The 56,680-nt window shown below is 73.6% G+C and carries 49 protein-coding genes (2 of these 49 running past the window's edge); 26 read left to right on the top strand and 23 right to left on the bottom strand.

Features of this window, described 5'->3' with window-relative positions:
* Together GA0074696_RS32320 and GA0074696_RS22415 are read left to right on the top strand one after the other, a co-directional pair.
* Nucleotides 1-517, top strand: partial view of a glycosyltransferase family 4 protein gene (locus tag GA0074696_RS32320; RefSeq protein ID WP_088962928.1) — the 3' end only. It extends 725 nt beyond the left edge of the window; only the last 517 of its 1,242 coding nucleotides appear in the window; the start codon falls outside the window, past its left edge; its stop codon occupies nt 515-517.
* Nucleotides 514-1,164, top strand: coding sequence for a GNAT family N-acetyltransferase (locus GA0074696_RS22415; RefSeq protein WP_088962927.1), 651 nt, complete (start codon nt 514-516; stop codon nt 1,162-1,164). Before GA0074696_RS32320 ends, GA0074696_RS22415 begins: the two co-directional genes overlap by 4 nt.
* Before the next feature lie 100 nt (nt 1,165-1,264).
* Here GA0074696_RS22415 and GA0074696_RS22410 read toward each other — a convergent pair whose 3' ends face one another.
* Nucleotides 1,265-3,394, bottom strand: coding sequence for an acyltransferase family protein (locus GA0074696_RS22410; RefSeq protein ID WP_088962926.1), 2,130 nt, complete (start codon nt 3,392-3,394; stop codon nt 1,265-1,267).
* A gap of 283 nt (nt 3,395-3,677) precedes the next feature.
* Between GA0074696_RS22410 and GA0074696_RS22405 the strand changes: the two genes are divergently transcribed.
* Nucleotides 3,678-4,649 (top strand): DUF389 domain-containing protein, encoded by a 972-nt coding sequence (locus tag GA0074696_RS22405; RefSeq protein WP_088962925.1) that lies wholly within the window; start codon nt 3,678-3,680, stop codon nt 4,647-4,649.
* On the opposite strand, the gene GA0074696_RS22400 is transcribed toward GA0074696_RS22405, so the two are convergent.
* Together GA0074696_RS22400 and GA0074696_RS22395 are read right to left on the bottom strand one after the other, a co-directional pair.
* Nucleotides 4,612-5,046: a hypothetical protein gene (locus GA0074696_RS22400; protein ID WP_088962924.1), complete on the bottom strand. Its 435-nt coding sequence runs from the start codon at nt 5,044-5,046 to the stop codon at nt 4,612-4,614. The two genes, GA0074696_RS22405 and GA0074696_RS22400, sit on opposite strands and share 38 nt — an antisense overlap.
* A 197-nt stretch (nt 5,047-5,243) precedes the next feature.
* Nucleotides 5,244-7,826: a Tex family protein gene (locus tag GA0074696_RS22395; protein WP_088962923.1), complete on the bottom strand. Its 2,583-nt coding sequence runs from the start codon at nt 7,824-7,826 to the stop codon at nt 5,244-5,246.
* A gap of 103 nt (nt 7,827-7,929) precedes the next feature.
* Here GA0074696_RS22395 and GA0074696_RS22390 point away from each other — a divergent pair, with 103 nt between their 5' ends.
* The gene (locus GA0074696_RS22390; RefSeq protein WP_088962922.1) at nt 7,930-9,441 is read left to right on the top strand and encodes a deoxyguanosinetriphosphate triphosphohydrolase family protein; all 1,512 of its coding nucleotides are present in this window, start codon (nt 7,930-7,932) and stop codon (nt 9,439-9,441) included.
* 62 nt (nt 9,442-9,503) lie between these two features.
* Here the strand turns inward: GA0074696_RS22390 and GA0074696_RS22385 are convergent, their stop codons facing one another.
* From GA0074696_RS22385 to GA0074696_RS22360, 6 genes are all read right to left on the bottom strand, one after another.
* On the bottom strand, nt 9,504-10,649 hold the full coding sequence (locus GA0074696_RS22385) for an MBL fold metallo-hydrolase (protein WP_088964723.1): 1,146 nt from the start codon (nt 10,647-10,649) through the stop codon (nt 9,504-9,506).
* A gap of 259 nt (nt 10,650-10,908) precedes the next feature.
* Entirely contained in the window at nt 10,909-11,862 is a 954-nt protein-coding gene (locus tag GA0074696_RS22380) for an SDR family NAD(P)-dependent oxidoreductase (RefSeq protein WP_088962921.1), read from the bottom strand.
* Entirely contained in the window at nt 11,859-13,043 is a 1,185-nt protein-coding gene (locus GA0074696_RS22375) for a zinc-dependent alcohol dehydrogenase (RefSeq protein ID WP_088962920.1), read from the bottom strand. The genes GA0074696_RS22380 and GA0074696_RS22375 overlap by 4 nt, the downstream gene beginning before the upstream one ends.
* A gap of 187 nt (nt 13,044-13,230) precedes the next feature.
* Complete coding sequence (locus GA0074696_RS22370) at nt 13,231-13,992, bottom strand: succinate dehydrogenase/fumarate reductase iron-sulfur subunit (protein WP_088962919.1); 762 nt, start codon at nt 13,990-13,992, stop codon at nt 13,231-13,233.
* Nucleotides 13,989-15,926 carry a fumarate reductase/succinate dehydrogenase flavoprotein subunit gene (locus GA0074696_RS22365; protein ID WP_088962918.1) on the bottom strand — a complete coding sequence of 646 codons (1,938 nt, stop codon included), beginning with the start codon at nt 15,924-15,926 and terminating at the stop codon, nt 13,989-13,991. Before GA0074696_RS22365 ends, GA0074696_RS22370 begins: the two co-directional genes overlap by 4 nt.
* A gap of 2 nt (nt 15,927-15,928) precedes the next feature.
* Nucleotides 15,929-16,660 (bottom strand): succinate dehydrogenase cytochrome b subunit, encoded by a 732-nt coding sequence (locus GA0074696_RS22360; protein WP_088962917.1) that lies wholly within the window; start codon nt 16,658-16,660, stop codon nt 15,929-15,931.
* A 35-nt stretch (nt 16,661-16,695) separates the two neighbouring features.
* Between GA0074696_RS22360 and GA0074696_RS22355 the strand changes: the two genes are divergently transcribed.
* The gene (locus tag GA0074696_RS22355; protein ID WP_088962916.1) at nt 16,696-17,625 is read left to right on the top strand and encodes a LysR family transcriptional regulator; all 930 of its coding nucleotides are present in this window, start codon (nt 16,696-16,698) and stop codon (nt 17,623-17,625) included.
* 21 nt (nt 17,626-17,646) lie between these two features.
* Here the strand turns inward: GA0074696_RS22355 and GA0074696_RS22350 are convergent, their stop codons facing one another.
* Both GA0074696_RS22350 and hrpA read right to left on the bottom strand, forming a co-directional pair.
* A complete protein-coding gene (locus GA0074696_RS22350) occupies nt 17,647-17,979 on the bottom strand; it encodes a hypothetical protein (RefSeq protein ID WP_088962915.1) in 333 nt (110 codons plus the stop codon).
* Nucleotides 17,980-18,077: 98 nt separating this feature from the next.
* Nucleotides 18,078-22,118 carry an ATP-dependent RNA helicase HrpA gene (hrpA, locus tag GA0074696_RS22345; protein WP_088962914.1) on the bottom strand — a complete coding sequence of 1,347 codons (4,041 nt, stop codon included), beginning with the start codon at nt 22,116-22,118 and terminating at the stop codon, nt 18,078-18,080.
* Between the two features lie 147 nt (nt 22,119-22,265).
* Between hrpA and GA0074696_RS22340 the strand changes: the two genes are divergently transcribed.
* Nucleotides 22,266-22,739 (top strand): cytidine deaminase family protein, encoded by a 474-nt coding sequence (locus GA0074696_RS22340; protein WP_088962913.1) that lies wholly within the window; start codon nt 22,266-22,268, stop codon nt 22,737-22,739.
* Between the two features lie 55 nt (nt 22,740-22,794).
* Here the strand turns inward: GA0074696_RS22340 and GA0074696_RS22335 are convergent, their stop codons facing one another.
* Nucleotides 22,795-23,154, bottom strand: a complete 360-nt coding sequence (locus GA0074696_RS22335) for a YciI family protein (protein WP_088962912.1) — start codon at nt 23,152-23,154, stop codon at nt 22,795-22,797.
* 136 nt (nt 23,155-23,290) lie between these two features.
* Here GA0074696_RS22335 and GA0074696_RS22330 point away from each other — a divergent pair, with 136 nt between their 5' ends.
* From GA0074696_RS22330 to GA0074696_RS22315, 4 genes are read left to right on the top strand one after another with little or no spacing between them, the layout of a single operon-like run.
* A complete protein-coding gene (locus GA0074696_RS22330) occupies nt 23,291-24,337 on the top strand; it encodes a FecCD family ABC transporter permease (protein ID WP_088962911.1) in 1,047 nt (348 codons plus the stop codon).
* Complete coding sequence (locus GA0074696_RS22325) at nt 24,334-25,416, top strand: FecCD family ABC transporter permease (RefSeq protein ID WP_231925114.1); 1,083 nt, start codon at nt 24,334-24,336, stop codon at nt 25,414-25,416. Before GA0074696_RS22330 ends, GA0074696_RS22325 begins: the two co-directional genes overlap by 4 nt.
* A gap of 26 nt (nt 25,417-25,442) precedes the next feature.
* Nucleotides 25,443-26,390 (top strand): ABC transporter ATP-binding protein, encoded by a 948-nt coding sequence (locus GA0074696_RS22320; RefSeq protein WP_231925113.1) that lies wholly within the window; start codon nt 25,443-25,445, stop codon nt 26,388-26,390.
* Nucleotides 26,390-27,334, top strand: coding sequence for an ABC transporter substrate-binding protein (locus GA0074696_RS22315; RefSeq protein ID WP_088962910.1), 945 nt, complete (start codon nt 26,390-26,392; stop codon nt 27,332-27,334). The genes GA0074696_RS22320 and GA0074696_RS22315 overlap by 1 nt, the downstream gene beginning before the upstream one ends.
* A 290-nt stretch (nt 27,335-27,624) precedes the next feature.
* Here GA0074696_RS22315 and GA0074696_RS22310 read toward each other — a convergent pair whose 3' ends face one another.
* The 3 genes from GA0074696_RS22310 to GA0074696_RS22300 all read right to left on the bottom strand — a co-directional run bounded on the left by GA0074696_RS22310 (nt 27,625) and on the right by GA0074696_RS22300 (nt 31,279).
* Complete coding sequence (locus GA0074696_RS22310) at nt 27,625-28,443, bottom strand: endonuclease domain-containing protein (protein ID WP_088962909.1); 819 nt, start codon at nt 28,441-28,443, stop codon at nt 27,625-27,627.
* Between the two features lie 221 nt (nt 28,444-28,664).
* A complete protein-coding gene (locus GA0074696_RS22305) occupies nt 28,665-29,216 on the bottom strand; it encodes a GNAT family N-acetyltransferase (protein WP_088962908.1) in 552 nt (183 codons plus the stop codon).
* On the bottom strand, nt 29,213-31,279 hold the full coding sequence (locus GA0074696_RS22300; RefSeq protein ID WP_088962907.1) for a penicillin acylase family protein: 2,067 nt from the start codon (nt 31,277-31,279) through the stop codon (nt 29,213-29,215). The genes GA0074696_RS22305 and GA0074696_RS22300 overlap by 4 nt, the downstream gene beginning before the upstream one ends.
* A 99-nt stretch (nt 31,280-31,378) precedes the next feature.
* Between GA0074696_RS22300 and GA0074696_RS22295 the strand changes: the two genes are divergently transcribed.
* From GA0074696_RS22295 to GA0074696_RS22265, 7 genes are all read left to right on the top strand, one after another.
* Complete coding sequence (locus tag GA0074696_RS22295) at nt 31,379-32,089, top strand: siderophore-interacting protein (protein WP_088962906.1); 711 nt, start codon at nt 31,379-31,381, stop codon at nt 32,087-32,089.
* Nucleotides 32,086-33,348 (top strand): MFS transporter, encoded by a 1,263-nt coding sequence (locus GA0074696_RS22290; RefSeq protein ID WP_088962905.1) that lies wholly within the window; start codon nt 32,086-32,088, stop codon nt 33,346-33,348. Before GA0074696_RS22295 ends, GA0074696_RS22290 begins: the two co-directional genes overlap by 4 nt.
* A 114-nt stretch (nt 33,349-33,462) precedes the next feature.
* Nucleotides 33,463-35,022 carry a pyridoxal phosphate-dependent decarboxylase family protein gene (locus GA0074696_RS22285; protein ID WP_088962904.1) on the top strand — a complete coding sequence of 520 codons (1,560 nt, stop codon included), beginning with the start codon at nt 33,463-33,465 and terminating at the stop codon, nt 35,020-35,022.
* 26 nt (nt 35,023-35,048) lie between these two features.
* Complete coding sequence (locus GA0074696_RS22280; RefSeq protein ID WP_088962903.1) at nt 35,049-36,341, top strand: lysine N(6)-hydroxylase/L-ornithine N(5)-oxygenase family protein; 1,293 nt, start codon at nt 35,049-35,051, stop codon at nt 36,339-36,341.
* Complete coding sequence (locus GA0074696_RS22275; RefSeq protein ID WP_088962902.1) at nt 36,338-36,907, top strand: GNAT family N-acetyltransferase; 570 nt, start codon at nt 36,338-36,340, stop codon at nt 36,905-36,907. Before GA0074696_RS22280 ends, GA0074696_RS22275 begins: the two co-directional genes overlap by 4 nt.
* Nucleotides 36,904-38,688, top strand: coding sequence for an IucA/IucC family protein (locus GA0074696_RS22270; protein ID WP_088962901.1), 1,785 nt, complete (start codon nt 36,904-36,906; stop codon nt 38,686-38,688). The genes GA0074696_RS22275 and GA0074696_RS22270 overlap by 4 nt, the downstream gene beginning before the upstream one ends.
* The gene (locus GA0074696_RS22265) at nt 38,685-40,196 is read left to right on the top strand and encodes an MFS transporter (protein WP_088962900.1); all 1,512 of its coding nucleotides are present in this window, start codon (nt 38,685-38,687) and stop codon (nt 40,194-40,196) included. The genes GA0074696_RS22270 and GA0074696_RS22265 overlap by 4 nt, the downstream gene beginning before the upstream one ends.
* A gap of 299 nt (nt 40,197-40,495) precedes the next feature.
* Here GA0074696_RS22265 and GA0074696_RS22260 read toward each other — a convergent pair whose 3' ends face one another.
* The 3 genes from GA0074696_RS22260 to trmB all read right to left on the bottom strand — a co-directional run bounded on the left by GA0074696_RS22260 (nt 40,496) and on the right by trmB (nt 44,600).
* Nucleotides 40,496-41,143, bottom strand: coding sequence for a hypothetical protein (locus GA0074696_RS22260; RefSeq protein WP_088962899.1), 648 nt, complete (start codon nt 41,141-41,143; stop codon nt 40,496-40,498).
* Nucleotides 41,144-41,262: 119 nt separating this feature from the next.
* Entirely contained in the window at nt 41,263-43,767 is a 2,505-nt protein-coding gene (locus GA0074696_RS22255) for a DEAD/DEAH box helicase (protein WP_088962898.1), read from the bottom strand.
* Nucleotides 43,768-43,970: 203 nt separating this feature from the next.
* On the bottom strand, nt 43,971-44,600 hold the full coding sequence (trmB, locus tag GA0074696_RS22250) for a tRNA (guanosine(46)-N7)-methyltransferase TrmB (RefSeq protein ID WP_407940617.1): 630 nt from the start codon (nt 44,598-44,600) through the stop codon (nt 43,971-43,973).
* Between the two features lie 216 nt (nt 44,601-44,816).
* On the opposite strand from trmB, the gene GA0074696_RS22245 reads away from it, so the two are divergent.
* Together GA0074696_RS22245 and GA0074696_RS22240 are read left to right on the top strand one after the other, a co-directional pair.
* Nucleotides 44,817-45,404 (top strand): hypothetical protein, encoded by a 588-nt coding sequence (locus GA0074696_RS22245; protein ID WP_088962896.1) that lies wholly within the window; start codon nt 44,817-44,819, stop codon nt 45,402-45,404.
* A complete protein-coding gene (locus tag GA0074696_RS22240) occupies nt 45,401-46,096 on the top strand; it encodes a class F sortase (RefSeq protein ID WP_172894710.1) in 696 nt (231 codons plus the stop codon). The genes GA0074696_RS22245 and GA0074696_RS22240 overlap by 4 nt, the downstream gene beginning before the upstream one ends.
* Before the next feature lie 12 nt (nt 46,097-46,108).
* On the opposite strand, the gene GA0074696_RS22235 is transcribed toward GA0074696_RS22240, so the two are convergent.
* The 3 genes from GA0074696_RS22235 to GA0074696_RS22225 form a co-directional block, all read right to left on the bottom strand.
* Nucleotides 46,109-46,429 carry an antibiotic biosynthesis monooxygenase family protein gene (locus tag GA0074696_RS22235; RefSeq protein WP_088962894.1) on the bottom strand — a complete coding sequence of 107 codons (321 nt, stop codon included), beginning with the start codon at nt 46,427-46,429 and terminating at the stop codon, nt 46,109-46,111.
* 97 nt (nt 46,430-46,526) lie between these two features.
* On the bottom strand, nt 46,527-47,324 hold the full coding sequence (locus GA0074696_RS22230; protein ID WP_088962893.1) for an exodeoxyribonuclease III: 798 nt from the start codon (nt 47,322-47,324) through the stop codon (nt 46,527-46,529).
* A gap of 195 nt (nt 47,325-47,519) precedes the next feature.
* Entirely contained in the window at nt 47,520-48,440 is a 921-nt protein-coding gene (locus GA0074696_RS22225; protein WP_088962892.1) for a proteasome assembly chaperone family protein, read from the bottom strand.
* A 419-nt stretch (nt 48,441-48,859) separates the two neighbouring features.
* Between GA0074696_RS22225 and GA0074696_RS22220 the strand changes: the two genes are divergently transcribed.
* The 3 genes from GA0074696_RS22220 to GA0074696_RS22215 all read left to right on the top strand — a co-directional run bounded on the left by GA0074696_RS22220 (nt 48,860) and on the right by GA0074696_RS22215 (nt 50,758).
* On the top strand, nt 48,860-49,729 hold the full coding sequence (locus GA0074696_RS22220; RefSeq protein ID WP_088962891.1) for a peptidase M23: 870 nt from the start codon (nt 48,860-48,862) through the stop codon (nt 49,727-49,729).
* Between the two features lie 73 nt (nt 49,730-49,802).
* Complete coding sequence (locus GA0074696_RS31225) at nt 49,803-49,949, top strand: hypothetical protein (RefSeq protein WP_172894382.1); 147 nt, start codon at nt 49,803-49,805, stop codon at nt 49,947-49,949.
* Between the two features lie 35 nt (nt 49,950-49,984).
* The gene (locus GA0074696_RS22215; RefSeq protein WP_231925112.1) at nt 49,985-50,758 is read left to right on the top strand and encodes an EcsC family protein; all 774 of its coding nucleotides are present in this window, start codon (nt 49,985-49,987) and stop codon (nt 50,756-50,758) included.
* A gap of 167 nt (nt 50,759-50,925) precedes the next feature.
* Here the strand turns inward: GA0074696_RS22215 and GA0074696_RS22210 are convergent, their stop codons facing one another.
* Together GA0074696_RS22210 and GA0074696_RS22205 are read right to left on the bottom strand one after the other, a co-directional pair.
* The gene (locus tag GA0074696_RS22210; RefSeq protein WP_088962890.1) at nt 50,926-51,777 is read right to left on the bottom strand and encodes a GDSL-type esterase/lipase family protein; all 852 of its coding nucleotides are present in this window, start codon (nt 51,775-51,777) and stop codon (nt 50,926-50,928) included.
* Between the two features lie 130 nt (nt 51,778-51,907).
* Complete coding sequence (locus GA0074696_RS22205) at nt 51,908-52,519, bottom strand: antibiotic biosynthesis monooxygenase (RefSeq protein WP_088964720.1); 612 nt, start codon at nt 52,517-52,519, stop codon at nt 51,908-51,910.
* A gap of 305 nt (nt 52,520-52,824) precedes the next feature.
* Here GA0074696_RS22205 and GA0074696_RS22200 point away from each other — a divergent pair, with 305 nt between their 5' ends.
* The 4 genes in view from GA0074696_RS22200 to GA0074696_RS22185 are tightly spaced (at most 42 nt apart) and all read left to right on the top strand, a layout consistent with a single transcriptional unit that may run on beyond the window.
* Complete coding sequence (locus GA0074696_RS22200; RefSeq protein ID WP_088962889.1) at nt 52,825-53,088, top strand: DUF6343 family protein; 264 nt, start codon at nt 52,825-52,827, stop codon at nt 53,086-53,088.
* A 12-nt stretch (nt 53,089-53,100) separates the two neighbouring features.
* On the top strand, nt 53,101-54,513 hold the full coding sequence (locus GA0074696_RS22195) for an NADP-dependent succinic semialdehyde dehydrogenase (RefSeq protein ID WP_088962888.1): 1,413 nt from the start codon (nt 53,101-53,103) through the stop codon (nt 54,511-54,513).
* A gap of 42 nt (nt 54,514-54,555) precedes the next feature.
* Entirely contained in the window at nt 54,556-55,521 is a 966-nt protein-coding gene (locus GA0074696_RS22190; protein ID WP_088962887.1) for a TIGR03885 family FMN-dependent LLM class oxidoreductase, read from the top strand.
* Between the two features lie 36 nt (nt 55,522-55,557).
* A protein-coding gene (locus GA0074696_RS22185; protein WP_088962886.1) for a Na+/H+ antiporter crosses the window boundary here: on the top strand, nt 55,558-56,680 show its 5' portion. It continues 458 nt past the right edge of the window; 1,123 of the gene's 1,581 nt are visible here — the first part of the coding sequence; it begins with the start codon at nt 55,558-55,560; the stop codon falls past the right edge of the window.

The raw sequence follows: 56,680 nt of genomic DNA, 5'->3' as shown, positions 1-56,680 counted from the left end.
GCTCGACGCCCTGCTCGACGCCGTCGCCCTCGTCGACGACCCGCGGCTGGTGTGCCTGTTGGCCGGGTCGGGGCTCTGCGAGGAGCGGCTGCGCCGGCAGGCCGCCGAGCGGAAGCTGCGCAACGTGCGCTTTCTCGGCCGGCTGCCGGCCGAGGAGATGCCGGCGCTGATGCGGGCCGGGGACGCGCACGTGGTCAGCCTCCGGCCGGGCGGCATGTCGGCGTACACCATGCCGAGCAAGGTCCAGGCAATCCTCGCCGCCGGGCGAGCGATGCTGGTCGTCGCCGAGGGCGACGCCGCGGCGGTGGCGATGGCCAGCGGGGCGGGGCTCACCGCCCGGCCCAGTGATCCGTACTCGATCGCCGATGCCATCCGGGAGCTGTGCCAGCTCGGGCGGGAGAAGTTGGAACTGCTGGGCCGGGCCGGGCGGGAGTACTACGACCGCGAGTACTCGCTGGCCTCCGGGGTGCGGCGGGTGGAGGACGCGCTGCGGGCCGTCGCGGCAGGTGCCCGGTGAGCCGGGTCACCGCCGGGGGTGTGGACGTTCTGCGGGCCGAGGACGTTCGTACGGCTGCGGCGCTGCACGTGCGGGCCTTCGAACGGTTCTTCCTCACCAGTCTCGGCGAGCCGTTCCTCCGGGAGTTCTACGCCGGCTTCGTTCGTGATCCCGACGCTGTCACGGTGGTCACCCGGGACCCCGACGGTCGGCTGGTCGGCGTGGTGGTCGGCACGGTGGCCCCGGAGCTGTTCTTCCGCCGCCTGCTTCGCCAGCGCGGCCCCCGGCTGGCGCTGGCGAGCCTGCCGGCCGTCGTCCGCCGTCCCGCGGTGGCACTGCGCCTGCTGCGCGGGGTGGCCTACCGCGGCGAGGTGCCGGTCGAGACGCACGGAGCGCTCCTCAGCTCCATCTGCGTCGACCCCGCCGTGGCGCACGGCGGCCACGGTCGGCGGCTCCTCGACGCCTGGTGGGAGGCGGTCCGGCTACGCGGAGTGAGCTCGGCGCACCTGACCACCGACGCGGACGACAACGAGCGCGTCAACGCCTTCTACCGACGGGCCGGGTGGACCCTGCGGGGCACCTGGACCACCCAGGAGGGGCGGCGGATGAACTGCTACGGCATCGCGGCGGCCCCGGTCGGGGCGGAGGCCGGCCACCCGGCCGGCTGACCGCGGTCGCGGCCGCCCCGACCGTCCTGCTCACCCACCATCCTGACCGGCCCGACCCCCGTCCCCACAGCACAACTGGCGTGGGGACGAGGGTGACCGGTCAGCTTCCGGGTGTCCGTACGGCGGCCAGGGCGCTGTCGAGCCGTGGCGCGAGCGACCGGGCGTAGGTGGCGGTGAGGTGGTTGGTGTCCCGGTAGACCAGTACGCCGCCGATGACCGCCGCGCAGCGGTCGGTGGGACAGATCGCGTCGTTGAGGTCGACCAGGTGGACCCCCGGCTGTCCCTTGGCGGCCCGCTCCTGGGCGATGCCACCGCCGGCAGCCAGCACCTCGTCACGCGGCGGTGCGCACCGGGTGAGCCGGTCCGGGTTGGCGGAGACACACTCGACCGGGTCCCGACGGTGGTACGGCGGGTCCCGGAGCACCACCACCGGCACTCCGATCCCGGTCATCTCCCGCCACGTGTTCCGTAGCCCGGTGGCCAGGATGTCGTGCGCATCCCGGGTCACCACCTCGCCGTCGCGCACCGTCAGGTATTGGGAGTTGCCCACCAACAGCAGGTCGGGCGGGTCGGCGCGCAGTTGGCCGCGGACCCGCTGGTTCCACTCCGTGCAACTGGTGTACGGCCGGCCGTCCAGCGCCACCTCCATCGCCAGGAACGGGCACGAGGACTTGGTGTGGGTCACCACCCGCCACTTCCGCTGCACCGCGACCGCCTCCAGCGCCGGCAGCCACTGCGCGGCGTGCGAGTCGCCGGCGAGCACGACGGTGTAGGAGGCGTCCTTGACCCCGTAGACACAGGTCAGGGGCTCGCTGCTGTTCTGTTGGACGTGACAGTTGGTGCGGGTCGTCGCCGGGACGTCCTTCGCGGCGACCAGCGGGTCGGGAGTGATCGAGTCGACCCGGTCGACCGGCCTCCCGGCCTGGTCACCCCGGGGCGACTTGCCCAGGACGGCGGCTCCCGGTGGCCCGGCCGGGGCGGGGGCGCCCGCCGACGCGCTGCTGCCGCCCAGTGGCGGCACCGCGGACGTGGACAGCGGCGGTCGGGCCGGCGACCAGACGGTCAGCTGGAAGAGCAGGCCGGCGATCACCGCCGTGCCGGTGGAGAGGGCGCCGATGCCCAGCGCCTGCGCCGGCTGCCAGTGCAACGTCTGCGATCGGCGGATGGGGTTCTCGACGAAGTGATAGGTGAGGACCGCCGGCACCGCGGAGAGCGCGACCACCGCCAGGCGCGCGGATGCGCTCAGCTCGCCGAACCGGTAGTCGGCGACGATCAGCAGCGGCCAGTGCCACAGGTAGAGCGAATACGACAGCGCGCCGACGCCGCGCATCGGCGGCAGGCTGAGCAGCCCGGCCGGTCCGGCCCGCCCGGCGGCCACCGCGAAGGCGATCACCACCGCTGTGCCGGCGGTGGGCAGCAAGGCGACGTACCCGGGGAAGGCCGACGCGGAGTCCAGCAGGAAGGCCGAGGCGACCACGGTGACCAACCCGGACCAGGCGAGCACGACGGCCAGCGCACGCGGGGTGCGGTGCAGTCGGGCACCGACGATGGCCACAGCGCCGCCCAGGGCGAGCTCCCAGATCCGGGTGGTGGTCACGAAGTACGCCGGGGCCCGATCGGTCGACGTCAGGAACACCGACCAGGCGAAGGACGGCAGGGCCACCACGGCGAACCCGACCATCAGCACGCCGCGGCGCAGCCGCCGCCGGCCACCGAGAACGGCCAACCCGAGCAGCAGCAGCGGCCAGATCAGGTAGAACTGCTCCTCGACGCTGAGCGACCAGTAGTGCTGCAGGACGCTGGGTGCCTGGTCGACGAACATGTAGTCCACCGACTGCTCGGCGAGCCGCCAGTTCATCACGTACAGCGCGCTGCTCACCACGTCCCACGCGGTGTTGGAGAAGCGCACCTTCGGCAGGAACAGGTACGTCAGCAGCAGGGTGACCACGAGCACCAGGCCGGCGGCCGGCAGCAGCCGCTTCGCGCGTCGGGCGTAGAAGCCCACCAGCGAGATCCGGCCGGTGCGGTCGAGTTCCTCGACGAGCAGTCCGGTGATCAGGAAGCCTGAGATCACGAAGAAGACGTCCACGCCGACGAAGCCGCCGGGGATGAACTGGCTTCCGGCGTGGCCGACCAGTACCAGCAGGACCGCCAGGGCGCGCAGTCCCTCGATGTCGCCCCGGAAGGATGCCCGTGGTGGGGCCTTCGGCCTGCTTCGTGTCTGGGTCATTGTCCCGTCCCGCGCTAGAAATCCGGTCAGCGTTACCGTTAGGGGTTATATCCCACAAACGCACGTCCGTCCGGTTTTCGCAGTCTTGCGCCGTGTCGCCGGCTCGTCGGAGTTCGGCCGTCCGCCGCCCCCGTGCGGGGCGAGCGGGGCCGAACCGGTGTCCGTCAGGCGTGGACCCTGAGGCCCGACATCCCGAAGGTGCGCCGTGGCGACGGGTGCCGGGCGCGGGCGGTAGGGTTCTCCGCGCCGCGCCCGGCGGTTCGTGCCGTGAGGGGAGCGATTCTTGCTGCACCTGAGGGTGATCGCCCCGTCGGACCAGTCGTCCGCCGTGGCCGACCTGCTCGCCGACAACCCGGGGGTGGCGCACCTGGCCGTGATCCCCGGTGCGGCCCGGCAGCCCCCCGGCGACCTGATCCTCTGCGACGTGGTCCGGGAGAGCGCCGACCGGGTGCTGCACCAGTTGCAGGAGCTGGGGGTCGAGGCGCGCGGCGGCATCTCCGCCGACGACGTCGAGTTGACCCTCTCCCGGGCGGCGAAGCAGGCCGCCCGGGACGCCCCCGGTCACGGCGAGGACGCGGTCGTCTGGGACGAGATCGCCGCCAAGACCGGCGAGCAGACCGAGCTGACCGGGACGTACCTGGCGCTGATCATCGTCGCCACGATGATCGCCGGGGTGGGCGTGCTGCTGGACCAGCCGATTCTGATCGTCGGCGCAATGGTGGTCGGCCCCGAGTTCGGCCCGCTCGCCGCGCTCTGCGTCGCGCTGCTGCGCCGCCGGCCCCGCACCATCGTCCGCTCGGTGCAGGCGCTGACGGTGGGCTTCCTGGCCGCCATGGTGGCCACCGTGCTGAGCACCTGGGCGCTGACCGCCGCCGACCTGGTCAACCGGGAGATGCTGCTCGCCGAGCGGCCGCTGACCGACTTCATCTGGCGGCCCGACGCGCTCTCCTGGGTCGTCGGCCTCCTCGCCGGGATCGCCGGGATGCTCTCGCTCACCTCGAAGAAGTCCGGCTCGCTGGTCGGCGTGCTGATCTCGGTCACCACCGTGCCGGCCGCCGCGAACGTCGCCGTCGCCGCCGCGTACGGGGTGTGGCACGAGGCGGCCGGGTCGGCGCTCCAGCTGGTGATCAACATCTGTGCGATCGTGCTCGCCGGGCTGGCCACCCTGGCCGTGCAGCAGCTGTGGTGGTGGCGGGTGGGCCGGCGCGCCGACCGGGTCACCGCCAGTCGTCCCCAGCCTCCAGTCGGCGGGTGAGCAGCGTCCGCAGCGGGATCGACTCGCCGTCCCGGCCGCCCCGGCCGAGCACCAGCGGCGCCGGGTCGGGCTCGGGGTCGACGCCGAAGAGCCGGCCGCGCAGGCTGGGCGGCACGCTGAGCAGGTGGAACCTGCCCGCCGTGTCCACCGCCCGGGTCCCGGCGCGGTCGACGTACCAGCCGGTCAGCCGGGTCCGGTAGCGACCGCGACCGTCGTGCCCACGGGCGACCAGCGGCGTGGTGCGCAGGCCCCGCCGGGTCGCCTCGGCGGCGAACCAGGCGACCAGCTCCGCGGCCTCCGCGTGCTCGGCCGCCCGCTGCCGATCGGCGGCCTCCGCGTGCGCCCGCACCGCCCGCTGCTGCCGCTCCCGCCAATCCAGGCCGTCGTCCGCACCCATCCCGCGACGGTACGCCCACCACGCCGCCCCGGGCCCCGCCCGGTCGTCCCGGCTCGTGGGATTGTCCGGCCTTGCCGCGTTGTCCGGGCTTGCGGGTCGTCTCGCCTTGCCGGGTCGTCCGGCCTTGCCGCTCGTGCGGGCCGCAGGCCGGCACGGCGTGGTCCCAGCTGAGGGCGACCACGCCGTGCCGTCGAGCGTCAGGCCAGGCCGGCCCGGCGCAGCGCCTCGGCCATCGCGTCGTTCACCGGGGCCGGCGCGGAGCCGCCACGGCCCTGCCGCGGCTGTGGTCCGCCCCGCGACCCGCCGCGCGCGCCGCCGCGCTCACCGCGCTGCCCGCCGCGTCCGTCACCGCCCCCGCGTCCGTCACCGCCCCCGCGTCCGTCGCCGCCCCCGCGTCCGTCACCGCCCCCGCGTCCGTCAGCGCCCCCGCGCCGGTCACCACCGCCGCGCCCGTCGGCGCCGGGGCGTGCCTCGGCGCCGGCCCGCTGGCCGCGGGCGTCGGAGCCGGTCCGCCCGCCCTGCTCGCCGCGCGCCCCGCCCCGCTCCCGGCGCCCGCCCTCCGCCGAGGCCGACGGGCGACCGGCGCTGCCGGCGGCGTCCTCGTCCAGCCGGAGGGTGAGCGAGATGCGCTTGCGGGGCACGTCCACGTCGAGCACCTTGACCCGGACGACGTCGCCGGACTTGACCACGTCCCGGGGGTCCTTGACGAAGGTGTGGGACATCGCCGACACGTGCACCAGGCCGTCCTGGTGGACGCCGACGTCGACGAACGCGCCGAACGCCGCGACGTTGGTGACCACGCCCTCCAGCAGCATCCCCGGGGTCAGGTCGCTGATCTTCTCCACCCCCTCGGCGAAGGTGGCGGTGCGGAACTCCGGCCGCGGGTCGCGGCCCGGCTTCTCCAGCTCGGCGAGGATGTCGGTGACGGTGGGCAGGCCGAACTTCTCGTCGACGAAGTCGGTGGCCCGCAGCCCGCGCAGGATGTTGCTCTTCCCGATCAGCGAGCGCAGGTCCTGCCCGGTGCTGGCGAGGATCCGCCGCACCACCGGGTACGCCTCGGGGTGCACGCCGGAGGAGTCCAGCGGGTCGTCGCCGCCGGGGATGCGCAGGAAGCCGGCGCACTGCTCGAACGCCTTCGGGCCGAGCCGGGGCACCTTCTTCAGCTCCACGCGGGACCGGAACGGGCCGTTGGCGTCGCGGTGCAGCACGATGTTCTCCGCCAGGCCGGCGCCGATACCGGAGACCCGGGTCAGCAGCGGCGCGGAGGCGGTGTTGACGTCCACCCCGACCGCGTTGACGCAGTCCTCGACCACCGCGTCCAGTGAGCGGGAGAGCTTCACCTCGGACAGGTCGTGCTGGTACTGCCCGACGCCGATCGAGCGCGGGTCGATCTTGACCAGCTCGGCGAGCGGGTCCTGGAGGCGGCGGGCGATGGAGACCGCGCCGCGCAGCGACACGTCCAGCCCGGGCAGCTCCTGGGAGGCGTACGCGGAGGCGGAGTAGACCGACGCGCCGGCCTCGGAGACCACCACCTTGGTGAGGTTGAGCTGCGGGTACCGCTTGATCAGGTCACCGGCGAGCTTGTCGGTCTCCCGGCTGGCGGTGCCGTTGCCGATGGCGACCAGCTCGACGTCGTGCGCCCCGGCGAGCCTCGCCAGGGTCTCGATCGAGGCGTCCCACTGCCGGCGCGGCTCGTGCGGGTAGATGGTGTCGGTGGCGACCACCTTGCCGGTGGCGTCGACCACCGCGACCTTGACGCCGGTGCGCAGGCCCGGGTCCAGGCCCATCGTCGCGCGGGTGCCGGCGGGCGCGGCGAGCAGCAGGTCACGCAGGTTGGTGGCGAAGACCCGGACGGCCTCCTCCTCCGCCGCCTGCCACAGCCGCATCCGCAGGTCCGCGCCGAGGTGGATGAGGATCCGGGTACGCCAGGCCCAGCGCACCGTGTCGGCGAGCCACTTGTCGGCGGGCCGCCCCTGGTCGCTGATCCCGAACCGGCCGGCGATCGCCGCCTCGTACCGGCTCGGGCCGGTGACCACGGCGTCGCTGTCGCCCTCGGCCTCCGGGGCCATGGTCAGGTCGAGCACGCCCTCCTTCTCGCCCCGGAACATCGCCAGGATCCGGTGCGAGGGCAGCTTGGTGTACGGCTCGGCGAAGTCGAAGTAGTCGGCGAACTTGGCGCCGGCGGCCTCCTGGCCGTCGCGTACCCGGGAGACCAGCCGGCCCCGCGACCACATCTGCTCGCGCAGGGTGCCGATCAGGTCGGCGTCCTCGCCGAAGCGCTCGATCAGGATGGCCCGGGCGCCCTCCAGCGCGGCGGCGGCGTCGGCCACGCCCCGGTCGGCGTCGACGAAGCCGGCGGCCGTCTCGCGCGGGTCCCGCGACGGGTCGGCGAGCAGGGTGTCCGCGAGCTGCTCCAGCCCGGCCTCGCGGGCGATCTGCGCCCGGGTCCGCCGCTTGGGCTTGTACGGCAGGTAGATGTCCTCCAGCCGGGACTTCGAGTCGGCCGCCATGAGCTGCGCTTCCAGGGCCTCGTCGAGCTTGCCCTGGCCGCGGATCGACTCCAGCACCGCGGCCCGCCGGTCGTCCAGCTCACGCAGGTACCGCAGCCGCTCCTCGAGGGTGCGCAGCTGCGCGTCGTCGAGCAGGCCGGTGGCCTCCTTGCGGTAGCGGGCGATGAACGGCACGGTGGCGCCGCCGTCGAGCAGCTCCACGGCCGCCCGCACCTGACGCTCCGCGACGCCGAGCTCGTCGGCGATCCGCTGATGAACTGACTGGGTCACGATCTTGATCCGCCTTCGCTGTGGGTTCCGTGCTGCATTCTGCCGCCCGCCCCCGACGCCGCTCGCCATACCCGCCGGACGCGCCTGCGCTAGCGTTGCGATCATGGAACAACCAGCGGATCCGCGGGCCCGCCGGCTCTTCGGCGGCAGCGCCCGGGCGCTCGGCGACCTGGCCGCCAGCCCGTTCCGGGCCGACCGGGACCGGATCGTCGGCTCGCCGTTCTTCGCCCGGCTCAACGGCGTCACCCAGGTGATCAGCCCGGGCGGGTCCGGCCTGCTGGTGCACAACCGGCTCACCCACAGCCTGAAGGTCGCCCAGGTGGCCCGGGCGATCGCCGAGCGACTCACCGCCGACCCGGCGCACCGGCGGCTCCTGGACGAGCTCGGCGGCTGCGACCCGGACGTGGTCGAGGCCGCCGCGCTCGCCCACGATCTCGGCCACCCGCCGTTCGGGCACCTGGGGGAGCGGGTGCTGGACCGGCTGGCCCGGCAGCGGCTCGGCCTGCCCGACGGCTTCGAGGGCAACGCGCAGTCGTACCGGATCGTCACCAGCACCGAGATCCGGGGCGCGGCCACCACCGGGCTCGACCTGACCGCCGCGGTCCGCGCGGCCCTGCTGAAGTACCCGTGGACCCGGCTGGACCATCCGGACCCGCACCCGCGGCACCTCACCCCGGCGCCCCGCGGCGCGGCCGCCCCGCCCGACGACCCGGAGAGCGGGTCGGCGAAGTTCGGCGCGTACCGGACCGAGCTGGCCGACCTGCGGCAGGCCCGGGAGCCGTTCGCCGGCCGGATCGCCGACTGGCAGCAGACCGTCGAGGCCTCGGTGATGGACACCGCCGACGACATCGCGTACGCGATCCACGACGTCGAGGACTTCTACCGGGTGGGGGTGCTCCAGCAGGGGGCGGTGGCCGCCGAGCTGATGGCCTGGCAGCGGGAGGGCGGTCACCTGCGCGCGGTCACCGACGCGGCGCTGACCGGCGCGGCCCGCCGGCCCGGCTCGGCGATCGAGCGGCTGCGCCGCCAGCTGCACCGCAAGGACGGCTGGATCGCCGACGACGACGCCTTCGCCGCCGCCGTCGAGCACGTCCGCCAGGAACTGGTCGAGGGCCTGCTGGCGATGCCCTTCGACGGTTCGATCGAGGCCGAGCAGTACGTGGCCCGCTTCTCCGCCCGCTGGACCACCCGGTTCGTGGACGCGATCACCGTGGTCCGCGAGCCGTCGGTGCGCTCCGGGCACGTGCTGCTCGCCCCGGCCCAGTGGCACGAGGTGCAGGTCCTCAAGTTCGTCCACCACCGGTTCGTGCTGGCCCGCCCCGACCTGGCCCTGCACCAGCGGGGCCAGGCCCGGCTGCTGGGCACCCTGGTCGAGGCGCTGTGGGAGTGGCTGCTCGACCCGGAGGAGGAGTCCCGGCTGCCGCGCCGGCTGCACGACCTGGTCGAGCTGGCCGAGGCGGAGCTGCACCCACGTACGGCGGACCGGATCGGCCGGGCCCGGGGTCGGGCCATCGTCGACTTCGTCGCCCAGCTCACCGACGGCCAGGCCGTCGCCATGCTGGACGCCCTCTCCGGTCGCTCCGGTGCCCTCTGGACGGACGCCTTCGTACTCTGACCGCCGGCCCCGCGCGTCGGGACCGCCGTGCGCCGGCCGGCGGGCCGGCACCGGCGGGTACGTCAGGCGACCGCCTGCCACCAGCCGTCCACCGGCGGCGGGTCGTCGACCACCACCCGCTCGCCGGGGCGGGGCACCGCCAGCCGCACGTCGCGCGCCTTGGCCTCGGCCCAGAGCCGGTCCACCGGCTCGGACCAGTCGTGCAGGGCCAGGTTGAACGTCGCCCAGTGCACCGGGAGGAAGAGCCCACCGCGCAGGTCGAGGTGGGCCGAGACGGCCTCCTCGGGGAACATGTGGATGGCCGGCCACGCCCGGTCGTACGCGCCGATCTGCATCAGGGTGACGTCGAACGGCCCGTGCTCCGCGCCGATCTCGGCGTACCCGTCGAAGTAGCCGGAGTCGCCGGTGTAGAAGACCTTGCGGTGCGCGCCGGCGACCACCCAGGAGCTCCAGAGGGTGCCGTCGCGGCGCAGCCCCCGGCCGGAGAAGTGCTGGGCGGCGGTGGCGATGATCTCCAGCCCACCCACCCGGTGCCGCTCCGACCAGTCCAGCTCGACGATCCGCTCGGCCGGCACGCCCCACCGGTCGAGGTGGGCGCCGACGCCCAGCGGCACCAGGAACGGCGCGGACTGCCGCCGGGTCAGCTCCTGCACGGTGGCCATGTCGAGGTGGTCGTAGTGGTCGTGGGAGATCAGGATGGCGTCGACCGGGGGCAGGTCGGCCAGGCGTACCGGGGGCTGGTGCAGCCGCTTCGGCCCGACCGTGGCGGACGGGGAGCAGCGGTCGCTCCACACCGGGTCGATCAGGACCTTCCGCCCCTCGATCTCGATCAGCGCGGAGGCATGGCCGTACCAGACGATGTTGAGTTCGCGCTCGACGTCGGTGGCGGGCGGGGATGTCGGGGGCAGCAGCGGGACCGGGGCGCTGGGGCGTCGGCGTTGCTTGCCGAAGATCAGCTCCCAGACCAGGTTCCGACCCGGGTCACCGGTGGTCATCGTCCGGGTCGCGGCCCGGTTGTGGAAGGTGCCGTCGCGGAACTGGGGGGAGCGGGCGGCCCGTTCCGCCCGGGCCCCGGTCAGCCGCCCGCCCAGCGCCGCCGGCACGTCCCGCGCCGCCCAGGCCAGGCCGGCCACCGCGGCCATCCCCGTCATCCGCCACAGCCGCCCGCCGAGTGCCCGGTCGAGTTCCCGGTCCGCTGGTGCCCGCATCGCCACGTCCCCTCCGCCGTCTCCCGAGTACACGGTAGCCACCGCGTCACCCCCGCGCCGAGCCGCCGCCACACCTCACGCCCAACCCCTCGCACCCGCGCACCCACGCACCCACGCACCCACGCACCCGCGCACTTTCAGAGAAAGCGTGGCTATTCCGCGCTTCATAGCCACGCTTTCTCTGAAAGTGCGGCCAGAGAAGGGCGCGGCGGGGACGCGGCGTGGTCGGGGAGGTGGGGGCGGGGGCGGGGTGGGGTGGTCAGCGGAGGCGGCGGAGGGCGGCGGCGCCGGCGGTGAGGGCCGAGGTGGCGGTGTCGCCCACGGACCGGGCCAGGCGGGGGAGGTCGGGCAGCCAGCCGCCGCGGACGGCCTCGCCGGCCGGGTTGGGGGCGAACACCGCACCCTCGTGCGGCGGCACCTGCCGGTCGGTCAGCCCGCCCCAGCGCATCAGCGGCCCGACCAGCGCGTCGTAGACGCCGGGCAGCATCGTGAAGCCGGTCCGCATGATCAGGTTGAGCCGGCCCACCGAGATCTCCCGGCGGGGCCGGTCGGCGCAGTCGACGATCGCCCGGGCCACCCGTTGCGGGGTGGTGATCGGCAGCGGCGGTCGGCCCATCCGGCCCAGGTAGTTGGCGGCCTGCTGGTAGACCGGAGTGTCCACGCTGCCGGGGGTGACCAGGCAGACGTACACCCCGGGCAGCTCCCGCGACTCCTGCTGCAACGTCCGGGCCAGGCCGTGCAGGCCCCACTTGCTGGTGACGTAGCCGCTCATGTAGGGCGCGGTGATGTGCCCGAGCACCGAGCCGGTGAGGATCAGGGTGCCGCCGCCGGCGGCCTTGAACTGCCGCAGCGCGACCCGGGCCACCCCGGCGGAGGCGAGCAGGTCGGTCCGCACCACCTGGTCGAAGACCTCCGCCGGGATCTCCTCGAAGCGCCCGTACGCCATCACCGCCGCGGTGTGCACCCAGACGTCGATCCGGCCGAACTCCCGCAGCGCCGCCTCCGCCAGGGCGTCGACCGCGCCCGGGGCGGTCACGTCGGTGGGCACCTCCCGTACCTCGGCGCCGGCGTCGCGGCACTCGCGGCGTACCTCGGCGAGGGTGGCGGGGGAGCGGGCGGCGAGGACGAGTCGGTCCCCGCGCCCGGCGAACTTCCGGGCGGCCGCCCGGCCGATGCCGCTGGTCGCCCCGGTGACCACCACCACCCGGCTCACGGTGCGAGCACGACCTTGACGCAGCCGTCCTGCTTCTTCTGGAACATCTCGTACGCCTGTGGCGCCCGCGCCAGCGGCACCCGGTGGGTACGCAGGTCCTCCACACCCAGCGGGTCGTCGTCGCCGGAGAGCAGCGGCATGATCTCGTCGGTCCAGCGGCGCACGTGGCACTGCCCCATCCGCAGCTGGATGCCCCGGTCGAACATCTCCATCAGCGGCAGCGGGTCCACCTCGCCGCCGTACACGCCGGAGATGGAGACGGTGCCGCCCCGGCGGACCGCCTTGAGCGCGGCCTTGAGCACCACCAGCCGGTCGACGCCGACCTTGTCGGTCATCGTCTGGGCGAGCTTGTCCGGCAGCAGCCCGGCGGCGGTCTGGGCCAGCTTGCCCGCGGTGGCGCCGTGCGCCTCCATGCCGACCGCGTCGATCACCGCGTCCGGGCCGCGCCCGTCGACCAGGTCGATCAGGGTGGCCGGCACGTCATCGAGCTCACTGACGTCGAGGGTCTCGATGCCGTGCCGGCGGGCCATCTCCAGCCGCTCCGGCACCAGGTCCAGCCCGATCACCCGCTCGGCGCCCAGGTGCCGGCCGATCCGGGCGCAGAACTGGCCCACCGGCCCCAGCCCGAAGACGGCGAGGGTGCCGCCGGGCGGGGTGTCGGCGTACTTCACCGCCTGCCAGGCGGTGGGCAGGATGTCGCTGAGGTAGAGGTAGCGCTCGTCCGGGCCGGTCTCCGGGATCTTCACCGGGCCGAACTGGGCGTACGGGACCCGCAGGTACTCGGCCTGGCCGCCGGGGACGGAACCGTAGAGCGAGGTGTAGCCGAACAGCGACGCGCCCTTTCCCTCGGAGGTGACCTGGGTGGTCTCGCACTGGGCGTAGAGCTGCCGCCGGCACATCCAGCAGTCGCCGCAGGAGATGTTGAACGGGACGACCACCCGGTCACCCGGCTTGAGCCGGGTCACGCCCGGGCCGACCTCCTCGACGATGCCCATCGGCTCGTGCCCGAGGATGTCGCCGGGCTTCAGGTACGGCCCGAGCACCTCGTACAGGTGCAGGTCGGAGCCGCAGATCGCGGTGGAGGTGATCCGGACGATCGCGTCCGTGGGCTCCTCGATCCGCGGGTCGGGTACCTCCTCCACCCGGACGTCACGCTTGCCGTGCCAGGTCAGTGCCTTCATGCCTGTCGTCCCCTCTCGGTGCCGTCCATGGGACTGCTACCCCGAGTGGGCGGCTTGAACCGGCGGGCCGCCCGGGCCGGCGCCGGGCGCTGCTTTCCCGCCGTACCCCCGGGAAAACGCCGACCGCCGCACCCCCGGCGGGGATGCGGCGGTCGGTGCGTGCCGGGCGGGCGGACCCGCGTCGCGGTCAGGAGCCGGGGGTGCCGGCGCCCTTGGTGGTGGCCTTCAGGTAGTCGCGGTTGAGCCGGCCGATGGTGTTCAGCGGGATGCCCTTCGGGCAGACCACGGTGCACTCACCGGCGTTGGTGCAGCCGCCGAAGCCGGCCTCGTCGTGCGCGTCGACCATGCCGATCACCCGGGTGTAGCGCTCCGGCTGGCCCTGCGGCAGCAGCGAGAGCTGGGTGAGCTTGGCGGCGGTGAAGAGCATGCCGGAGCCGTTGGGGCAGGCCGCGACGCAGGCGCCGCAGCCGATGCAGGCGGCCGACTCGAAGGCGGCGTCCGCGTTGGCCTTGGCCACCGGCGTGGAGTGCGCCTCGGGGGCGCTGCCGGTCGGGGCGGTGATGTACCCGCCGGCGGCGATGATCTTGTCGAAGGCGCTCCGGTTGACCACCAGGTCCTTGATGACCGGGAAGGCGCGGGCCCGCCACGGCTCGATGTCGATCGTCTCGCCGTCGGAGAACTGCCGCATGTGCAGCTGGCAGGCGGTGGTGCCACGCTGGGGGCCGTGCGCGTCGCCGTTGATCATCAGACCGCACATGCCGCAGATGCCCTCGCGGCAGTCGTGGTCGAACGCGACCGGCTCCTCGCCGGCGAGGATGAGTCGCTCGTTGAGAACGTCGAGCATCTCCAGGAACGACATGTCCGGGGAGACGTCGTCGACCTGGTAGGTCACCATCCGACCCTTGTCCTCAGGGCCGGACTGGCGCCAGATGCGCAGGGTCAGGTTCACTTGTAGCTCCGCTGCGTCGGGTGGACGTATTCGAACTTCAGGTCTTCCTTGTGCAGCACGACCGGCTCACCGGTGCCGGTGTACTCCCAGGCCGCCACGTAGGCGAACCGGTCGTCGTCGCGCTGCGCCTCGCCGTCCGGGGTCTGGTGCTCGGCCCGGAAGTGGCCGCCGCAGGACTCCTCGCGGTGCAGGGCGTCGATGCACATCAGCTCGGCCAGCTCGAAGAAGTCGGCCACCCGGCCGGCCTTCTCCAGCGACTGGTTGAGCCCCTCGCCGTCGCCCGGCACCCGCACCCGCTGCCAGAACTCGTCCCGCAGCGTGCGGATCTCGTCGATGGCCTTGCGCAGCCCGGCCTCGCTGCGCTCCATGCCGCAGTGCTCCCACATGATCTGGCCCAGCTCCCGGTGGAACGAGTCCACGGTCCGGTCGCCGTTGACCGCCAGCAGCCGGGTGATCCGGTCCTCGACGTCGCGGCGGGCCGCGATCGCCTCGGGGTGGCTGGCGTCGACCTTCTCCAGCGCGCCGGTGGCCAGGTAGTGGGCGATCGTGCTGGGCAGCACGAAGTAGCCGTCGGCAAGGCCCTGCATCAGCGCCGAGGCGCCGAGCCGGTTCGCGCCGTGGTCGGAGAAGTTCGCCTCACCGATCACGAACAGACCCGGGATGGTCGACTGGAGGTCGTAGTCGACCCAGAGGCCGCCCATCGTGTAGTGCACGGCGGGGTAGATCCGCATCGGGACCTCGTACGGGTCCTCGCCGGTGATCCGCTCGTACATCTCGAAGAGGTTGCCGTACTTGGCCTCGATCGCCTTGCGGCCCAGCCGGTTGATGGCGTCGGCGAAGTCGAGGTAGACGCCGAGCTTCGTCGGGCCGACGCCCCGGCCCTCGTCGCAGACGTTCTTCGCGGCGCGGGAGGCGATGTCGCGGGGGACCAGGTTGCCGAAGGACGGGTAGATCCGCTCCAGGTAGTAGTCCCGCTCGTCCTCGGGGATGTCCCGCGGCGCGCGGTCGTCGCCCTTGGCCTTCGGCACCCAGACCCGGCCGTCGTTGCGCAGCGACTCGCTCATCAGGGTCAGCTTCGACTGGTGGTCGCCGGAGACCGGGATGCAGGTCGGGTGGATCTGCGTGTAGCAGGGGTTGGCGAAGTACGCGCCCTTGCGGTGCGCCCGCCAGGTGGCGGTGACGTTGCAGCCCTTGGCGTTGGTGGAGAGGTAGAAGACGTTGCCGTAGCCGCCGGAGGCGAGCACCACCGCGTCGGCCATCTCGGTGCTGATCTCGCCGGTGACCAGGTCCCGGACGACGATGCCCCGGGCCTTGCCGTCCACGAGGACCAGCTCCAGCATCTCGTGCCGGGCGTTCATCTCCACGTTGCCCAGGCCGATCTGCCGCTCGAGCGCCTGGTACGCCCCGAGCAGCAGCTGCTGGCCCGTCTGGCCCCGCGCGTAGAAGGTCCGCTGCACCTGCGCGCCGCCGAAGGAGCGGGTGTCGAGCAGGCCGCCGTACTCGCGGGCGAACGGCACACCCTGCGCCACGCACTGGTCGATGATGTTGACCGAGACCTCGGCCAGCCGGTGCACGTTCGACTCCCGCGAGCGGAAGTCGCCGCCCTTGACGGTGTCGTAGAAGAGCCGGTGCACCGAGTCGCCGTCGTTGCGGTAGTTCTTGGCGGCGTTGATGCCGCCCTGCGCGGCGATCGAGTGGGCCCGCCGCGGGCTGTCCTGGTAGCAGTAGGACTTGACCCGGTAGCCCTGCTCGGCCAGCGTCGCCGCGGCGGAGCCGCCGGCCAGCCCGGTGCCCACCACGATCACGGTCATCTTCCGGCGGTTGGCCGGGTTGACCAGCTTGGCCTCGAAGCGGCGTGTCTCCCAGCGCTTCTCGACCGGGCCCTCGGGTGCCTTCGTGTCGGCGATCGGGTCGCCCTCGATGAAGAGATCCATGGTCAGGACACCAATCCGGTGAGTACGGCGAACGGGACCACCAGGTAGCCGGCGCAGAGGCCGACCGCGACGACCAGCGCGATCGCCCGGTTGCGACGCTCACCCTTCGGCGTCTGCTGGCCCAGGCTGCGCAGCGCGCTGAAGATGCCGTGCCGCAGGTGGAAACCGACGGTGACGATCGCCAGGGTGTAGAAGAGCGTGACGTACCAGCGCTCCGGCGCGAAGTCCGTGACCACGTTGCCGTACGGGTTGCCGGCGTCGCCCTGAGGGTTCAGGTGACCGGTGGTCAGGTCCAGGATGTGGTAGATCACGAAGAGCAGGATGATCACCCCACCCCAGCGCATCGTGCGGGCGGCGTAGCTGCCCTGGATCTTCTTGCGGTGGGCGTACTTCACCGGGCGGGCGGCGCGGGCGCGCCGGGCCAGCACGGTGGCCGCCACGATGTGCGCCACCACGGCGCCGGTGAGCACGGCGCGCTGGATCCACAGGTACCAGGTGTGGGGCAGCAGCGGCGTGCCGATGTCCCGCAGCCAGTGGGCGTAGTGGTCGAACGACGTCTCGCCGGTGAAGATCTTCAGGTTCCCCAGCATGTGGACGACGAGGAAGAGCACCAGGAGGATGCCCGTCACCGCCATGACGGCCTTCAGGCCGACGTTCGAGCGGATGGGCGACCGAGTTTTCGTGATTACCACCCGACCGACGCTAGGAGGACTTTGATCAGTCGTCCAATGCATCGACCTCGCAGTCTTGATAGCCATAAGCTATGTAGATGCAGCTCCATCAGCTCAAGTACTTCGTGGCGGTCGCAGAAGTACGACATTTCACCCAAGCCGCCGACCTCGTCGGCATAACCCAGCCCTCACTGAGTAAGCAAATTCACGCCCTGGAGACCGACCTGGGGGCCCCGCTCTTCGAACGGGTAAGGGGCAACATCGCCCTCACCGCTGCCGGCGAGGTGCTGCTGCCGTTGGCCAAGCGGATCCTCGCCGACGTCGACACCGCCACCCGCGAGGTGCAGGAGCTGGTCGGCCTGCGCCGGGGCCGGGTCCGCCTCGGCGCCACCCCCAGCCTGGCCACCTCGCTCGCCCCGCCGGTGCTGCGCCGGTTCCGCGACGCGCACCCCACCGTGGACCTGCGGGTGGAGGAGGGCGGCTCCCAGGACCTGGTCCGTGACCTGCTGCGCGGCGACCTCGACCTGGCGCTGATCATCATGCCGGCCCAGGGCGCCGACCCGGGGCTGCGCGCCGACCCGATCCTGCGGGAGAGCCTCGTCGTCGCGTCGGTGGACCCGCTGCCCGCCGCCCGGGACAACGGTCAGCTGCGCATCACCGACCTGCGTGATCAGCCCCTGGTGATGTTCCGCGAGGGCTACGACCTGCGCGACGCCACCATCCAGGCCTGCCGGGAGGCCGGCTTCGAGCCGACCATCTCGGTCGACGGCGGCGAGATGGACGCCGTGCTCAGCTTCGTCGAGGCCGGGCTCGGTATCGCCCTGGTGCCCGGCATCGTGGTCGCCCGGCGGGCCGGCGTCCGGGTCACCCGGCTCGCCCCGCCCGGCGTACGGCGGACCATCGCGGTGGCCCGCCGCCGGGACGTGGTGCCCACCCACGCCGGTCGGGAGCTGCGCCGGATACTGCTCGACTACGTGCACGACGCCACCGCCGCCGACGAGCTGCCGCCGGGGGTGGAGCCGCTCTAGTTCCCGCCGGCGCTGCGGTCGCTACCAGCGCCGCGAAGCGCGCCACTCCTCGGCCGCCGCCACCGCCTGCTTCCCGGCCGCCCGGTCGGCGCGGCGCTCCTCCCGGTGCCGGAATCCCCGATACAGCTTGTACCCGGCGTAGAACGGGACGAAGAACGCGGGGACAAAGACCACCCCGTGGTCCGCGCCGGTGCGGATCAGGTGCCACGCGTTGCCGGCCGCGCAAAGGGCGAAGAACGCGGCGAGCAGCCGGTCGACCACGGAGGTGGTGGCGAATGACGTCACGGCGACACCGAGCAGCAGCGCCGCGCTCGCCACTAGAACCACGACGTAGAGGACGATGACCACGGACACGCTGCGCTCCAGGGATCGAAGCCGGTCGCCCGACGACCGGTGCGGCAGACGATAACGGAGCGACGGCCTCGGCGCCGCCCCGTGCGCTGCTCGGCGGGTCAGCGCCCCTCGGCGTCGTCCATCGCCCGGTAGATCCGCTGCTCCGACACCGGGTACGGGGTGCCGAGCGCCTGGGCGAAGACGCTCACCCGCAACTCCTCGATCATCCACCGGATCTGCCGTACCGCCGCCGAGTTGCGGCGGCTGGGCGGCAGCGCGGCGAGCATGTCGGCGTACTCCTTCTGCACCACCGCGATCCGGTCCTGCTGCTGCTTGTCCCGCTGCGGGTTGCCCGGCAGCCGGTCCAGGCGCCGTTCGATCGCGGTCAGGTAGCGCAGCAGGTCGGGCAGGCGCGCGTACCCGGTCTCGGTGACGAACCCCTTGTGCACCAGCCCGGAGAGCTGGTGGCGGATGTCGGCCAGGGCGGCCACCACGGCCAGGTTGCGGGTCGCGCCGAGGCGCTGCTCCACCGCGTACGCGGCGGCGAGGACCCGGCGGACCAGGTCCATCACGTCGACCACCGTGTCGATCAGGTCGGCGCGGACCCGCTCGCGCAGCGCGGCGAAGCCCTCGGCGTCCCAGGCCGGTCCGCCCGCGTCGGCGATCAGCTTGTCGATCGCGGCCCCGGCGGCATCGGAGATCAGCTCCTGCACCCCGCCGTGCGGGTTGCGGCTGAGCGCGAGCTTCGCCTCGTTGGAGAGCCGGCCCTGCAGGAACTTGGCCGGCGACGGCACGGTCAGCCGCAGCAGCCGCCGGGTGCCCGCCCAGTGCGCCGCGGCCTGCTCGGCCTCGGAGTCGAACACCTTCACCCCGACCGTCGCGCCCTCGTCGACCAGCGCCGGGTACGCGGTCACCGCGTAACCGGCCCGGACCTGCTCGATGGTGCGAGGAAGAACGTCGATGCTCCACTCACGGAGGCCCGTCCGGGCGACGTCCGGCGCGGCGGCGGCCACGACCTGGCGTACCTCCTGGCGGAGCTGGCGTTGCAGGGCCGGCAGGTCCTTGCCCTCGGCGACCGGCTTGTTCTCCTCGTCGAGCACCCGGAAGCTGACCCGCAGGTGGGCCGGGAGCCGGTCGACGTCCCAGGCGTCGCGCGGCACGGTGACGCCGGTCATCCGGCGCAGCTGCCGGGTCAGCGCGTCCAGCAGCGGCTCCTCGCCCGCCGGCATCGCCGCCAGCGCGGCCCGGGCGTAGTCCGGCACCGGGACGAAGTTGCGCCGGACGGCCTTGGGCAGCGACCGGATCAGCGCGACGACCAGTTCCTCGCGCAGCCCCGGCACCTGCCAGTCGAAGGTCTCCGCCGGCACCTGGTTGAGCAGCGGCAGCGGGATGTCCACGGTCACGCCGTCGGTCGGGGTGCCCGGGTCGAAGGTGTAGGTCAGCGGCAGGGTGACCCCGTCGGCCTGCCACTCGTCCGGGTAGTCGGCCTCGTCCACCCCGCCGCGACCGGCGTTGATGAGCAGCTCGCGGGTGAAGGTGAGCAGCTCCGGCTGCTCCCGCCGGGTCTTCTTCCACCACGAGTCGAAGTGCCGGCCGGAGACCACGTCGGCGGGGATGCGGTGGTCGTAGAAGTGGAAGATCGTCTCGTCGTCGACCATGATGTCCCGCCGCCGGGCCCGGTTCTCCAGCTCCTCGATCTCGGTGAGCAGCCGCTGGTTGCCCCCCCAGAACTGGTGGTGGGTCTGCCAGTCGCCCTCGACCAGGGCGTGCCGGATGAACAGCTCCCGCGACAGCGCCGGGTCGATCCGGCCGAAGTTGACCTTGCGGGAGGTGACCAGCGGGATGCCGTACAGGGTGACCTTCTCGTAGGCCATCACCGCGGCCTGCTTCTTCTCCCAGTGCGGCTCGCTGTAGCTGCGCTTGACCAGGTGCTGCGCCAGCGGCTCGACCCACTCCGGCTCGACCCGCCCGGCGACCCGGCCCCAGAGCCGGGAGGTCTCCACCAGCTCGGCGGCCATCACCCAGCGCGGTGGCTTCTTGAACAGCGCCGAGCCGGGGAAGATCGCGAACTTCGCACCGCGCGCCCCCAGGTACTCGTGCTTCTGCGCGTCCTTGAGCCCGACGTGGGACAGCAGGCCGGGCAGCAGCGACTGGTGCACCTTCGGGGTGTCGATCTCCTCCGGCAGGTCCGCGGTCGGGCCGCGCCGGCCGCCGTCCGCCGGGGCCTCCGTCGCGCCGCGCCGGCCGCGCCCGCCGCCGCCCTGATCCGGGGTACGCAGCACCTGGCGCAACTGGCTGACGATGTCCTGCCACTCGCGGACCCGCAGGTAGTTCAGGTACTCGGCCTTGCACATCCGGCGGAACGCGCTCGACGACAGCGTTCGCTGCTGCTCTCGCAGGTAGCGCCACAGGTTGAGGAAGGCGACGAAGTCGGACTCCTTGTCGGCGAACCGGGCGTGCGCCTGGTCGGCCTGCGCCTGCTTCTCCGCCGGCCGCTCGCGCGGGTCCTGGATGGACAGCGCGGCGGCGATCACCACCACCTCGGTGGCGCAGCCGTTGCGCTCGCCCTCCAGCACCATCCGGGCCAGCCGGGGGTCGACCGGCAGCTGGGCCAGCCGCCGGCCCAGCGGGGTGAGCCGCTTCGCCGGGTCGGTCTCGGTCGGGTCGAGCGCGCCCAGCTCGTGCAGCAGGTTGACGCCGTCGGCGACGTTGCGCCGGTCCGGCGGGTCGATGAACGGGAACGCGGCGACGTCGCCGAGCCCGATCGAGGTCATCTGGAGGATGACCGAGGCGAGGTTGGTGCGCAGGATCTCCGGGTCGGTGAACTCGGGCCGGGAGAGGAAGTCCTGCTCGTCGTAGAGGCGGATGCAGATGCCGTCCGAGGTACGCCCGCAGCGGCCCTTGCGCTGGTTTGCCGAGGCCTGCGACACCGGCTCGATGGGCAGCCGCTGGACCTTGAGCCGGCTGGAGTAGCGCGAGATGCGGGCCGTGCCCGGATCCACCACGTACTTGATGCCGGGGACGGTCAGCGACGTCTCGGCGACGTTGGTGGCCAGCACCACCCGCCGCCCGGCGTGCGGGGCGAAGACCCGGTGCTGCTCGGCGATCGACAGCCGGGCGTACAGGGGGAGGATCTCGGTGCCGAGCAGCGACCGTTTCTTCTCCACCAGCTTGCCCAGCGCGTCGGCGGTGTCGCGGATCTCCCGCTCGCCGGAGAGGAAGACCAGGATGTCGCCGGGTCCCTCGGCGGCCAGCTCCTCGACCGCGTCGCCGATCGCCTGGATCTGGTCGCGGACGTTCTCCTCGTCGTCGCCCTCGTCCTCGTCGGCCTCGCTCACCTCGACCAGCGGCCGGTACCGCACCTCCACCGGGTACGTCCGCCCGGAGACCTCGACGATCGGGGCCGGCTCGCCGTCGGCGTCGGCGAAGTGCCGGGCGAACCGGTCCGTCTCGATGGTCGCCGAGGTGATGACCACCTTGAGGTCGGGGCGGCGGGGCAGGAGCTGCCGGAGGTACCCGAGGATGAAGTCGATGTTGAGGCTGCGCTCGTGCGCCTCGTCGATGATCAACGTGTCGTACTGGCGCAGCATCCGGTCGGTCTGCAACTCGGCCAGCAGGATGCCGTCGGTCATCAGCTTGACCAGGCTGCGGTCGCTCACCTGGTCGTTGAAGCGCACCTTGTAGCCGACCACGTCGCCGAGCTCGGTGCCGAGTTCCTCGGCGATCCGGTCGGCGACCGTCCGGGCGGCCAGCCGGCGGGGCTGGGTGTGCCCGATCAGGCCGTGCACCCCGCGCCCCAGCTCCAGGCAGATCTTGGGCAGCTGGGTGGTCTTGCCGGAGCCGGTCTCGCCGGCCACGATCACCACCTGGTGGTCGCGGATCGCGGCGGCGATGTCGTCCCGCCGCTCGCTGACCGGCAACTGCACCGGATAGGTGATCACCGGCACGGCGGCCCGCCGGTCCGCCAGCCGCGCCTCGGCGCGCGCCACGTCCGCGGCGATCTCGGCGAGCGCGCCGTCGCGCCGCTCGGGCTCCCGCAGCTTGCGTGCGCCGTCCAGCCGCCGCTGCAGGCGGCGCTGGTCGCGGAACATCAGCGAGGAGAGGCGGCGGTGCAGGTCGCGGACGGTGACGGCCTCGGCGGGTACGGCTGGATTCTGCATGTCGTCGCCAAGGATAGGCAGCCCGCCGCCGGAGCGCCCCCGGGTTACCTCCGGTCGCCGGCCGCACCCCGTCGGCGTCGCTGCCCGGGGCGGCGGGCCGGCCAGGCTAGAGTTTTCGCCGAGCGACACCGATCCGGGGGCGGCGACATGACGATGCTGGACACCGACCGCGCGCTGGTGCAGGCGGCGACCGCGGTCGCCAAGCTGCGCTGCCGCAGCGACAACCACACCGTCGCCGCCGCGGCCCGGACCGCCGACGGCCGGGTCTTCACCGGCGTCAACGTCTACCACTTCACCGGTGGCCCGTGCGCCGAGGTGGTCGCGATCGGCGCCGCCGCCACCCAGGGGGCCGGCGAGCTGGAGGCCATCGTCGCGGTGGGTGACCGGGGGCGGGGCGTCATCCCGCCCTGCGGGCGGTGCCGGCAGGTGCTGCTGGACTACTTCCCGTCGATCAAGGTGATCGTCGGGCCGATGGACGCGCTGCGCCCGGTGCCCGTCGCCGAGCTGCTGCCCGAGACGTACGTCTGGGGCGACCACCAGCTCGACGCGCCGATGGCGGTGCGCACCGGGCAGTGGCCGATGCCCAGCGTGCCGAGCAGCCGGCCGGCCTCCGAGGACTGATCCCGCCTCCCGGGGTCAGTTCGCCGGCGGCGCCTCGGCCCGTTGCGGCGGCGGGTCAGTCGCCGGCGGCGGCCTCCAGCATCGAGCGGGGCACGCCGACGCTCTCGTAGCGCACGTTGCCCTCCGGCACCAGCCAGCTCGCCACCCGCACCACGAGTTGGCCGGCGCGCACCGCGGGGTCGTTGGCGTACAGCTCGCGGGCCTCGTCCGGGCTGATCGGCAGCACCGCGAGACCGCGCAGGCTCGGGTCGTCCGGGTCCACGAACGGGCCGGCGGCGAGCACGAGCCCCTGCTCCGCCAGCCCCGCCTGGTGGGCCAGGTGGGTGTCGTGCAGCAGATCCGCCGCGTCCCGGGGCAGCTCCGGCGCGTCCGCCGGGCGGCTGAAGAGGACGAGGGTGTGCTGGTCGAATCGCATGGACCCAGGGTAGGGGTGATTTCCCCCGGTTGGTTCCGGTGTGCCCGGGTCGGTGACTGATCGACGGTGCTCGGTTAGGTCACCCTTCGCATCTCGGCTAAGGTAAGGCGTACCTTAGTTCCAGCTCGGGAGCATCGTGACCACCCTCGCCGCACGTCCGGTCGGCGCCGCCCGCCGCACCGGCGGACGGCGGGGCCGCCGCACCGCCGTCGCCGTCGCGGCCGCGCTGGCGCTGCTCCTGGCCGTCCTGGCCAGCCTCGCGCTCGGCAGCCGGCCGCTGGGCGTGGGTCAGGTCTGGACCGCCCTGGTCGCCCCGGACGGGGGAACGGCGAGCACCATCGTGCGCGAGCTGCGGATGCCGCGTACCGCCCTGGGCCTGGTCGTCGGCCTCGCCCTCGCGGTCGCCGGGGTGCTCTTCCAGGCGCTCACCCGCAACCCACTCGCCGAGCCGCGGATCCTCGGCATCAGCGCCGGCGCCTCCTTCGGCGTCGTGCTGGCCATCGCCGTCCTCGGCGTCGGCAGCCTCGCCGGGTACGTCTGGTTCGGCATCGCGGGCGCGCTCGGCGCCGGCCTGCTGGTCTTCGCCGTCGCCAACCGGACCCGCGAGGGCGCCAGCCCGGTCACCCTCGCGCTGATCGGCGCGGCCCTCGACGCCAGCCTCGCCTCCGTGGTGTACGCGCTGCTCAGCATCGACGCGCGCACCTTCGAGGAGTACCGGTTCTGGGTCGTCGGCGGGCTGACCGGGCGGGATCTCGGCGTCGCCGCCCAGGTGCTGCCGTTCGTCCTGGCCGGGCTGGCCCTGGCCGCGGTGGTCGCCCGGGGCCTCGACGCGCTCGCCCTCGGCGACGACGTCGCCCGCGGCCTGGGCCACCGGATCGGCCTGGTACGCCTCGGCGGCGGCGCGGCCGCCGTGCTGCTCACCGGTGCCGCGGTCGCCTCGGCCGGGCCGATCGCCTTCGTCGGGCTCGCCGTGCCGCACCTGGCCCGCGCCCTGGTCGGCGCCGACCACCGCTGGACGCTGGGCGTCTCCGCCCTGCTCGGCCCCACCCTGCTGCTCGGCGCCGACATCGTCGGCCGGCTGATCGCCCCGCCCGGTGAGGTGCCGGCCGGGATCATCACCGCGCTGATCGGCGCGCCGTTGCTGGCGTACCTGGTCCGCCGCGCCAAGGTGGTGACCGCATGACCGCCCCCGACCTGACCATTGCCCCGGCCGCCGCCCCGACGGGCCTCGCCGGGCTGCCCGGCCGGTCGTTGGTGCGGGTCGGGCCGGTCAGCCTCCAGGTGCGCCGCCGCGCGGTGCTCGTCGCGCTCGCCTCGACCGTGCTGCTCGCCCTCGCCGCGCTGCTCAGCCTCTGCCTCGGCACCCCGTACGTCGCGCCGGCCGACGTGCTCCGCGCGCTCTCCGGCGCCGGCACCCCGTACGACCTGGTCGTGCTCGACCTGCGGCTGCCCCGGCTCGTGCTGGCCGCGACGGCCGGCGCGGCCTTCGGGATCGCCGGCACGCTGATCCAGAGCGTCGCGCGCAATCCCCTGGCCAGCCCCGACGTCATCGGCATCACCCAGGGCGCCGGCCTGGCCGCCACCGTCGCGATCACCACCGGTGCGGCGGCCGTGCTGGTCGCCCCGGCGGCCCTGGTCGGCGGGCTGGCCGCCGCGGTCCTGCTGCTCGCGCTCGGCGCCCGGCACGGGCTGGCCGCGCAGCGGTTCGTGCTGGCCGGCGTCGCCGTCGCGTTCGCCCTGCGGGCGCTGACCGAGGTGGTCATGCTCTCCGCCGACCCGATCGACGGGCTGCGGGCGCAGATCTGGCTGATCGGCACCCTCGCCGGCAAGGGCTGGACCGAGACGGTCTGGATCGCGCTCACCCTGGCCGTGCTGCTGCCGGTGCTGGCCTGGGCCGGCTGGGCGCTCAACGGCTCCGCACTGGACGACGACACCGCCCGGGGCATCGGGCTGCGGCCGGTGGCCCGCCGGATCGGTCTGGCCGCCACCGGCGTCGTCGTCGCGGCCACCGTCACCGCCCAGGTCGGCGCGGTCGACTTCGTCGCCCTGGTCGCTCCGCAGGTGGCCCGCCGGCTGGTCCGGGCCGAGCGGCCGCCGATGGTGTGCGCCGCGCTGCTCGGCGCGCTGCTGCTGGTGCTGGCCGACCTCGCCGGCCGGCGGCTGTTCGCCCCCACCCAACTGCCGGCGGGCGTGCTCACCGCCGCGATCGGCGGGCCGTACCTGATGTTCCTGCTGGTCCGCGGCCGTCGGCGGTCGTCGTGACGTCCACCCCTGGCACAGGAGGCGCGATGCTCTCCACCCGCGACCTGGTCGCCGGCTACGACGAACGGACCGTGTTGGACGGGCTCGACCTGGAGCTGCCCGCCGACGCGTTCACCGTCATCGTCGGGCCGAACGCCTGCGGCAAGTCCACCCTGCTGCGCACGATGGCCCGGCTGCTCACGCCCCGCCGGGGCGCGGTGCTGCTGGACGGCACCGCCATCCGCGACCTGCCCACCCGGGAGGTGGCCCGCCGGCTGGGCGTGCTGCCGCAGAGCCCGCTGGTGCCGGAGGGCGTCACCGTGGCCGACCTGGTCGGGCGGGGCCGGCAGCCCTACCAGCGGTGGTGGCGGCAGTGGTCGGAGCAGGACGCCGTCGCGGTGGACCGGGCGATGGCACTGGCCGACGTCGCCGGGCTGGCCGACCGGCCGGTGGACACCCTCTCCGGCGGCCAGCGGCAGCGGGTCTGGATCGCGATGACCCTCGCCCAGGACACCGAGGCGCTGCTGCTCGACGAGCCGACCACCTTCCTCGACCTGGCCCACCAGGTCGAGGTGCTGGACCTGCTGCACCGGCTGCGCGCTGAGCGGGGCCGCACGGTGGTCGCCGTGCTGCACGACCTCAACCAGGCCGCCCGCTACGCCGACCACCTCGTGGCGATGCGGGCCGGGTCCGTGGTCGCCGCCGGGCCGCCCCGGGAGATCCTCACCGCGGAGCTGGTCCGGGACGTCTTCGGGCTCGACTGCGTGGTGGTGCCCTGCCCGGTCACCGGCGCCCCGCTGGTGGTGCCCGGTCTCACCACCCCGTCGCTGGCCCCGCTGCCCGGCGCCCCGGCCCCCGCCGATCCGGCTGCCGGCACGCCCTCCGTTGCCGGCCCGGCCGGCGCGAATCCCGTGGGCCCGACCGCTCCGGCGGCCCGCACTCCCCTCGACGCGTACACCCCGCGCGTCGGCCCGTACCCCTCGAAAGGACTCTGATGCGTCGTCTCGCCGCCACCCTCACCGCGGTCCTCGCCCTCGGCGTGGGCCTCACCGCCTGCGGGGAGAGCGACCCGGTCGCCGGCACCGCCACCGGGGAGACCCGGGAGATCACCCACGCCATGGGCAGCACCAAGGTCCCGGCCGAGCCGAAGCGCGTGGTGGTCCTCGACACCGACAAGATCGACACCGCGCTCTCGCTCGGCGTCACGCCGGTCGGCGCCGCCACCGCCGGTGAGGCGAAGAGCTGGCCGACCTACTTCGGCGCGGAGAAGCTCGCCGGCATCAAGGAGGTCGGGGTGCTCACCGAGCCCGACCTGGAGGCGATCACCGCGCTGAAGCCGGACCTCATCCTGGGCAGCAAGTTCCGCCAGGAGAAGTTCTACGACGAGCTGAGCGCCATCGCGCCCACCGTCTTCACCGAGAAGGTCGGCATCACCTGGAAGGAGAACCTGCTCCTCGACGGCAAGGCGCTCGGCAAGGAGCAGCAGGCCCGCGACCTGCTCGCCGCGTACGAGAAGCGGGCCGAGGAACTCGGCGCGAAGCTGGGCGACGCCGCCTCCCGCAAGGTCTCCATCGTGCGGTTCATCCCCGGCAACATCCGGGTGTACGGCCCGGACTCCTTCTCCGGCATCGTCGTCGGCGACACCGGGCTGGGCCGCCCCGAGCGGCAGCGCCTGGAGGGCAAGGAGGACAAGCGCTTCGACCTGGTCAGCGCCGAGCGGATCAACGAGGTCGACGGTGACGTCATCTTCGTGACCGCGTACGGCGAGAAGGCCGCCGCCGAGCAGGCCAAGGTCACCGCCGGCTCGCTCTGGCAGGGCCTCTCGGCCGTCAAGGCCGGCAAGGCGCACGTCGTCTCCGACGAGGTCTGGATGACCGGCATCGGCGTCGGCGCCGCCAACAAGATCCTCGACGACCTCGCCAAGCACCTCACCGCCTAACCCCCCCCGCGCCCCCCGGCGCGCTCACCCCGCCGCGGCCTCCTCGCGGGCGCACTTTCAGAGAAAGAGTGGCTATTCCACGTGGAATAGCCACTCTTTCTCTGTATGAGGGCCCCGACCTCGCGGCGCGGCGGACGGGCGGGTGCGGCGGGGCGTGTGGCGGCGGGGTGTGGCGTGCGCGTCAGTCAGGGTCACCTGGGCGCTGAGTGTGCGCGGGGCTATGGGCGGCAGGACGCGCGGGCAGTCCCGGCATCCCGGGGCGCGCGGGGGAGGCGGGGCGCGGGGTGGGGTCAGCGGCGGGTGCGGGTGGTCAGGGCGGTGCGAACCTCGGTGAGGAAGGTGTCGAAGTCCTCGCGCATCCGCTTGCTGGTGACGTGGAGGACGATCCAGTCGTCGCCCAGCATCCGGTTGAGACGCCGCCGGTCGCGGTGGAACTGGTCCGGGTCGTGGTGCCAGAGCCCGTCGTACTCGATGGCGACCTTCAACTCGGGCCAGGCCAGGTCGACCCGGGCGACGAAGCGGCCGGCCCGTTCGATGACGTGTTGGGTTACCGGTCGGGGCAGGCCGGCCTCGACGAGTCGTACCCGCAGCTGCGACTCCGGTGGCGATTCGGCGCCGGCGTCGCTCAAACTCACGGCCTGGGCGAACCTCCGCCAGCCCCGCTCGCCACGGCGCGTGGCCAGGTAGTGCTCCAGCTCCGGCAGGTCGACGGCGCCGACGTGCCGGAGCGAGTCGATCAGTGCGATCGCGTTGACGAGGTCGAGCCAGCTCGCCAGGTCCCAGCAGGTGCGAACGGGCGTGGTGACGGCACATCCGTCGACGAGCCGGACCTCGCCCTCGCGCCAGGGAGCGACGTGGATGAGCAGGCCGGAAAGCGGGCCGAATCGCGACGCCGGCTGGACCAGCACCTCGACCGGGTCGTCGGCCCGTGGGCTCACCCCGCCGTAGAGCGCGACGGCGGACCGGCCGGCGATCGCGCAGCCGGGAGGAAAGAGCCACGACGCGGCGGCACGGCACCGGCCGCGATGGGACAGGTCGAGGCGGGCGTCCGCGTAGACGTTGTGGAAGACCCGCCGCCAGGCACTGCTCCGGAGATCGCCCCTGGTCAACAAACCACCATGAACCGCCTCGCGAGCAAAGAACACCCGCCCCACCAGGGCATCAGGACGTCGAGGAGTACGAGCCACCCCACCACCCTCCACCCCCCGCCCCACCCCCACCACCCCCTGTGGACAACCCGCCCCCTCCCCGCGCTCTTTCCGAGAAAGCGTGGCTATTCGACGAGGAATAGCCACGCTTTCTCGGAAAGTGCGCCCCGAAGGGAGGGGGGTCAGGGGTGGGTGGATTCGAAGCGGGGGCGGGTGAGGAAGGCGAGTTGGGCCCGCTTGTCGGGCATCTCGATCTTTTCGTCGAAGGTGAAGCCCTCGCGTTCGAGGCGGCGCAGCGCGAGGTGGTTGCGGACGTCCGGTTCCACCACGATCCGCTGCCGGGTGGGGTCGCGGAACAGGAAGCGGGCCAGGGCCGGGCCGACGGCGGTGGTCAGGCCGTGCGGCGGCCGGCCGCCGGGGGCGAGCAGCAGGTGCATCCCGATGTCGCCGGCTCGTACCGGGTACCGCTCGCCGACCGGGTCCGCCTCCGGCAGGTAGGTCTGGAACAGGCCGACCGGCTCGCCGTCGAGCATGATCAGGTACGCGTGGTGCGTGTCCAGCCCGTCGATGAACGCGTAGACCTCGCGTACCTCGTCCACGGTGTACCCGCCCATGCCCCAGAACGTCGCGCGCGGCTGGGTGACCCAGTCGTGCAGCAGCTCGGCGTGGGCGGCCGGGTCGACCACGACGAGCCGCAGCTCGCCGAAGCCGGGGATGTCCTGCTGGTACGTCACGGGTTCTCGTCTCCTGGTTGTCGGGTCAGGTGTCGCCAGTCGGTGTCCACCGGGTCCAGTTCACCGGCCGCCCACCGGGGAAGCTGGTCGGCGAAGTGCGGGTCGTCGGGGCGTCCGGACGCGCCGAACGGGACGATCCAGCGGCTGCGGGCGCGGTCGCCGAGGTCCCAGACGTACCGGGCGACCGGCCCGCGCCAGCAGGCGTCGGAGACCCCGGGGACGCTGGAGGTGGCGAGCACGCAGTCGGTGTCGCCGGCCAGCGCGGTCGCGGCTCGCATGGCGGCCACCGCCGCGTCGACGGCGGGGGCCACGCCCAGGTGCACCGGATGCAGCAGGTGTCGCCGCCTCCAGGCCGGCGGCGGCCCGTCGGCGGCGACGTCCGCGAGCGCCGCGGCCGCCACCGGCGCGACGTCGGCGCCGAGGCGGTGCAACCCGGCCACGACGCCGTCGAGGGCGTGGCCGATCCGCGACAGCGGGTCCGTCCACGGCAAGAACAGCTCGTCGTACGGGCCGGGGGCGCGCAACGGGCGCAGGCTCGGATGCTCGTGCAGCCGGCGGGCCAGCGCGGTACGCCAGGCGGCGAAGGCGCCCGCGTCGGTGCTGTCGGCCCGCATCGACCCGTCCCAGGCGGTGAGCCGGTCCCGCAGCTCCCGGGCGGGCGGGTCGAGGTCGTCGGGATCGAGCCGGTGGAGCAGCTCGCGCAGCGGCGTCACGGCGAGCCGGGTGTCCATGTGTACGTCCTCGGCCGCGACGCCGTCGGCCAGCAGGGCCCGGATCCGGCCGGCGCGGTGCGGCGGGGCGAAGTCGGCGCCGAGGTCGGCCACGTCGGGGCGGCGGTCGTTGGCGCAGACGGCGATGTCCTCGACCGGGATCGGCTTCGTCTCGGCGTACCCGCCGCGCCACCGGTACCGCGGGTCCCAGCCGGGCACCGGTTCCGACCGGCAGCGTTCGTCCCGGTCGGGCACCAGCCCGGCGACCAGTTGGTGGACGGCCCCGCTGCGGTCCGCCACGAGGACGCTGTTGACCGGCTCGACCCAGGCGCGCAGCGCGTCGGCGACGTCGTCGACGGTGCGGGAGCGCAGCAGCGGCAGCAGGGCCTCGAAGCCGAGGTCCGTCTCGACCCGGGCCGGGGTGCGCAGGCTGATCCCCTCGCCGGTGTGCCGGTCGTGGTCCACCACGGGACCACGCGGCGTCTCGACGACCTCCACGGTCTCCGGGTCGCCGCCGCGGACGGCGATCCGCTCGACGTGGCGGTGTGCGGGCACCCAGCCGTCGGCGTCGCGGACCAGCACCCGGTCGCCGTCGGTGCGCAGCTGCTCGCGGTAGAGGTCCTGGTAGTCGGCCATCGCGTTGGTGACCGCCCAGGCCACCTCGCCCGCGTGGCCGAAGTGCGGCAGGCCCGGCACGCCGGGAAAGGCGAAGCCGAGCACGTCGAACTCGGGGCAGGCCAGGCGTACCTGCTGGTAGATGCCGGGCAGTTCGAGGAGGCGGTGCGGGTCGCCGGCGATGACCGGCGCCCGGCCGGTGGCGGCGTCGCCGGGTACCGCCCAGGCGTTGCTGCCGGAGCCGCCCGGGCCCTCGACGGCGAAGAGCCCGGTCGCCGCCGCGCCGAGGGTGGCGGCGACATGGGCGTGCCAGAGCTTGTTGGGGAAGGTGGCGAAGAGGATGTGCTGGACGAGGAAGACCCCCAGCGGTGACCAGGACCGCCATCGTCCGGGGGCCACGCCGACCGCCGCGAACTCGGGGGCACCGGCGGCCCCCTCGGCGAGCCCCTCGTTGACCCCCGCGACGTAAGCGGTGACCCACCGCCGGGTGGCGGGGGAGAGGCGGTAGAAGCACCGCCGCGCGGTGTCGTCGAGTCGGACGCGCCGGGCGAACCGGTCCCAGCCCAGCGCGTCCGGACCGACCTGCGCGGCGAGCCGGCCCTCCGAGCGCCACCGTTCGACCTCGATCTGCCAGGCCCGGTCGAGGGCGGCCACCCGGCCCTGCAACCGGGCCAACTCGTCGACCGACCCGGCGCGCAGATGCGGTACACCCCGGGCGTCGCGATAGACGCCCGTCACCGCGCGGCCCGCGCGAAATGGCGGCGAGCCGCGTGCTCATCGAATATCAACTTAGGTTACCCTCCCCTAACTAAGGCGAACCTTACTGGAGGGCGACACGTGAAACGCAACTGGGAGGCCCTGGTCCTCAAGGCCATGGGCGGCCGGGACTTCCGGCTGACCGTGCTCGACACGGAGGCGGTCGGCGGCCACTACCAGCGGCTGCTGATCGACGGCGGCGGCCTGCTGGAGTCGTGCGGGGTGCACCCGACCATGTGGATCCGGCTCTGGTTCGACGACGGCGGCCGACCGCACCAGCGCGCGTACACACTGGTCGACCCGCACCCGGCCACCGGGCGCTTCCACCTGGAGTTCGCCCTGCACGACGGGTGTGCCGCGCGCTGGGCCACCACGGCCGAGGTCGGCGACACCATCGACGCCACCGTCCAGGGCAGCGCCTTCCACCTGCCGGACCCCGCGCCCGCGCACCTCCACCTGGTCGGCGACGCCGCCTCGCTGCCGGCGGTGAACAGCCTGCTCGACACCGCCGCCGGCATCCCGGCGACGGTCTGGCTCGAGTACGCGGACGAGGGCGAGCAGGCCCTGACGCCGCGCGCCCGGGCGGGACACGAGGTCACCTGGGTGCCCCGCCGGGACGACGGGCGGCACCTGGTCGAAACGGTCTGCGCGGCGCTGCCCGCCGCCCCCGACGCCCACTACTGGGTCGCCTGCGAGGCGGCCAGTACGCGCAGCATCACCCGGCACGTCCGGCGTACCCTCGGCGCCGGCCGGCACCAGGTGACCTCGCTCGGCTACTGGACCGCCCGGTGAACGGCCGCCTCGGCACCCTGACCGCGCTCTACGTCACCCAGTACCTCGGGGTCGGCTTCATCACCGTCGGCCTGACCGCCATCCTGCGTGACGGCGGCACCTCGCTGGACACGTTGGCGCTGCTGCAGTTCGTCGGCCTGGTCTGGCCGCTCAAGTTCCTCTGGGCGCCGATCCTCGACCGGTACGGATCACGCCGGCGGGGCCACTACCGGTCCTGGCTGCTGGTGCTCCAGGCCGGCCTGGTGCTGTCGCTGCTCGCCCTGCTGCCGTTCGACCGGCCTGCGGGTCAGCTGGGTCCGATCGTGGCGATCTGCGCCGCGTACGTGTTCCTCTCCGCGACCCAGGACATCGCCGTCGACGCCGTCGCCGTCCGGCTGTTGTCGGCGCGCGCCCGGGGGGCCGGCAACGGTGTCCAGGTCGCCGCCAGCTATCTCGGCAACCTGCTCGGCGGCGGCGCCTGCGTGGTCGTCTACGACCGTTTCGGCTGGCGGCCGGCGATCCTGCTGCTGGCCGGGCTGACCGCGCTGGGGCTGCTGGTGGTGTGGCGGTTCCGGGAGCCGGACCGGGTCGACCGGGTGGGCTCCGCCGCGCAGGCGTACCGGGCGCTGCTGTCGGTGTTCGCCCAGCCCGGCTGTCGGTGGTGGACGTTCGGCGTCGTGCCGTTGGTCTACACCGGCGCCGGCGCGGCGTACGCGCTGGTCACACCGGCGCTGGTGGACGCCGGCTGGTCCCTGGGGCGGATCGGGGTGGTGACCGGCGTGGTGACCAGCGCTCCCGCCGTCGTGGCCGGACTGCTCGCCGGGGCCGGGGTGGGCCGGTTCGGACGCGGCGCGGTGCTCGTCGTCGCGGGCGTGTCCCTCGCGGTCTCCACGGCGCTGCTGCTGCCGCTGCTGACCGGGCGGGCGCCGGTGGGCGGAACGGTCGCCGCGCTGTGCTGCTTCATGGCCGCGTACACCGTGGCCAACGTGGTGCTCTACACGGTCAACATGGACTACTCGCGGCCCGGCACCGGCGGCACCGACTTCACCGTCCTGTCCTCGTTCGGGCTGGTCTGCTCGTTCGTGGCGGCCTCGATCGGGCTGGCCGCCGCCGACCGGGCGGGCTATCCCGCCGTCGCGGGGGCCTGCGTGGTCCTGGTGGTGCTCGGCGTCGCGGTGGGCGTCGCCCACCAGCGCCGGTTCGCACCCGCGCCCGCGTCCGACGCCGCGGGGGAGCCGCCGATCGCCGAGTCGCGGCGCGCCGAGCCGGTGCGGCATTGACCCGAACTTAGGTTAGGGTACCCTAACTTCACTCGATCAACTCGGGACCGCTGGTGGCCGCCGCGCCGTCGCCCGCCCGCCCGCCGTGTCCACTCTCGACCGTTGAGGACTGCCATGAGTCTGCCCGGAGCAACCGTTCAGGCCCTCCCGACCGGAGCCGTCCCCGGCCAGGTGGCCGCCGACCGGGCCCACCTGTTCACCGCCGGCACCGTCGCGGCCTACCGGCGGGTGCTGGCCGAGGGCGTCGACCGGGTGGCCGACCGGGTCGCCGCTGCCGACCGGCCCTTCACCGGCGTCACCCCGCAGGACCTCGCGCCCCGGATCGCCGGCATCGACCTGGACCGGCCGCTCGGCGACACCGGGGCAGCGCTCGACGAGCTCCAGGACGTCTACCTGCGCGACGCGGTGTACTTCCACCACCCGCGCTACCTGGCGCACCTGAACTGCCCGGTGGTGATCCCGGCGCTGCTCGGCGAGGCGGTGCTCAGCGCGGTCAACTCCTCGCTGGACACCTGGGACCAGAGCGCTGGCGGCACGCTGATCGAGCGCCGCCTGATCGACTGGACGATCGACCGGGTCGGCCTCGGGCCGGCCGCGGACGGGGTGTTCACCAGCGGCGGGACGCAGTCGAACCTGCAGGCGATGCTGTTGGCCCGGGAGGAGGCGGTCGACCGGGCGGGGACGTCGGGCGGCACCCGCCCGTCCCGCCCGGAGTCACTGTCCCGGCTGCGGATCCTCACCTCGGCGGCCGGCCACTTCAGCGTGCAGAAGGCGGCGAAGCTGCTCGGCCTCGACGCCGACGCGGTGGTCACCGTCGGCACCGACGCCGGGCGCCGGATGCGCACCGACGAACTGGCCCGGGAGATCGACCGGTGCCGTCGGGAGGGGCTGCGGGTGATGGCCGTGGTGGCGACCGCCGGCACCACCGACTTCGGCACCATCGACCCGCTGGCGCGGATCGCCGACATCTGCGCGGCGGCCGGCGTGTGGCTGCACGTCGACGCCGCGTACGGCTGCGGGCTGCTGGTCTCGCCGACCCGGCGGCACCTGCTCGACGGCATCGACCGGGCCGACTCGGTGACCGTGGACTACCACAAGTCCTTCTTCCAGCCGGTCAGCTCCAGCGCGCTGCTGGTGCGCGACCGCCGGGTGCTGCGGCACGCCACCTGGCACGCCGACTACCTCAACCCGGCCCGGGCGGTCGAGCAGCACATCCCCAACCAGGTCGACAAGAGCATCCAGACCACCCGCCGCTTCGACGCCCTGAAGCTCTGGCTCACCCTGCGCATCATGGGCCCGGACGCGGTCGGGGCGCTCTTCGACGAGGTGATCGACCGGGCCGCCGCCGCCTGGCACCTGCTCACCGAGGACCCCCGCTTCGAGGTGGTGACCCGGTCCCAGCTCAGCACCGTGGTCTTCCGCTACCTGCCCTCCGGTCCCGGCCGGGCACTCGTCGACGAGGCCAACCTGTACGCCCGCGAGGCGCTGGCCGCGTCCGGCGCCGCCCTCGTCGCGGGAACCACCGTGGACGGCGCGCACCACCTGAAGTTCACCCTGCTCAACCCCGAGACGACCGTGGCCGACATCGCCCACGTCCTCGACCTGATCGCCGAACACGCCGGCTGGTACGTGCGTACCCGCACGGCCGGTGAGCTGTCCTGCCCCATCCGCTGACCGGCCGTCCCGCCCTGGAGAAACCCATGTCGACCCACGACTTCATCGCCGTCGGGCTGGGCCCGTACAACCTGGGCCTGGCCTGCCTGACCGCGCCGATCGGCGACCTCGACGGCCTCTTCCTCGAGGCCCGCGACGACTTCAACTGGCATCCCGGCATGCTGCTCGAGTCCACCCGCCTGCAGACGCCGTTCCTCGCCGACCTGGTCACCCTGGCCGACCCCACCTCGCCCTACTCGTTCCTGAACTACCTCAAGGAGTCCGGGCGGCTGTACCCGTTCTACATCCGGGAGAGCTTCTTCCCGCTGCGCAGCGAGTACAACGACTACTGCCGGTGGGCGGCGGCGAGACTGTCCACCGTCCGGTTCGGCCACGAGGTCACCTCCATCGAGTACGACCCGGCCGACGAGCGGTACGTCGTGCACGCCCTGGCGGCCGGCCGGCGGGTCACCCACCGGGCCCGGCACGTGGTGCTGGGCACCGGCACCCCGCCCCACGTCCCAGACGCCTGCCGGGACCTGGGCGGCGACGTGATCCACAACTCGCGGTACGTGGAGAACCGGGCGGCGCTGCGGGCCAAGCGCAGCGTCACCGTGGTCGGCAGCGGGCAGAGCGCGGCCGAGATCTACCACGACCTGCTCGCCGACATCGGCACCCACGGCTACCAGCTCAACTGGGTCACCCGCTCGCCGCGGTTCTTCCCGCTGGAGTACACCAAGCTCACCCTGGAGATGACCTCGCCGGACTACGTGGACTACTTCCACGCCCTGCCCGAGGCGACCCGGTACCGGCTGGAGGCCGAGCAGAAGGGCCTGTTCAAGGGCATCAACGCCGACCTGGTCAACGACATCTTCGACCTGCTCTACGCCCGCAGCGTGGCCGGCCCGGTGCCCACCCGGCTGATGACCAACACCGCGCTGAGCACCGCCACCCACGACCCGGCGAGCGGGACGTACACGCTCGGCCTGCGCAACGTCGAGCAGGGCCGCGACTTCACCCTCACCACCGAGGGGTTGGTGCTGGCCACCGGCTACCACTACCGGGTACCCGACTTCCTGGAGCCGATCCGCGACCGGCTCCGCTGGGACTCGCACGGCCGCTTCGACGTCGCCCGCAACTACTCCGTCGATCACACCGGCCGGGGCGTCTTCCTCCAGAACGCCGGCACCCAGGCGCACAGCATCACCTCGCCGGACCTCGGCATGGGCGCGTACCGCAACTCCTGGATCATCCGCGAGCTGACCGGGCGCGAGCACTACCCGATCGAGCGGCGCATCGCCTTCCAGGAGTTCGGCGCGCCGGTGGCGGTGACCGCGTGACGGTGTTCCGTCGGGTCGACGACCGGCTCGGCGAGTTCGCCCTGCGTACCCTCGATCCGGACGGCGACGCCGCGCTGCTGCACGGCTGGGTCACCCACCCCAGGGCCGCGTTCTGGCTGATGCAGGACGCCGACGTGGCCCGGGTGGCCCACGAGTACCGGCGGATCGCCGCGCACCCGCACCACGACGCGTACCTCGGCACGTGGCGCGGCCGCCCGGCTTTCCTCGCCGAGCGGTACGACCCCGCGCACGTCGAACTCGTCGGCCTGCACGACGCCGCCGACGGCGACGTCGGCATGCACTTCCTCTGCGCGCCCGCCGCCACCCCCGTGCACGGCTTCACCCGCGCCGTGATCACCACGGTCATGGCGTGGCTCTTCGCCGACCCGGCCGTCCGCCGCGTCGTCGTCGAACCGGACGTGCGCAACCACGCCGTGCACGCGCTCAACGCCGCCGTGGGCTTCACCGTCGTCGGCCCGATCCGCAAGCCCGAGAAGGACGCCCTGCTCAGCGTCTGCACCCGTGAGACGTTCCTGGCCGCCACCCGAGGAGACCTGCCCGCGTGAACCCCCTCGCATCCGTGGACCACCTGACCCCGGGGCACTGGGCCGAGGCCAACCGGCTGCTGGTCCGCAAGGCCCTCGCGGAGTTCGCCCACGAACGACTGATCACCCCGGAGCCGCTCGGCGCGGACCGCTACCGGGTACGCGGCGACGACGGCACCGTCGAGTACCGGTTCACCGCCCGGCTGCTCGCCCTGCGGCACTGGCAGGTCGACGCGGCCAGCATCAGCCGGCACTCCGGCGGCCGCGAGTTGCCGCTGGACGCCGTCGACCTCTGCCTCGACCTGCGCGGGGCGCTCGGCCTCACCGACGAGATCCTGCCGGTCTACCTCGAGGAGATCACCTCGACGCTGGCCGGCACCGCGTACAAGCTCGGCAAGCCGGCGATGGACGCCACCAAGCTGGCCCGGGCGGACTTCCAGGACGTCGAGACGCAGATGACCGAGGGGCACCCCTGCTTCGTGGCCAACAACGGCCGGATCGGTTTCGGGGTGCACGAGTACCACCGGTACGCCCCGGAGGCCGCCCGGCCGGTCCGCCTGATCTGGCTGGCCGCACACCGCGACCACACCACCTTCAGCTGCGCCGCCGACCTGGACTACGACACCCTGGTCCGCGCCGAACTCGACGACGACACGCTCGCCGCCTTCGCCCGTACCCTCACCGGGCTGGGCCTGGACCCGGCCGACTACCTGCTCCTCCCGGTGCATCCGTGGCAGTGGTGGAACAAGCTCTCCGTCACCTTCGCCGGCGAGGTGGCCCGGCGGCAGTTGGTCTGCCTCGGCGAGGGCCCCGACGAGTACCTCGCCCAGCAGTCCATCCGCACCTTCTTCAACGTCACCCACCCCGAGAAGCACTACGTCAAGACCGCCCTGTCGGTGCTCAACATGGGCTTCATGCGCGGGCTGTCCGCCGCGTACATGGAGCACACCCCGGCGATCAACGACTGGCTGGCCGACCTCGTCGCCACCGACCCCGTGTTCCGGCGCAGCCGGCTGACGATCATCCGGGAGCGCGCCGCGATCGGCTACCGCCACCGGCAGTACGAGGCGGCGACCGACCGGTACTCCCCGTACCGGAAGATGCTGGCCGCGCTCTGGCGGGAGAGCCCGGTGAACGGGCTGGAGCCGGGCCGCCGGCTGGCGACCATGGCGTCCCTGCTGCACGTCGACCGGGGCGGCCGCTCGGTGGCCGGCGCGCTGGTCGCGGAGTCGGGGCTGGCGCCGACGGTCTGGCTGCGCCGCTACCTCGACGCCTACCTGGTCCCTCTGCTGCACAGCCTCTACGCCCACGACCTGGCCTTCATGCCGCACGGGGAGAACGTGATCCTGGTGCTGCACGACGGGGCGGTGGAGCGGGTGATCTTCAAGGACATCGCCGAGGAGATCGCGGTGATGGACCCCGAGGCCGACCTGCCACCGGCGGTGCGACGCATCCGGGTCGCCGTCCCCGGCGAGGAGAAGATCCTGTCGATCTTCACCGACGTGTTCGACTGCTTCCTGCGCCACCTCAACGCCATCCTGGTCACCGAGGGCGTCCTGGCCGAGGACCAGTTCTGGCGCACGGTGGCCGAGTGCGCCGCCGACTATCACCGCAGCGTCCCGCACCTGGCCGATCGGCTGCGCCGGCACGACCTCTTCGCCGCCGAGTTCCCGCTGTCCTGCCTGAACCGGCTGCAACTGCGCAACAACCGGCAGATGGTCGACCTCGCCGACCCGTCGGCCGCGTTGCAGTTCGTCGGCACCCTGACCAACCCGCTCGCCCGCTTCGCCCCGCCGCGATGAGCGCCCCCGGCGCGGTGCGCGACGGCAGTCCGGCGGCGGGGATCCGGGCGGCCGGCCCGGTCCGGCACCGCTGGTTGATCCTGGCCGTGCTCTGCCTGGCCCAGGTCACCGTGGTCCTCGACAACACCGTGCTGACCGTGGCGATCCCGGTGCTCACCGGCGAACTGGACGCCACCACCGCCGACGTCCAATGGATGATCAACGCGTACGCGCTGGTGCAGTGCGGCCTGCTGCTCACGGCCGGCAGCGCCGCCGACCGGTACGGGCGGCGGCGGATGCTGCTCGCCGGCCTGGTCCTGTTCGGTGCCGGCTCGCTGGCCGCCGGGCTCGCCGGGACCAGCGGTCAGCTCATCGCCGCCCGGGCCGGCATGGGGATCGGCGGTGCCCTCCTGGTCACCGCCACCCTCGCGGTCGCCATGCAGATCTTCGACGCGGCCGAGCGGCCCCGGGCGATCGGTCTCTGGGCGGCCACCAGCGCGCTGGGCTTCGCGGCCGGGCCGCCGATCGGCGGCGCCATCCTCGCCCACCTGCCGTGGAACGCGATCTTCCTGGTCAACGTCCCGATCGTGCTGGTCTGCCTGCTGGCCGCCCGGGTGCTGGTGCCGGAGTCCCGCGACCCGGTGGACGGCCGCCTCGACCTGCTCGGCGTGCTGCTCTCCACGGCCGGCCTGACCGGGGTGGTCTGGGCGATCATCTCCGGCCCGGACCATGGGTGGGCGGCGCCGGCGGTGCTCGGCGCGGCCGGCGCCGGCGTGCTCCTGCTGGTGCTCTTCGTGGCGTGGGAACGGCGGATCCCGGCCCCGATGCTGGACATGAGCCTGTTCTCCGAACGCCGGTTCGTCGGCGCGGTCTCCGGGGTCGTCCTGATCACCTTCGGCGCCACCGGCGCACTGTTCCTGCTGACCCAGCATCTCCAGTTCGTGCGCGGCTATTCGGCGTGGGAGGCCGGGCTGCGGATGGTGCCCTTCGCGCTCTGCATCGTCGTGCTCAACCTCGCCGGCGTCGCCGCCCGGGTCATCCGCCGGCTCGGGTCGCCGGCGGCGATCGCCGTCGGGATGGCGCTGCTGGCCGGCGGCCTCACGGTCGTCACGCACGCACCGGGGGACGGCTACCCCGTGCTGCTCGGCGGGCTGCTGCTGATGGGCGCCGGCTGCGCGCTGGCCAACCCGGCCATCGTCGAGGCGGTGATGAGCACCGTGCCGGCGCGCAAGGCCGGCGTCGGTGCGGGCGTGGACGGCACCATGACCGAGGTCGGCGGCAGCCTGGGCATCGCCGTGCTGGGTGCCGTGCTGAACGCCCGGTTCGCCGCGCTGCTGCCGCCCGCCCTGGCCGGCGCGGGATCGCTCCCCGCCGCCGTGGCCGCCGCCCGGTCGGAGACCGAACGGCAGGTCGTCTCCGACGCGTTCCGCGCGGCGCTGGAGACCGGGCAGACGGTGGGCGCCGTCGCGGTCCTCGTCGGCGGCCTGGTCACCGCGGGGCTGCTGCGCCGCGCCGACAGCTCTGGCTGACCCGCCGGACCCCGCCCCACGGGCTGACCTGGCGCGCCGCCACCGATCCCGAGGTGGCGGCGCGCCCGGAGCAGCACCTCGCATCGTCCGGACCGGTGGCCGGCCCCGGCCGGGGCGGCACGTTGCACCGCCCGGGCCGGTGGCCGGCCCGGACCGGGGCGGCACGTTGCACGGTCCGGGCCGGTGGCCGGCCCGGCCCCGGGCGGCGTTGCACGGTCCGGGCCGGTAGCCGGCCCGGACCGGGGGGCCGCACGTCGCACCCGACCGGACCGGTGGCCGGCCCGGACGGGGACGTCGGGTCAGGCGGCGGTGGACCAGATGGCGCGGAAGGCGGCGGCCTCGCCGGCCAGCCACTGCTCGACCTGCTCGGGCTTGATCGTGTCGGGCATCCGGTGGGCCTCGCCCCGCCGCACGTCGACCAGGACCGGCTCGGCGTGCGGCAGCACCGCGTCCATGTGCCGGGCCATCAGGTGCAGGGTGGCCAGCGTCGCCTCCTCGCTCGGCGGAGCCTCGTCGAAGTGCAGCCGGACCGCCTCGGCGTGGCCGTCGGCGTACCGGATGCCGAAGTGCGGGTTGATCTTGACGGGCAGGTCGCCCAGCATGGCAAGCGCGTCGCGGGTCTGGGCCAGGTCGATGCCGGCCGGCTCGCCGAGGGACTCCAGCCAGGCCGTCGCCCCGGGGACGAGTGCCTGGTAGAGCGGGCGCCACCGGGGCTTGACCACGTCGGCCACGCCGGCGAGGTGGGTGCCGCCGGTGTGGAAGGCGATGTCGGCCTTGAGGGCCTTGACGAACTGGCCGTGCGGGTTGAACCCGTGCCGGCTGGCCCGCTGCTTGCGCAGCCCACCGACGAAGGTGGCCTTGGTCGGCCCGGTGCGGTCGACGTACCGGGTGAAGCCGAGGAGCGTGGCGTAGGGGGTGAGCGGGGCGGCGGAGGTGGGCGCGGTCACGAGCGTCCTCCCAGGTCAGGAACTCGATTAGTACATACATTCTAATCGACCGGGGTGACATCGCCCAGGGTACGAAAGGGGCCGCCCGGACACTCCGGACGGCCCCGCGGAACTCTTTTCTACAGCTGCCCGACGTCGGTGATCCGGACGACCGCGGCGCCCGCCTCGTCGGACGCGGCGAGGTCGACCTCGGCGCTGATGCCCCAGTCGTGGTCGCCCTCGGGGTCGTCGAGAATCTGCCGTACCGTCCAGCGCTCCCGGCCCTGCTCGATCATCAGCAGCGCCGGCCCGCGCGCGTCGGGGCCGACCCCGATCGAGTCGTACGACTCGAAGTACGGCTCCAGCGCCTCGGCCCACGCGTCGGCGTCCCAGCCCGACGCGGAGTCCAGCTCGCCCAGGTCGTACCAGCGGCGCAGCGCGGCCAGCTCGACCCGCCGGAACAGCGCGTTGCGTACCAGCACCCGGAAGGCGCGGGCGTTGCGGGTGACCGCCGGCGGCTTGTCCTCCAGCGAGGAGGCCAGCTCCGCCACGTCGGACGGGTTGCGCAGCCGCTCCCACTCGTCGATCAGGCTGGAGTCGACCTGACGGACCAGCTCGCCCAGCCACTCGATGAGGTCGACCAGCTCCTCGGTCTTGGCGTCCTCGGGCACGGTCTGCCGCAGCGTCTTGTACGCGTCGGCGAGGTACCGCAGCACCAGGCCCTCCGAGCGGGACAGCCCGTAGAACTGCACGTACTCGGTGAAGGTCATCGCCCGCTCGTACATGTCCCGGACGATGGACTTGGGGGCGAGCTGGTGGTCGGCGACCCACGGGTGGCCCTGCCGGTACATCTCGTACGCGGCCTCCAGCAGCTCGGCGAGCGGCTTGGGCCAGGTCACCTCGTCGAGCAGTTCGAGGCGGGCCTCGTACTCGATGCCCTCGGCCTTCATCGCGGCCACCGCCTCGCCGCGGGCCTTGAACTGTTGCGCGGAGAGCACCTGCCGCGGGTCGTCGAGGATCGACTCGATGACCGAGAGCACGTCGAGGGCGTACGAGGGGGACTCGACGTCGAGCAGCTCGATCGTGGCCAGCGCCAGCGGCGACAGCGGCTGGTTGAGGGCGAAGTCGAGCTGGAGGTCGACGGTGAGGCGGACCCGGCGGCCGGCCTCGTCCGGCTCGTCGAGCTGTTCGACCACCCCGCCGGCGCGCAGCGCCCGGTAGATCGCGATGGCCCGGCGGATGTGCCGGCGCTGGGCGGCCCGGTCCTCGTGGTTGTCGGTGAGCAGGTGCCGCATCGAGGCGAACGCGTCGCCGGGGCGGCCGATGACGTTGAGCAGCATCGAGTGGCTGACCTGGAAGCTGGAGGTCAGCGGCTCCGGCTCGGCCTCGACCAGGCGCTCGAAGGTGGGCTGCCCCCAGCCGACCGACCCCTCCGGCGGCTTCTTCTTGACCACCTTGCGCCGCTTCTTCGGGTCGTCGCCGGCCTTGGCCAGGGCCTTCTCGTTCTCGATGACGTGCTCGGGGGCCTGCACCACCACCCGGCCGAGGGTGTCGAAGCCGGCCCGCCCGGCCCGTCCGGCGATCTGGTGGAACTCGCGGGCCTTGAGCAGCCGGGTACGCACCCCGTCGTACTTGGACAGGCCGGTGAAGAGCACGGTGCGGATGGGCACGTTGATGCCGACGCCCAGGGTGTCGGTGCCGCAGATGACCTTGAGCAGGCCGGCCTGGGCGAGGGTCTCCACCAGCCGGCGGTACTTGGGCAGCATGCCGGCGTGGTGCACGCCGATGCCGTGCCGGACCAGCCGGGACAGGGTCTTGCCGAAGCCGGAGGTGAATCGGAAGTTGCCGATCGCCTGGGCGATCATGTCCTTCTCGGCCCGGGTGCAGACGTTGACGCTCATCAGCGCCTGCGCGCGTTCCAGCGCGGCGGCCTGGGTGAAGTGCACGACGTAGACCGGGGCCTGCTTGGTCTCCAGCAGCTCCTCCAGGGTCTCGTGCAGCGGGGTCATCGCGTACGAGAAGAGCAGCGGGACCGGCCGCTCGGCGGAGCGGACGACGGCCGTGGAGCGCCCGGTGCGCCGGGTCAGGTCGTCGACGAACCGGGTGGTGTCGCCGAGCGTGGCCGACATCAGCACGAACTGCGCCTGGGGCAGCTCGATCAGCGGCACCTGCCACGCCCACCCCCGGTCGGGCTCGGCGTAGAAGTGGAACTCGTCCATGACCACCTGGCCGACGTCCGCCCGGGACCCTTCGCGCAGCGCGAGGTTGGCCAGGATCTCGGCGGTGCAGCAGATGATCGGGGCGTCCGCGTTGACGCTGGCGTCGCCGGTGAGCATGCCGACGTTCTCCGCGCCGAAGACCTCGCAGAGGGCGAAGAACTTCTCCGACACCAGCGCCTTGATCGGCGCGGTGTAGAAGGTGGTCCGGTCGTCGGCCAGGGCGGCGAAGTGCGCCGCGATCGCGACCAGGCTCTTGCCGGAGCCGGTCGGCGTGTTCATGATCACGTTCGCGCCGGAGACGATCTCGATGACCGCCTCCTCCTGGTGGGGGTAGAGGTCGAGGCCGCGCTCCTTCGCCCAGCCGGCGAACGCGTCGTAGAGGGTGTCGGGGTCGGCGCTTCGAGGCAGCGCGGCAGTGAGCGTCATATCCGCTCCATCGTGCCCGCCCCACACCCCCACCCGCCAACCGGGTACGCCGCCCCCGCGCCCCGCCCCCTCGCGCCCCGGCCCTTCGCGCATCGCACTTTCAGAGAAAGCGTGGCTATTCCCGCCGCGATAGGCACTCTTTCTCGGAAAGAGCGCCCGGCGTCGGCCGGGTGGGGGCGGCGGCGGGCTGGGGGAGGGGTGGGTCAGGGGTGGCGGTGGTGGATGAGGTCGAAGACGGGGCGGCCGGCGGTGAGGGCGCGGCGCTCGAACTTGGTGACCGGGCGGTACGGGGGTCGGGGCGCGAAGCCGCCGTGCGGGTCGGCCAGGCCGGGGTCGGCGGTCAGGGTCTCCCGCATCGACTCGGCGTACTCGGCCCAGTCGGTGGCGCAGTGCAGGGTGCCGCCCGGCCGCAGGCGGGAGCGGAGCAGGGCCACGTGCTCGGGCTGGATGATCCGCCGCTTGTGGTGCCGGGCCTTGGGCCAGGGGTCGGGGAAGAAGACGTGCACCGCGTCCAGGGCGCCGGTCGGCATGGCCCGGACCAGGTCCAGCGCGTCGCCCTTGGCCACCCGGACGTTGGTCAGCCCGTGCCGCTCCATGAGTTCCAGCAGGTTGCCGAGGCCGGGCGTGTGCACCTCGACGGCCAGGTAGTCCCGGCCCGGGTCGGCGACGGCCATCGCCGCCGTGGCGTCGCCCATGCCGGAGCCGATCTCGAGCACCACGGGAGCGTCCCGGCCGAAGAGCGCGGCCGGGTCGAAGGGGCCGTCGAGCTCGGCGATGTCGACGCCGTACTCCGGCCAGAGCCGTTCCAGCGCGTCCGTCTGGCGGCCGCTCATCCGGCCGCGGCGGGGGTGGAAGGTAAGGATCCGGGCGGCCGGCGGGGCCGCCGGGACGGCGAGGTTCTGGTCGGTGGAGGTCACAGCGACCCGAGCGTACGCGACGGATCCGTCGTATCGGATGTGATGTACGCCCGGGGGTGAGACGATTCATCCCGTACGGCAGGCCGGCGCTCGCTGTCCCGGCACTGCCCGAGGCGGCCGGAAGGGGGCAGGATGTCGATCACGCTCCAGCGCACCGCGTTGGCCATCACATTCGGTGCCCTCAGCCCGGCAGTGTTCGGGGCGGGCGCGGCGCTCGCCGCACCGCCAGCCGCGGTGGCCCCGGCCCCGGGTGAGCCGGCTCAGGGCTGGCCGGAGCAACCCGGCGAGCCGCAGCCGTCCCCCGGCGTGGTCTTCGTCGAGGTGCGCCCGAGCCCGGTGCAGCCCGGCTACCTGGTCGGCATCCGGGCCAGCTGCCGGGACAACTCCATCCCGGCAACGGTGGTCTCCGACGCCTTCGGCCGCGTGCAGGTGCACTCCCAGCGTGGTGAGCTGACCGCCTCGGCGGAGGTCCGGGAGCGGACCCGGCCGGGCAACTACCGGGTCAAGCTGGAATGCCGGGACGGCGCGACCGCCTCGACGATGCTCCAGGTGGTCAAGTCGATGAAGCCCAGCCCCGGCCCGCACACCGGCTTCGGCGGCGGTGCCGCCGGCGCCAACCTAGCCGGCCTGCTCGTACCCGGTGGCCTGGCCCTGACCATCGCCGGCGCGACCGTCGGCATCATCGCGGCCCGCCGCCCCCGTGGCGCCGCCCGAGGCTGAGCGGCGCGATGGCCCCGCAACCCGCCTCGACACCGGCCGCCCGCGGCGACCGTACCTCGGCACGCAGCCCCTGGTCGGTGCCGCTCGCGGCAGCCCTGGTGCTGCTCGGCGTCTTCGCCACCGGCGCGGGTCTCGGTCGTACCGTCGGGCCGCTGGACTGGACGGCCGGCCAGCAGCGCCCGGCGGACGCGCAGGAGCGGCCCGCGGCCGGGCGGGGCGGCGGGTTGCCGGCCAGCCGGCCGGTGAGCCTCGCGGTGCCGGCCATCCAGGTGACCGCCCCGGTGGCCCCGGTGGGGCAGGCGAAGGACGGGTCGATCGCCGTGCCGCCGCTGAACCGGCACCACGAGACCGGCTGGTACGACCGCGGCCCGACCCCGGGGGAGCCGGGCCGGGCCATCATCGTCGGGCACGTCGACTCCAAGAGCGGCCCGGCCGTCTTCTACGACCTGCGCAAGCTCAAGCCCGGCGACCGGATCGAGGTGACCCGGGAGGACCGCAAGATCGCGCTGTTCACCGTCGACTCGGTCGAGTACTTCGCCAAGTCCCATCTGCCGGCCGACCGGGTCTACGGCGCCGACGGGCCGCCGGCGCTGCGGCTGATCACCTGCGGCGGCGCCTGGGTCGGTGGCCGGACCGGCTACGAGGACAATGTCATCGCCTTCGCCTCGCTGGCCGAGACCCGCCAGCCCTGACCGGCCGGGCGCTCAGCCCTTGCCGGTGACCTGCTGGACGACCTCGAACTCCAGCAGCGTGGCGCCGGAGGCCACCGGCCGTCGCTGCTCGCCGCCCTCGCCGCCGGCGTGCGCGGCCCGGGCCGGGCCGGCCGCCCACGCCTGGTACGCCTCCTCGCTCTCCCACCGGGTGTAGACGAAGTAGCGGCTCTCCCCGGCGACCGGGCGCAGCAGCTCGAAGCCGAGGAAGCCGGGGGAGTTCTCCACCGCGCCGGCCCGGGCGGCGAACCGCTTCTCCAGCTCCTCGCCGGCGCCGGACGGGACGTCGATCGCGTTGATCTTCACGACTGCCATGGCTCCACCCTAACCAGCGGCCGACCAGCCGGCCGGACGTCCCGCCCGCGCCGCGACGACGGCCGGTCCCGCCGGACCGCCCCCGTCGAGACGCGCCTCAGAACGACTCGACGGCCGGCACCAGCTCGGCGTCGACCACGATCGGGGCGTGATCGGAGGGGCCCTTGCCCTTGCGGGCCTCCCGGTCGACGTACGCGGAGCGGACCGCCCGGGCGAACGGCGCCGAGGCGTAGACGAGGTCGATCCGCATGCCCTTGTTCTGGTGGAACATCCCGGCCCGGTAGTCCCAGTAGGTGTAGGGGTGCGGGCCCTTCATCGGGGTCGGCACCACGTCGACCAGCCCGAGGTCGCGCAGCGCCGCCAGGGCGGCCCGCTCGGCCGGCGTGACGTGGGTGGAGGTGACGAAGAGCCCCGGGTCCCAGACGTCGGCGTCGGTGGGGGCGACGTTGAAGTCGCCGCAGACCGCCACCGGCGCCCCGCCGGCCAGCTCCGGCTCCAACGCGTCGCGCAGCGCGGCGAACCAGGCCAGCTTGTACGCGTAGTGCGGGTCGTCGGGGGAGCGGCCGTTCGGCACGTACACCGACCAGACCCGGACCCCGTCGCAGTTGGCCGAGATGGCCCGGGCCTCCGGCTCGGGGAACCCGGGCTCGCCGGAGAACCCGACCGCCACGTCGGCCAGCCCGACCCGGGACAGGATCGCCACCCCGTTCCACCGGCCGTCGCTGTGGCTGGCCACCTCGTAGCCCAGCTCGGCCACCTCGGCGCTGGGGAAGGCGCCGTCGGGGCACTTGGTCTCCTGCAGGCAGACCACGTCCGGGCCGGTGGTGGCCAGCCAGTCGAGCAGCCGGGGCAGGCGGGCCTTCACCGAGTTCACGTTCCAGGTCGCCAGACGCATGCCTTCAGCCTGCCGTATCCGGCCCCCGCGTGCCCGGCCAGCCCGGCCGGCGCGCCGCATGATCCGCTCGGACCGGCCGCGCGCGGGCGGTCGGCCTGCCGCATCCGGGCTCACGGTCCGGGCCGGGCCAGCCGGGCCGGCGCGCCGCATGATCCGCTCCGGACCGGCCGCGCGCTGGCCCAGCGGTCGGCCGGGTCAGCCGTTCGGGGTGTCGCCGGGTCGGGTCTGCTCGGCCAGGAACCGCTCCAGCTCGGCGCCGAGCTCGTCGGCGGTGGGCAGCGGCCCGGCCTCGGCGGCCAGCAGGTTCTTCTCGCCGCGCCCACGGGCGAACGCGTCGTACTGCTCCTCCAGGGCCTGGACCAGCGCGGCGGCCTCGTCGGTCTGGGCGACCTGCCGGTCGATCTCGACCCGCACCACCTCGGCGGCCGTGCGCAGGCTGTCGCTGGGCAGCAGCAGCCCGGTGCTGCGGGAGACCGAGGAGAGCAGCACCTCGGCGGCGGCCGGGTACTCGGTCTGGGCGACGTAGTGCGGCACGTGCGCGGCGAAGCCGATCGCGTCCCGGCCCGCCTCGCCGAGCCGGTACTCCAGCAGGTGACCGACGCTGCCCGGGACCTGCACCCGCTGGAGCCAGGGCTCGTAGCCGGAGATCAGCTCGCGCCGGGTGGCGTGCGCGGTCACCCCGGTGGGGCGGGTGTGCGGCACGGCCATCGGGATGGAGTTGAGCCCGGCGGTGAGCCGGACGTCGAGTCGGGTGGCCAGGGCGGCGACCGCGGCCACGAACCGCTCCCACTGCAGGTCCGGCTCCGGGCCGGTGAGCAGCAGAAAGGGGGTCTCGTCGTCGTCGTGCAGCAGGTGCAGCGCCAGCTCCGGGGCGTCGTAGTGCTCCCAGTGGTCCTCGACGAAGGTCATCACCGGGCGGCGGGAGCGGTAGTCGAAGAGCTGGTCGACGTCGAAGGTGGCGATCTGACGCGACTCCAGCGAGGTGAGCAGCTGCTCACGGGCCAGGCGGCTCGCGTTGCCGGCGTCGACGAAGCCGGTCAGGGCCTGGATCAGCACCGGCTGCCCGAGGTCGGGCAGGTCGTCGGTGAGCTGGTAGAGCTCGTGTGGGTCGAGCACCGGTCGGACCTCCTGAGGAAACGCGCGTACGGGCCGCCGTGCGCGCACGGCTCCCGGTTCGCCGAACGTACCCGCCCGCGGTATCCATTCCAGCAACGGGCGGTTCGCGGCGATCCTGCCGAGCAAAGACGGACGAAGCGCGCATTTCGCCGATCATCCGAGGCGCGGTTGTCCGTCGGTCTACCGATCGCTCATACCAACGGGGGATATGGTCGATCATGCTGGCCGGGGCGGCGGTGTCGACCCCGTCGTTCCGGGACTCCCGCCGCCGGCGCACCTTCCCGAGATGCCGGTTCTGCGGGGTTGCGCCCCGCAGCCACACGGCACCGTCGACGCGTCCCGGTTCGACCCGTCGGATTGTGGCGATGGCCACTCGCTCACGGTGGGTGGCCGGGGAAACGCCTGCCTAACGTCGTCGGATGCGTGACGACGACACCATCGACGACCAGTACGCCCACGAGGGCCCGACTGGCCGTTCGGACGATACCCCCTCGTCCGTTCAGGTCGGCGTTCTTCGTGGCACCGAGGCCGCTCCCTCGCTCCGTACCCGCCTCGGCGCCCTCATTAACCCCCTGACCCGCCGCCCGTCGCGGGTGGCGCTCGCCTCCGGCGTGGTCTGCTGCCTCGGCGTGGCGGCCTTCGCCGGCGTGCAGGTCCTGCCGGCCGACCGGCTCGACCCGGTCGCCGCCCAGCCGGCGCTCACCGAGCGGGCGCAGGAGGGCCCCGCCTCCCGAGGCCAGGCGCGTACCCCGGTCACCGCGACCCCGACCCCCGCCGCCACCCCGACCGCCTCGCCGTCGCCGACCGCGACGAAGAAGGCGAAGCCGAAGCCCAAGCCGAAGCCGAAGCGGATCGCCCCCGTCGCCGGCCTTGACCAGGCCCAGATGGACAACGCCAAGGCCATCGTCAAGGCCGGCCGGAAGATGGGCGTGCCGCGACAGGCCCTGATCATCGCCGTGGCCACCGCGATGCAGGAGAGCAACCTCTACAACTACGCCAGCGGCGTGCTGCCCGAGTCCCAGAACTACCCCTACCAGGCCATCGGCTGGGACCACGACTCGGTCGGGCTGTTCCAGCAGCGGCCCAGCAGCGGCTGGGGCGAGGTCCGCGACCTGATGGACCCCGAGTACGCCACCCAGGCGTTCCTCTCCGCGCTGCTGGAGATCCCCGGCTGGCAGGACCTGGCGCTGACCGACGCGGCCCAGGCCGTGCAGGTCTCGGCGTTCCCGTGGGCCTACGCCCAGCACGAGTGGCGGGCGACCGAGGTGGTCGAGGCCATTCTGGCCTGATCGTCCCGGGTTGTCGGTTGCCGGTTGTCCGTTCGGGGTACACATGATGCACGACCACCGAACGGAGGACGACATGTCACTGGTGCAACGGATCAGGACGTTCCTGCGCTCGCCGCGGGGACAGCAGCTGGTCGACCGGGGTCGGCGTGAGTTGGCCAAGCCGGAGAACCAGGCCAAGCTCAGGCAGGTGGCCAACCGGCTCTCCAGCCGCCGCCGCTGATCGTCCCCCGCTCGCCCTCGACACCGGGAGCCCCCGTGACCGACTCCGCCCCCGTCGACGACGAACCCACCACCCCGCCGCCGGCCAGCCCGGCGGCGGCGGTCACCCCGCCGGCCACCCGGGCGGGGGAGCCGGACGCCCCCGAGGCGCCGCCCGCCCGGCTCTGGGACCGGATGCGGGAGGACCCGCAGTACGCGCCGGAGCACCTCGCCCTGGAGGCGGTACGCCGGCTGGGGCCGGAGGCCGCCCAGTGGGCGGCTCGGGCCCGTGCCGAGCGCCCCGACGTCGACGCCGACGACCTCGCCGAGCAGGCGGTCCGCAAGTTCGTCAACCAGGCCCGCCTCTCCGGGGCGGTCTCCGGCGTGGCCGGGCTCCCCGGCGCGGTGATCGACGTCGGCGTGCTGGCCTGGACCCAGGCCCGCCTGGTGCTGCACGTCGCCGCCGCGTACGGGGTGGACCCGGTGCACCCCGACCGGGCCACCGACCTGCTGGTGCTGCAGAAGGTGCACAAGGTCGCCGAGAGCGCCCGGCTGGCGCTGGGCGTGGCGGCGGGGCGGGAACGCGCCGGGGCCCTGTTCGGCCACGGCGCGCAGAACCCGCTCGGCAAGGTGATGCTCCGCCTCGGCGTGCGACTGGCCCAGATGGCCGGGGTCCGCGCGGCGAAGCGGATGTTCGCCAAGGTCGTGCCGGGCGCCGCCATCATCCTCGGCACCTGGGCCAACTCGTCGGCCACCAGGGACCTCGCCGAGCGCGCCTGCGCGCTCTACCGGGCCGGTCGGGGCGGCGTGCCCCAGCCCCGCCGTCCCTGACCCGCACGGCAGCACGGCGGTGTCCCGGTCTCCGGGGCACCGCCGTTTCGCGTTCCCGGTGGCGGTGGGCGACAGCGGTCCACGCCGCCCGTGGTCGGCGGCCGACCGTTCCGCCCCAGGCTCCGCCGGTCGGCCCGAGCGTCCCGGCGACCCGCTCGGAGTGCTCGTCAGAGTCGCCAGCCGGCGGTGGAGAAGCTGACGTCGGCGAGCCGGTTCTGCCCGGCCACGTTGGGGTGGAACCAGTCGAGCCCGTTCACCTCGTCCAGGGTGAAGCGCACCCGGTGCACCGCCCCGCCGTCGTGCCGGCAGCGCGTCCCGTACGCCCGGCAGGCCGCCTTCAACTGGGCGTTGTAGTCGTCGATGCGGTCGCGGAACCTGGCGCGGCGGGCCCGGTCGGCCGGGGCGGTGGAGGTCGGGTTGGCCAGCAGCGAGGGGCAGATGCCGGCCCGCCAGATCCGGGTGGCCCGCGATTCGGTGTGCCCGACCTCCCAGAGCCGGTACAGGTCGGGGATGCTCACCACCAGCACGCGGGCCTTCGGTCGCCCCTTGCGCAGCACCCGCAGGCCACGGTCGACCTCAGTGCGGAACGTCGCCACCGGCGTCATCGTGTCGATGTCGTCGCGGCAGGCGTCGTTGGCGCCGATCAGCACCGTCACGTAGTCGGCCTTGTCGCGTACGGCCGCCTGCGCCTGCCCGGCGAGCGCCTCGGCGCGCGCCCCGGGCACGGCGTGGTTGTGGGCCCGGCCGCGGATGCCCGGGTTGGCGTCGAGCAGCCGGCGATAGTGGCTCTCCACCCGGATGCCGTCCCCTGTGGACCAGGAGTTGCGCTGGCAGGAGGTGAGCACGAGGCAGGAGCCGAAGCCGGTGGTGATCGAGTCGCCGAGCGCGGCCATGGTGGTGGGCAGGCCGGACTGGCCGGACTCCCGCGTCGGCCGGGGGGAGGCGCTGCCGCCCTCCTCGCACGCGAGGGCGACCAGCGCCAGCAGGCAGGCGACGGCGGCGACCCAGCGTCGAGGCATTGTCTTCCCCCGGTCCGGCGGCGCAGAGCGACAGCGCCGTAACACTACGGGGGTGGTAGGCCGGGTCGGGCCTCCCGTGTCGACTTTCAGGCAGAGTAAATATTTAGAAACATGGATTTGATAGGACGGGTCAGCGGGACGCCCGCCACGGCGGTCGCTGCCCGTGCAGCCACCAGTGCAGCGCCCGGGTGATCCGGGGCAGCACCAGGTACGTCATCAGCGGCGTCAGGCAGAGCGTCATGAGCAGCGTCCGCGCGGCCAGCGGCACCCCGCCGATGAACCGGGCGGTGAGCAGGGTGGCGGTCAGGCTCAGCGGAAAGAACGCCAGCCAGATGGTCACCGCCTGCTTCCAGCGCGGCGGGGACACCGGCGCGGCCGGCTCGCCGACGGCCGGCGCCAGGGTCTCGACCACGTGGTCGACCGGCGGGTCGAACCAGCCCTCGATCCCGGTGCGCCGCTCGACCCGGGTGTGCTCGACGATGCCCTGGGCCGAGGTGAGCCACCAGTTCCGCTGCGGGGACTCCTCCCAGCGGCGCAGCGTCTCGTCGTCGGCGAACCGGTAGAGCATGTGCCACTCCGGCGAGCCCTGGGCGCTCTGTACCCAGCCCACGCCGAGGAAACCCGGGAAGCTCTCGGCCAGCGCGCTGCCGGCCCGCATCCAGGCGACCATCTCGTGGGCGCGCGCGGGGTCGGCGCGCCGGGCGATGGCGACGGTCACCGGCACCGCGTGGGTCATGGTCATGCCCTCATCCTTCCCGCCCGCGCCGGTGTCGGCCCGGTCGTGGCGCATCGGTGTAACGCAACCCACCGCCGGCCGCGTCCGCGGCATACCCGCTCCGTGGCCGGCATCACCGCCCCGCCGTCCCGACCTCCCGGCGTCCGTCGGCCCAGGCCACGGTTCGCGGCGGGTGGCGGTGACGTCGGGGCGGGACGGCGCGCCACGCCGCAGACCGGGCCGGGGTCCGGCTCCGGGGTGGGACGGCGGCGCGTCGGTGCGGCGGCTGGGGCGGGCGGTTAGGGCCCGTCCTGCGGGGGTAGGCCGGAGGAATGACGAGATCGCAGCCCCGGCGTGCCCGTGGCACGGTCGGCCACGCGTACAGCGCGTTGAACCTCCGGCTCGCGCTGGCCCTGTTCGGCCTGGTCACCATGACCGTCTTCGCGGTACTGGCGTTCTGGGCCGACGTGGTCTGGCTGGGCGTGGTGTGCGCGGTCTTCGCCGTGGTCGCCGCGGTCGACCTGGTCGTCATCCAGCGCCGCCGCGCCGCGCGCCGCCGTGAGGAGCCGGGCGTGCGGCACTCACTCTTCGAGTGACAGGAGTACGAGATGCCCATCGCCACCACCAATCCCGCCACCGGCCAGCTGCTCAAGTCGTACGACCCGATGTCGGCCGAGCAGATCGACGCCGCGATCGACCGGGCCGACGTGGCGTTCCGGGATCTGCACGGCACCACGCTCGCCCAGCGGGCGCAGTGGATGAACGCCGCGGCCGACCTGCTCGACGCGGAACGCGACTCCACCGCCCGGCTGATGACCACCGAGATGGGCAAGGCGTACGTCGCGGCGCAGGCCGAGGTGACCAAGTGCGCCACCGCCTGCCGGTTCTACGCCGCCAACGCCGAGCGGATGCTCGCCGACGAGCCGGCCGACGCCGGCGCGGTCAAGGCCAGGCGGGCGTTCGTGCGGTACCAGCCGATCGGGCCGGTGCTCGCGGTGATGCCGTGGAACTTCCCGCTCTGGCAGGTGATGCGGTTCGCCGCGCCGGCGCTGATGGCCGGCAACACCGGCCTGCTCAAGCACGCCTCCAATGTGCCGCAGACCGCCCTCTACCTGGAGGAGTTGTTCCGCCGCGCCGGCTTCCCCGAGGGCGCGTTCACCACCCTGCTGGTCGGCTCGGAGGCCGTGGACCCGATCCTCAGCGACCCGCGGGTCCGCGCCGCCACGCTGACCGGCAGCGAGGGGGCGGGCCGCTCGATCGGCCAGATCGCCGGCCGGGAGCTGAAGAAGACGGTGCTGGAACTCGGCGGCAGCGACCCGTTCGTGGTGATGCCCTCGGCCGACCTGGACCGCGCCGCCGAGGTCGCCACCACCGCCCGCTGCCAGAACAACGGCCAGTCCTGCATCGCCGCCAAGCGGTTCATCGTGCACACCGACGTCTTCGACGCCTTCGCCGAGAAGTTCGCGGCCAACATGTCCGCGCTGCGGGTGGGCGACCCGATGGACGAGAACACCGATGTGGGGCCGCTGGCCAGCGAGGGCGGTCGGGACGAGATCCACGCCCAGGTGCAGGACGCGGTCGACCACGGCGCCACCGTGCTCTGCGGCGGCGAGAAGCCCGCCGGCGCCGGCTGGTTCTACCCGCCGACCGTGGTCACCGAGCTGAACCCGCGGATGCGGATGTGGTCGGAGGAGGTCTTCGGGCCGGTCGCCGGCCTGTTCCGGGTGTCGTCGTACGCCGAGGCGATCGAGGTCGCCAACGGCACCGCCTTCGGCCTCGGCTCGAACGCGTGGACCACGGACCCCCAGGAGCAGGAGCGCTTCGCCGTCGACCTGGACGCCGGCAGCGTGTTCATCAACGGGATGACCACCTCGTACCCGGAGCTGCCGTTCGGCGGGGTGAAGAACTCCGGCTACGGCCGCGAGCTGTCCGCGGTCGGCATGCGGGAGTTCTGCAACACCAAGACCGTCTGGGTGGGCGAGGGCGCGGCATCGGCCGGTGCCGGCGCGCACGCCGAGTAGCCCCGCTTTTCGCCGGACACCGTCATGGGTAGGGAGGAGCCCATGACGGTGTTCGGCTTCCATGCCTCCCACGAGCAGATCCACCCGAGCCGGCTGCTGGATGCGGTGATCCACGCCGAGCAGGCCGGCTTCGACGCCGCCATGTCCTCGGACCACTTCTCGCCGTGGAGCGCCCGGCAGGGCCAGTCCGGCTTCGCGTGGTCCTGGCTCGGCGCCGCCCTCCAGGCCACCAGCCTGCCGTTCGGCGTGGTCAACGCGCCCGGCCAGCGCTACCACCCGGCGATCATCGCGCAGGCGATCGGCACTCTCGGCGCGATGTACCCGGGCCGGTTCTGGGCCGCGCTGGGCACCGGCGAGGCGAGCAACGAGCACATCACCGGCGACGGCTGGCCGCGCAAGGACGTGCGCGCCGCCCGGCTGCGCGAGTGCGTCGACGTCATCCGGGCGCTGCTCGCCGGCGAGGAGGTCAGCCACGACGGCCTGGTCCGGGTCGACCGGGCCCGGCTCTGGACCCGCCCGGAGCAGCCGCCGGCCCTGATCGGCGCGGCGGTCAGCGTCGCCACCGCCCGCTGGTGCGCCGAGTGGGCGGACGGCCTGATCACCGTCAACGCGCCCACCGCACACCTGCGGCAGATGATCGACGCCTACCGGGACGCGGGCGGTCGCGGCCCGCTGCACCTGCAGGTGCACGTCAGCTGGGCGCCCGAGCAGGCCGAGGCGGAGGCGATCGCGTACGACCAGTGGCGCAGCAACGTCTTCGCCCCGCCGGTCTGCTGGGACCTGGACACCGCCGAGCACTTCGACGCGGTCTCCGAGCAGGTGCCGATGGAGAAGGTCGCCGAGGTCGTCAACATCTCGGCCGACACCGGCCGGCACGTCGGCTGGCTGGAGGAGTACGTCGAGCTCGGCTTCGACCAGATCGCCCTGCACCACGTCGGGCAGGAGCAGCGCGCCTTCATCGACACGTTCGGCGCGCAGGTGCTGCCGAAGCTGCGGACCACCGCCTGATCTCGTCCCGCCGGCGCGCCCCCTAGGCTCGTACCCATGGAGGCTCTGTTCGACGTCGTGGTCATCCTCGCGATCGCGACGTTCGGCGCGGCGCTGGCCCGGCGGCTGGGCGTGCTCGCGCCCATCCTGTTGGTGGTCCTCGGTCTCGCCCTGTCCTTCCTGCCCGGCTTCCCGCAGGTGCGGCTCGACCCGGACCTGGTCCTGGTCGGCATCCTGCCGCCGCTGCTCTACGTCGCGGCCCTGGAGACGTCGGTGCCGGCGTTCCGGCTCAACCTGCGGCCGATCCTGCTGCTCGCGGTGGGGCTGGTGTTGTTCACCGCGTTCGTGGTGGGCACGGTCGTGCACCTGCTCCTGCCGGACCTGCCGTACGCGATCTGCCTGGCGCTCGGCGCGGTGGTGGCGCCGCCCGACGCGATCGCCGCCACCGCGGTGGCCCGGCGGGTCGGGCTGCCCCGCCGGATCGTCACCATTCTGGAGGGCGAGAGCCTGCTCAACGACGCGACGGCGCTGGTGCTGCTCCGCGTCTCGATCATCGCCGCGACGGCCAGCGGTGGCCGGGTGGAGTTCGGGGAGGTGGCCCTGGAGGTGCTGCGCTCCGCCGGCGGCGGCGTCCTGGTGGGCCTGCTCGGCGTGGTGGTCTTCGGCTACCTGCACCACCGGACCTCCGACGCGCTGCTGGACAACGCCCTGTCGCTGATCGTGCCGTTCGCGGTGGTTCTCGCCGCGGAGGGGATCCACGCCTCCGGGGTGGTCGCCGTCGTGGTGACCGGGCTCGGCATCGGCCACAAGATGCCGCGGCTGCTGTCGGCGGCCTCCCGGCTCCAGATCGGCGCGTTCTGGCGGCTGGCCCGGTTCCTGCTGGAGGGGCTGGTCTTCCTGCTGGTCGGCCTCCAGTTGCGCGACGTGGTGCGCGACCTCGACGAGCCGCTCGGCCGGCTGACCGTCGTCACCGGGGCGGTGCTGCTCGCCGTCCTCCTGTCCCGGTTCGTCTGGCTCTTCCCCGCCACCTACCTGGCCCGGCTGGTGCCGCGGGTGCGGCGGCGGGATCCGGCCCCGCCGTGGCGGGTGCCGATCGTCCTGGGCTGGGCCGGGATGCGCGGGGTGGTGACCCTGGCCGCCGCGCTGGCCCTGCCGCTGACCCTGGCCGGCGGCCGGCCGT

It is taken from the genome of Micromonospora purpureochromogenes (genome assembly GCF_900091515.1).
In the GTDB taxonomy this organism is placed as follows: Bacteria; Actinomycetota; Actinomycetes; order Mycobacteriales; family Micromonosporaceae; genus Micromonospora; species Micromonospora purpureochromogenes.
The sequence above is the reverse complement of the archived record's forward strand: the minus strand, read 5'-3'. Positions and strand labels throughout refer to the sequence as shown.

What these genes read in the sequence shown, in the direction of transcription:
- GA0074696_RS22410 (WP_088962926.1), bottom strand. Translation starts at nt 3,394, where the DNA reads ATGACCCAGACACGAAGCAGGCCGAAGGCCCCACCACGGGCATCCTTC.
- GA0074696_RS22400 (WP_088962924.1), bottom strand. Translation starts at nt 5,046, where the DNA reads ATGGGTGCGGACGACGGCCTGGATTGGCGGGAGCGGCAGCAGCGGGCG.
- GA0074696_RS22390 (WP_088962922.1), top strand. Translation starts at nt 7,930, where the DNA reads ATGGAACAACCAGCGGATCCGCGGGCCCGCCGGCTCTTCGGCGGCAGC.
- GA0074696_RS22385 (WP_088964723.1), bottom strand. Translation starts at nt 10,649, where the DNA reads ATGCGGGCACCAGCGGACCGGGAACTCGACCGGGCACTCGGCGGGCGG.
- GA0074696_RS22375 (WP_088962920.1), bottom strand. Translation starts at nt 13,043, where the DNA reads ATGAAGGCACTGACCTGGCACGGCAAGCGTGACGTCCGGGTGGAGGAG.
- GA0074696_RS22365 (WP_088962918.1), bottom strand. Translation starts at nt 15,926, where the DNA reads ATGGATCTCTTCATCGAGGGCGACCCGATCGCCGACACGAAGGCACCC.
- GA0074696_RS22360 (WP_088962917.1), bottom strand. Translation starts at nt 16,660, where the DNA reads ATGCATTGGACGACTGATCAAAGTCCTCCTAGCGTCGGTCGGGTGGTA.
- GA0074696_RS22355 (WP_088962916.1), top strand. Translation starts at nt 16,696, where the DNA reads ATGCAGCTCCATCAGCTCAAGTACTTCGTGGCGGTCGCAGAAGTACGA.
- hrpA (WP_088962914.1), bottom strand. Translation starts at nt 22,118, where the DNA reads ATGCAGAATCCAGCCGTACCCGCCGAGGCCGTCACCGTCCGCGACCTG.
- GA0074696_RS22340 (WP_088962913.1), top strand. Translation starts at nt 22,266, where the DNA reads ATGACGATGCTGGACACCGACCGCGCGCTGGTGCAGGCGGCGACCGCG.
- GA0074696_RS22335 (WP_088962912.1), bottom strand. Translation starts at nt 23,154, where the DNA reads ATGCGATTCGACCAGCACACCCTCGTCCTCTTCAGCCGCCCGGCGGAC.
- GA0074696_RS22325 (WP_231925114.1), top strand. Translation starts at nt 24,334, where the DNA reads ATGACCGCCCCCGACCTGACCATTGCCCCGGCCGCCGCCCCGACGGGC.
- GA0074696_RS22320 (WP_231925113.1), top strand. Translation starts at nt 25,443, where the DNA reads ATGCTCTCCACCCGCGACCTGGTCGCCGGCTACGACGAACGGACCGTG.
- GA0074696_RS22315 (WP_088962910.1), top strand. Translation starts at nt 26,390, where the DNA reads ATGCGTCGTCTCGCCGCCACCCTCACCGCGGTCCTCGCCCTCGGCGTG.
- GA0074696_RS22285 (WP_088962904.1), top strand. Translation starts at nt 33,463, where the DNA reads ATGAGTCTGCCCGGAGCAACCGTTCAGGCCCTCCCGACCGGAGCCGTC.
- GA0074696_RS22280 (WP_088962903.1), top strand. Translation starts at nt 35,049, where the DNA reads ATGTCGACCCACGACTTCATCGCCGTCGGGCTGGGCCCGTACAACCTG.
- GA0074696_RS22265 (WP_088962900.1), top strand. Translation starts at nt 38,685, where the DNA reads ATGAGCGCCCCCGGCGCGGTGCGCGACGGCAGTCCGGCGGCGGGGATC.
- GA0074696_RS22255 (WP_088962898.1), bottom strand. Translation starts at nt 43,767, where the DNA reads ATGACGCTCACTGCCGCGCTGCCTCGAAGCGCCGACCCCGACACCCTC.
- trmB (WP_407940617.1), bottom strand. Translation starts at nt 44,600, where the DNA reads ATGAGCGGCCGCCAGACGGACGCGCTGGAACGGCTCTGGCCGGAGTAC.
- GA0074696_RS22245 (WP_088962896.1), top strand. Translation starts at nt 44,817, where the DNA reads ATGTCGATCACGCTCCAGCGCACCGCGTTGGCCATCACATTCGGTGCC.
- GA0074696_RS22235 (WP_088962894.1), bottom strand. Translation starts at nt 46,429, where the DNA reads ATGGCAGTCGTGAAGATCAACGCGATCGACGTCCCGTCCGGCGCCGGC.
- GA0074696_RS22230 (WP_088962893.1), bottom strand. Translation starts at nt 47,324, where the DNA reads ATGCGTCTGGCGACCTGGAACGTGAACTCGGTGAAGGCCCGCCTGCCC.
- GA0074696_RS22220 (WP_088962891.1), top strand. Translation starts at nt 48,860, where the DNA reads ATGCGTGACGACGACACCATCGACGACCAGTACGCCCACGAGGGCCCG.
- GA0074696_RS31225 (WP_172894382.1), top strand. Translation starts at nt 49,803, where the DNA reads ATGTCACTGGTGCAACGGATCAGGACGTTCCTGCGCTCGCCGCGGGGA.
- GA0074696_RS22210 (WP_088962890.1), bottom strand. Translation starts at nt 51,777, where the DNA reads ATGCCTCGACGCTGGGTCGCCGCCGTCGCCTGCCTGCTGGCGCTGGTC.
- GA0074696_RS22205 (WP_088964720.1), bottom strand. Translation starts at nt 52,519, where the DNA reads ATGACCATGACCCACGCGGTGCCGGTGACCGTCGCCATCGCCCGGCGC.
- GA0074696_RS22200 (WP_088962889.1), top strand. Translation starts at nt 52,825, where the DNA reads ATGACGAGATCGCAGCCCCGGCGTGCCCGTGGCACGGTCGGCCACGCG.
- GA0074696_RS22195 (WP_088962888.1), top strand. Translation starts at nt 53,101, where the DNA reads ATGCCCATCGCCACCACCAATCCCGCCACCGGCCAGCTGCTCAAGTCG.
- GA0074696_RS22190 (WP_088962887.1), top strand. Translation starts at nt 54,556, where the DNA reads ATGACGGTGTTCGGCTTCCATGCCTCCCACGAGCAGATCCACCCGAGC.